This is a genomic window from Bosea sp. PAMC 26642 (assembly GCF_001562255.1).
GTDB lineage: Bacteria > Pseudomonadota > Alphaproteobacteria > Rhizobiales > Beijerinckiaceae > Allobosea.
Genome location: NZ_CP014301.1, coordinates 3,870,451 through 3,926,302, shown reverse-complemented (window position 1 = coordinate 3,926,302; position 55,852 = coordinate 3,870,451). Strand labels below are relative to the sequence as shown.

Here is a 55,852-nt window from a genome sequence, read left to right as displayed (position 1 = left end):
CGGAGGTCACATGGCAAAGCACGATGTCATCGCAATCGGTGGCTCGGCAGGCTCGATCGAGGTCATTCGGAAAATCTGCCGCGCGTTGCCAGCTGATCTGCATGCTTCTGTCCTCGTCGCGGTTCATGTCGGAGCCGGCAATCAAAATCTCCTTGCCGGCATTCTGGACAGCGAGGGAACGCTTCCAGCAAGCACCGCGGTCGATGGCGAACCGCTCCAGGCAGCACGTGTCTATGTGGCACCTGCGGATCATCATCTTGTGATCGATGGACGCTTTATCCGATTGGGCAGCGGACCGCGCGAGAATATGGCGCGGCCGGCGATCGACCCCCTGTTTCGGTCGGCCGGGATCAGCGCTGGCCCCAGGGCGATCGGCGTCCTGCTCTCGGGCATGCTGAATGACGGCGCCTCCGGGTTAGCGGATCTCAAGCGTTGCGGGGGTGTGACGGTCGTTCAGAGTCCCCTCGATGCCGTGGAAGGCGAGATGCCGCGAACTGCGTTACTGGCAAGCGACGTGGATTATCGCGCCTCCGCCGGTGATCTGGCCGCCCTCCTGATCCGCCTCGTCCAAGAGGAGGCCGGACCGGAGCTGGCTCCGCCCGCAAACGTCGCGCTTGAAGTGGCGATCGCGATGGGACGGCCGTCCGATACCCCCATCATCGCCGAAATAGCTGATCCGGTCCCGTTGAATTGTCCCGGATGCGGAGGGACATTGTCGCAGATCAGACGCTCTCCGCTACGCTTCCGCTGCCAAGTGGGGCATGGCTACACCGCCGAGGCCTTGGCTCACGAGCAGGAGGGCTCCGTCGACGAGGCCTTGCGAATTGCCCTGCGGGTCATCGGGGAGCGGGCGGTTCTCATGGAAAAGATGGCGCTTGACGCGCTTCAGGCAGGCAGAACCGCCGCTGCCGCCACGTTTGAGGGACGCGCGCAGGAATACAGAGGTTCCGCGGCAGTATTGGCGGGCGCTGGGCTCAAGGGATAGCGGACGCCCGTCCCAATTTGTCTTGTCACTGCAAACATATCTGTAAGACCGCAGAATAGCGCAATCGGGCTAAGCGAGGCCGTCTATGAAGACGCCTTTGATCGATCCTGCTTTTGGCTAGGTTTGATGTTGTTTGCGCCATGCCGTTCGGCGCGGGAGCGCGACACTGCATCGGGCGCCATCAGGCCGAGTATCTGTTGACCCGCTTCCTGAGCACGGTCATCCGGGAGTTCGAACTTGTGCCCGTGCACGACGTTGCCGTGACTTTCTCGGCTACGGTCTCGGTCACGCCATCTCGATCACTCGGCGACTCTGTCTCGCTATCGTCACGATCGCCGCGACAATCTTGTGGCTTCAGTCAGTTCCACGGCTCCTAGCGCCGCGCGGCCGTCTTGAGCGGCGGGGCGCGGCCGTCGGCATCGAGCCAGGAGGTCTTGCGGCCGGTATTGGAAAGGCGCGGCGGCAGGCAGGCCGACTGGCGGTTGAGTTCGGTGCGGGCGAAGGTCGCGCGCAGCGAGCGGTCGTCGCCCGCGCTCAGCAGGTCGAGACGTTCGACCAGACAGATCAGCTGCTGCCTGTCGGCCGGGCGCTGGACCGTGCCGCACCACCAGCCGCTCAGCCCCAGTTCCGACGCCGCACCGCCATGCCGGAAGCCGATGCAGGCGCGGCTGGTCTCGCCGTCGTTCAGGGTCGCATCCGCCGTCTCGACCGGCCCGAACTTGGTCTCGATCGTCGTCGGCGCGCCGCTGCGCTGGACGGACATGCCGCGCAACGCCGCCTGGCGCACCAGCCCGATGATGAACGGTTGCGAGAGTTCGCTATCACTTCCGCCCGTCAGCAGGCGCATCAGCAGATGAGGCCTGGACTCTGTGAAGCCGCCGAAGGTGAGGGTATCCTCGCGGCTCGCGCCATCGGCGCTGCGTCGGGCCTCATACGTCGGAGGCTGACGGTCGAGTTCGGGCGATTCCAGTCCGAACTGCGCGATCGGCTTGGCGATCCTGACCCACCCTTCGCTGCCGAAGGCGATGGCGCGAGGCTCCTGACGCACATCGCGGACACGGCGCAAATCTTGCGCGCCCTGCGCTCCGGTCTCCGTGGGCAGGCTTGTCCGGCGCGTGTCGTCGCCGTCGGCCGAGAGACCAGTGACCAGTGCTGCTGCCATGCCGATGCCGGCCAGCGCAGCAAGACCGCGCCAGGCCAGTCCGGCCGTCAAGCCCAGACCATGCCGGCCGCAGGTGCGGGCGAGCCAGCGCAGGCCGGCGGAAAGGCCGGTCTCGATATGATCGGCGAGCCGGATGAGCGCGGCGGCTCCGTCGAAGGCGCCGAGGCGCTGCCTAATGCGCCCGCCTGAAAAAGGCTGCCCGCCGCCAGCCAGGCGTGGCAGCGGAACCTGCGGCAACAGCCGTCGCCACAGGCGTTCGACGCGATAAGACGCAAAATGACCCACGGCCGCACCCATCCCCAGCGACCGTGCGCATCCCCGCACGCGGCCGACCTCACCCGGGGACCATTTGAAGAGGGCCGGGTCGCCGCCGGGTTACCGCGGACGGGCAAGCTCGGAACAGCGTGAACGGCCGGTAAGGAAGCAGGGTTAATCGCGGCCGGCCGATCGTCGGAAACGATGCCGGAGATTGACTTTTCGCGACGGCGGGTGTTTTCGAAGGGGGCTGGCCTGACGGATCGACCGTCCGGCGGCGCGCGAATGCTCCAGATCTCCCGGAATTGGCTCTGTGACTCTCCGTTGGACGACGAAACGCACGACCAAAACGGCGACCGGCCTGTCCGGTACGCCGCGCTGACGCGTCGCCTCGTCTCCGGGTTGTCTCCCCCCGGCGGGGGCTAGAGCCGAACCGCTCCCTTCGAAGGGCGGGCCGGCGCCCCCGGGGAGATCATTCGCTACCATCCAAAAGGATCATCACGATGAGCTTCAAGGTCGCAGTTGTCGGCGCCACGGGCAATGTGGGCCACGAAATGCTCGACATCCTGGCCGAGCGGGCCTTTCCGGCCAGCGAGGTGGTGCCGCTCGCCTCCTCCCGCTCGATCGGAACGGAGGTCTCCTTCGGCGACAGGACGCTGAAGGTAAAGGCGCTCGAGCATTACGATTTCTCCGACACCGATATCTGCCTGATGTCGGCGGGCGGGGAGGTCTCGAAGGAATGGTCGCCGAAGATCGGCGCGCAGGGCTGCGTCGTGATAGACAACTCCTCGGCCTGGCGGATGCACCCCGACGTGCCGCTGATCGTGCCCGAGGTGAACGCGGCGGCTGTCGCGGGCTTCACCAAGATGAACATCATCGCCAATCCGAACTGCTCGACCGCCCAGCTCGTCGTTGCGCTGAAGCCGCTGCATGACCGCTATGTCATCAAGCGCGTCGTGGTCTCGACCTACCAGTCGGTTTCCGGCGCCGGCAAGGAGGCGATGGACGAGCTGTTCAACCAGACCCGCTCGATCTTCGCCGCCGGCGAGATGACCACGAAGAAGTTCCCCAAGCGCATCGCCTTCAACCTCATTCCGCAGATCGACGTCTTCATGGAGGACGGTTTCACCAAGGAAGAGTGGAAGATGATGGCGGAGACGAAGAAGATACTCGATCCGAAGATCAAGCTGACCGCGACCTGCGTGCGCGTGCCGGTCTTCATCAGCCATTCCGAGAGCGTCAACATCGAGTGCGAGAAGCCTGTCACCGCCGACGAGGCACGCGAGGTACTGCGCACGGCGCCCGGTATTCTCGTCATCGACAAGCACGAGCCTGGGGGCTACATCACCCCGCATGAGGCGGCCGGCGAGGACGCGACCTATATCTCCCGCATCCGCGAGGATGCGACGGTCGAGAACGGCCTGGCCTTCTGGTGCGTCTCCGACAATCTGCGCAAGGGCGCGGCGCTGAACGCGGTGCAGATCGCTGAAGTGCTGATCAACCGCAAGCTGATCCAGCCCCGGCAGAAGGCGGCCTGAGGCGTTCGACCCGGCCGACGACATCGAGGCGGGCCTTGCGGTCCGCCTTTTTGTTTTCGGCGCACGCCTTTTCCAGGATGCCCCGGCTCCGGCACGCCGTTGCATGAGCGGCGTTCGTTATTTGCGGGGCGAAAGAAGGCGGGTCCGGCTAATGTGACGCTTGAAGTCGACGCGCCCAAGACGTTCGACGCAATCCAAGACGTCCGGAAACGCCGCTTCCTTGCCGAATATTCCGCACCCCGAACCGACTCCCTTGCCGAAAGGGGCCGCGCTGCCGTTGCGGCGCGATGCCCCGCTGCGCGGGATCGGCCTGGTGCTGGTGACCGGAATCTTCTTCAACGCCGCCGACGTCGTCTCCAAACTGCTGACGGCGGAGATGTCGCCCCTGCAGGTGATCTGGCTGCGCTACGGGACCTTCACCGCGATCATGCTCGCGCTGGTCTGGCGTACCGGCGGGCGCAGCCGGCTGCTGACGCAGCGGCCTTGGTTGCAGGTCCTGCGCGGGCTCGGCGTGACCGTCTCATCGATCCTGTTCGTGATGGGCCTGCAGCATCTGCCGATCGCGGATGCGACGGCCTCCAGCTTCGTCGCGCCGCTCTTCGTCACGGCCTTGTCGATCCCGATGCTCGGCGAGACGATCGGCTGGCGGCGCTGGACGGCGACCCTGGTCGGCCTGATCGGCGTGCTGATCGTGGTGCGGCCCGGCGGCAGCGGTTTCCAGACGGCTTCGCTCCTGCCGGTGGCCTCGGCCCTGTCCTGGGCCTTCGCGATGATCATTACCCGGATGATGAGCCGGACGGAAAGCCCGCTGACGACGCTCGCCTATTCGGCGATCATCGGCTTTGCCGTGTCCAGCCTTTGGGTGCCCTTCGTCTGGCAGCCGCTGACATGGACGTTCCTGCTGATGGGGCTCTTTATCGGCGTGTCCTCGACGGTCGGCCACTGGCTGCTGGTGTCGGCCTTCCGCTTTGCCGACGCATCGTTGCTTGCGCCGTTCTCCTATCTGCAACTGCTATGGGCTTCGATCCTGGGCTACTGGATCTTCGCGGCGCTTCCCGATCTCTGGACGCTGGTCGGCGCGGTCGTCATCGCCGCTTCAGGCCTCTATACCGCCCATCGCGAGCGCATCAGGGCGCGGCAGATACTGGGCTGACATAAAATCAGCGGATCGGCCTCGCCGATGCATCCGTTTGGCCGTCGGCGGCGTTGTGGTCGTGATCCCTGCAAGCGAGCCGTCCATGACAGATCATCTCTCCGCCTCCGGTCTCAGCCGGAGAAGCCTTCTCGCCGCTCTGGGCTCCGGCTCGCTCGCGGCCTGCTCGCCACTGACCGCGATCAACACGCTGATGCCGGCCGATGGCGGCTCAAGGCTGGCCGCGCGCGATGTCGCCTATAGCCCGGACCCGCGCCAGCGCCTCGACGTCTATGTTCCCCAGAATGTGCCGGCCGGCGCCCCGGTGATGATGTTCATCTATGGCGGCGGCTGGAATAACGGCTCGAAGAACGATTACGGCTTCGTCGGCCATGCCTTCGCCTCGCGGGGCTTCGTCACGGTCGTGCCCGACTACCGGCTGGTGCCGCAGGCGCGCTTCCCCGATTTCGTGCAGGACTGCGCGGCGGCGCTGCGCTGGGCCCAGGACAATGTCGCCGGCCACGGCGGCGACCCCGCACGGATGCATCTCAGTGGCCATTCCGCCGGCGCCTACAACGCCATGATGATCGCGCTCGACCGGCGCTTCGGCGCCAGGGCCGGTGTCAGGCCGGGACTGATCAACAGCGTCTCGGGACTCGCCGGTCCCTACGACTTCCTGCCGCTGGACGATCCTCGCGCGGTCGAGGCCTTCGGCCGCTATCCCAAGCTCGCCGAGACGCAGCCGGTCAATCTCGTGCGCCCCGGCGCCCCGCGCGTCTTCGTCGCGACGGGCGATGCCGACACCACCGTCCTGCCGCGCAACACCTATGCTCTGGCCAAAAAGGTGAAGGCGGCGGGCATGCGCGTCGAGGTCAAGACCTATCCCGGCATCGGCCATCCCGGCATCCTGCTGGCCCTGGGTAAAAGCTTCCGCGGCAACGCGCCCGCGCTCGACGACATCGTCCGCTTCGCCGGCGGGTGAGGTCCGGGACGGATGCCTATCGCCGCTCCGGCGCGTAACGCGCCAGAAACATTGCGACGGCCGAGGCCACCACGCGGCGGATATCCTGCTGCGTCGGGGGAAAGCGGTCGGCGTTGAACAGGCGCGGCCGCACCAAGGTCGACTGGCAGAGATCGAGGAACTGTGCCGCCGCAAGGTCGGGGTCGTCGATCGACAACAGCCCTTCCTGCCGCTTGCGCCGCAGATAGGCTGACAGCCGCTGGGTGCCCTGCATCGGGCCGCGCTCGTAGAATTCCCGGCCCAGTTCGGGCATGCGCTCGGCGACACCGAGCACGATGCGCTGGGCGCTGACGGCGAAATCGCTGACCAGCAACCGCACCAGCCCCTCGCCGAAGCGGGTCAGCGCATGGGCGAGGTCGGGATCGTCGTTCAGCGCCTCGAAGGCGCCCATGCGCTGGATCTCGCGCTCCCGCTCGATCAGCGCGACAAAGAGATGCTCCTTGTCCTCGAAATAGACATAGAGGGTTCCCTTCGAAACATTCGCCGCGGTGGCGATGTCGCTCATGCTGGCTGCGTCGAAACCGCGTGCCATGAAGACGTCGAGCGCACCGTCGAGGATCTGGCGGCGTTTGTCGGGGTCCCCGCCCGCGATCCTTCGATTGCGCGAGGGCGGCTTAAGAATTGGCTCAGCTATGTCGCTCATGGTCCCTTGCCCGGTTGCCGGCCGGCCGTGTCGAAAAGAATCGAACCAGCTGGTTCGATTGCTCTTGATATGCGATATCTCTCGCGCTAAATCAAATGCAATCGAACCGATCAGTTCGAATTCGCATCGTCAGGACCGATTATGTCTGCCGAGATCATCACCGACAAGCGCCGCGACCGGCTGAGGCTGGTCGATCCCGCCCTCGATGCCGCGCCAGCGGCGCGAGCCCGTCCGGAGCAGGATGCCGGCGCGCGACAGGCTGCGGACGCCGATGCGGCCAGGACGGCAAAACGCAGCCGCATGAAGCGCGGCGGGTTGGTGCTGCTCGCGACCGCCGCTGTCGGTATCGGGCTCTGGTATGGCGTTGGCTGGTGGACGACGGGGCGCTTCATCGTCTCGACCGATGACGCCTATGTCGGCGCCGAAATGGCGACGATCTCGGCAAAACTCGCTGCCAACGTCACGGCTGTGACGGCGTTTCAGAACCAGGAGGTCAGGGTCGGGCAGCCGCTGGTTGCGCTCGATGATGGCGACCAGCGCATCGCGCTGGAAAGCGCCAGGGCCAAGAGCGCGACGTCGACGGCCACGCTCGGGCGCATCGACAGCCAGATCGAGGCGGGCCGCGCCAGCGCGCTTCAGGCGCAGGCTCAGGCGACCTCCGCCCAGGCCGACGTGACCCGCACTCTGGCCGATTTCGACCGCGCCAAGAGCCTCGCCGCCAAATCCTATGGCTCGCAGGCGACGCTCGACGCCGCCACTGCCGCGCGTGACCGCGCCAGTGCCGCCCTGGCCAGCGCCAATGCGGGCGTCGCCGCGGCCCAGTCGAATGTCGAGGTGCTGAAGGCCCAGCGGGTCGAGGCTGCCCGCCAGGGCGACGAGCTCAAGGTCGCCGAGGACAAGGCTCTTCGCGACCTTTCCTTCACCCGCGTCTATGCGCCGATCGACGGGCTTGTCGCCAACACCAACGTCCAGCTGGGCGACCTTGTCAGCGCTGGAAAGCGGCTGATGTCGATCGTCCCGCTCGACAAGGTCTATGTCGACGCCAACTTCAAGGAGACGCAGATCGGGCCGCTGAAGATCGGCGACAAGGCATCGATCACGGTCGACGCCCTTCCGGGCCAGGTCTTCGAGGGTACGGTCAGCGGCATCGCCGGCGGTACCGGTTCGGTCTTCACCTTGCTGCCGCCCGACAATGCGACCGGCAACTTCACCAAGATCGTCCAGCGCGTGCCGGTGCGCATCGCCATCGCGCCGCAGTCGGCCGGCCGGCATGTGCTGCGGCCGGGAATGTCCGTCGTGGTCAAGATCGACCCGCGGCCGGCCGAGCAGCGCTGAAAGGCGGGCCGCCATGGCCACCGCGACCCTGTCCGGCGCCTCGCCGGCCGAAGACGCCATTCCCAGACGCCGGATCTTCGCCTTCATCGCGATGGTCTTCGGCATGTTCATGGCGATCCTCGACATCCAGATCGTCTCGGCTTCGCTCGCCGAAATCCAGGCCGGCCTGTCGGCCTCGTCCGACGAGATCGCCTGGGTGCAGACGGCCTATCTGATCGCGGAAGTGATCATGATCCCGCTGTCGGGCTATCTGAGCCGGGCGCTGTCGACCCGCGTCTTCTTCTCGATCGCGGCTGCGGGCTTCACCGTCGCCAGCGTGCTCTGCGCCATGTCGTCCTCGATCAACGAGATGATCCTGTGGCGCGCCGTGCAGGGCTTCATCGGCGGCGGCATGATTCCAGGCGTGTTCGCGGCCGCCTTCACCATCTTCCCGCCGTCGAAGCGGCCGATCGTCTCGCCGATCATCGGGCTGGTGGCGACGCTGGCGCCGACGATCGGACCCACGGTCGGCGGCTATCTCAGCAGCGCCTTTTCCTGGCACTGGCTCTTCCTGGTCAATGTCGTGCCTGGCATCTGCGTCTCGATCGCGGCCTGGACGCTGATCGATTTCGACAAGCCGCAGCCGGGCCTGCTCAAGCGCTTCGACTGGTGGGGGCTCGCCAGCATGGCCGCCTTCCTCGGCAGCCTCGAATATGTGCTGGAAGAAGGCACCCGGCTCGACTGGTTCGAGAGCCACGAGATCGTGTTCTTCTCCTTCGTCATGATCGCAGGCGCGGCGCTGTTCTTCTGGCGGGCGCTGACGCGCGACGACCCCCTGGTCGATCTCTATGCCTTCACCAACCGCAACTTCGCCTTCGGCTCGCTGTTCTCGTTCTGCATGGGCATCGGGCTCTACGCACTGACCTATCTCTATCCGGTCTATCTCGGACGCATCCGCGGCTATGACGCGCTGCAGATCGGCGAGACCATGTTCATCACCGGCCTGTGCATGTTCCTGACCGCGCCGATCGCGGGCAAACTCTCGCAGAAGCTCGACCCGCGCTTCATGATGATGATCGGCTTCGGCGGCTTCGCGTTGGGCACCTATCTGGCGCATTTCATCACGGCCGACTGGGATTTCCACGAATTGCTAGTCCCGCAGATCCTGCGTGGCGTCTCGCTGATGCTGTGCATGGTGCCGATCAACAACCTCGCGCTCGGCACGCTGCCGCCCAGCCAGCTCAAGAACGCGTCGGGCCTCTACAACCTGACACGCAATCTCGGCGGCGCGGTCGGGCTCGCGCTGATCAACACGATGCTGAACACGCGTACCGACCTTCACATCACAAGGTTGCACGAGATGGTCGCCGCCGGCCGGCAGGTGGCGGAGGAGGCGATTGCCAGCACCGCGCAGCGCTTCCTGGATTATGGCGACGCGGCGCAGGAGATGGCGCTCGCCGTGATCAACCAGCGCGCCCACAAGCAGGCGCTGATCATGGCTTTCGGAGACGTGTTCCTCGGCCTGACCTTTATCTTCGCCAGCCTCGTCCTGCTGGCCCTCTTCATGAGAAAGCCGCCGGCGGCGGCACCCGCCGGTGCGGGACATTGAGACCTGTCGAGATGGTCCAACTGGCCATGACGACCTCTTGCCGCACCCCGCACGATTGACATTCACCGTCCGGTCCGACAAATATAACAACAATATCAGTAGTTTAGATGTTTTCTAAACTACGTGGCCGGACAGCCGGCATGTTGGAAGGCGTTGTTGATGAGCGTTTCGTCCGTCAAGGAATTCGGCCAGGCCCGCATCGCCGCGGATCATATTCCGTGGCCGCAGAAAACTCCGGCCTCCTGCCCGATCAGCGCCGTCAAGGCCCGGCTGCGCACCGCCGGCCTGCGGCCGACCCGCCAGCGCATGGCGCTCGGCTGGCTGCTTTTCGCCAAGGGCGACCGTCACGTCAGCGCCGAGATGCTCTATGAGGAGGCGATCCGCGCCCGCGAACCGCTTTCGCTGGCGACCGTCTACAATACGCTGCGCCAGTTTTCGGAAGCCGGGCTGCTGCGCCAGGTCTCCGTCTCGGGACCGAAGACCTTCTTCGACACCAACGTCTCCGAGCATCATCATTTCTACAATGAGGAAGACGAGACGGTCATCGATATTCCCGGCTCGACGATCCAGGTCGCGGGCCTGCCCGAGGCTCCCGAAGGCATGACGATCTCCTCGGTCGAGGTGATCGTGAGGCTGCGCCGCGCCGATGGCCAGGAAACCGAGATGCGCGTGGCCGGGGGGCATCACGCGTGATCGTCTGCTCCTGCAACGTCATCTCCTGCCGGCAGATCAAGGGCATGATCGCTCCCGATGGCAGCGGCCCGGCGACGGCCGGACAGGCCTATGACTGTCTCGGCTGCAGCCCGAATTGCGGGCGTTGCGCGCGGGTCGTGCGCAGCATCCTTGCCGAAGCCCGGGCCGCCTGCGCCAGCCAGTGCGATCATGCGCCAGCCGTGACATCGAATGTGCCGTACATGTTTCCGTCGGCCAGATGATGGACGGTGTCGCCGCCAACAGCGACCGCGCCGCCGCCTGACGGACGGTTCCTAAAATAATCATGGCTGGGTGCTACTTGCCGCTTCCTTTCCAGGGCGGCCTGCTCTACATTAGGATCATTCTAATGTAGAGCAAGGGCGCCGCCATGAAGGGTGACAAGAAGGTCATCGAATATCTCAACAAGGGGCTTCGCTCGGAGCTCACCGCCATCAGCCAGTACTGGCTGCACTACCGGATCCTCGACAATTGGGGTCTGAAGGAGATGGCGAAGACCTGGCGCAAGGAATCGATCGAGGAGATGGTCCATGCCGACCGCTTCACCGACCGGATCCTGTTCCTCGAAGGTTTCCCGAACATGCAGACGCTCGATGCGCTGCGGATCGGCGAAAACGTCAAGGAGGTCATCGAATGCGACCTCAAGGCCGAGATCGAGGCCCGTTCGCTCTACCAGGAAGCGGCCAGCTATTGCCGCGAGGTCGGCGACTACCCCTCCGAGGACCTGTTCAAAGCGCTGATGAAGGACGAGGAAGGCCATATCGACTTCCTCGAGACCCAGCTGGAACTGATCGGCCGCATCGGCATCGAACTCTACACCCAAAAGCATATCGGCCATCTCGACGAGGGCCACTGAGCCCTTCGTTTCGATAAGGTCCTATCGCGCCGGCCCCGAAGGGCCGGCGTTTTCAGTTGGACGATGGAACCTCGCCCGGCTCCGGTTCGAGCGTCGTTTCCGCTCAGCTCAAGCTAGCGCGCTTCATGAAGGCGCCGCCCTTCATGATCAGCGGCATGTGCCGGCCCTGCCGGGTCAGTAGCGAGAGATCCTTCAGCGGGTCGCCATCGACGACGATCAGGTCGGCATGGGCGCCGGGCGCGATCGTGCCGATCCTGCCTTCGAGCTTCAGCAGCTTGGCGGCGATATGGGTGGCCGAGGCGATGACCTCATGGGCCGGCAAAGCGCGGCCGCGGATGACGAACTCCTCGGACTGGTAGCGGTGCATCTCGCCGAGCAGGTCGCTGCCATAGGCCATGGTCAGCCCGGCCTTCTTCATGATTGCCAGCGACTCCATCCCGGCCGAGCGGACGACGTCGACCTTGGCGACCGAGTCCGGCGGGAAGCCGAGCTTGGGGCCGTCGCTGACGAGCTTGTCGTAGGTAACGAGCGTCGGCACGGCGACCGCGCCCCTGGATGCTGCGAGCTTGGCTGTGTCGGGGCCGATCAGGTTGCAATGCTCCAGCGAATGCACGCCGGCCTCGACGCAGCGGCGGATCGCGTCGTCGGTGTAGACATGGGCGGAGACGTAGGTTCCCGCCATCTTCGCCTCTTCGACGATCGCCTCAAGCTCGCTCACCGAGAAGCCGAGGAAATGGATCGGGTCGGTCGGCGAGGCGCAGCCGCCATTGGCCATGATCTTGATGAAGTCGGCGCCGCCCTTCATCTCCTCCCGGGCGGCGCGGCGAACCTGATCGAGCCCATCGCAGATGCGGCCGAGCGCGCCGAGCCGGTGACGCGTCACCGGGGTCGTCGCATCGTCATAGCGGCCGCGGAAATCGGCGTGGCCGCCGGTCTGGCTCAGTGCCTTGCCGGAGATGACGAGCCGCGGCGTCGGGAAATGGCCTTCCTCGGTCGCCTGCTTCAGGCCGAAATCGGCGCCGCCGACGTCGCGCACGGTGGTGAAGCCGCGCATCAGCATGTCGCGCATGATCACGAAGGAGCGGGCCGTGACGAGCGAATCCGGCAGCACGGCGTTCTTGCCGAGATCGGCGACGCCGGCGACGACATGGACATGGGCGTCGATCAGGCCGGGCATCAGCGTCCGGCCCTTGAGGTCGATCACCTTGGCCTTGGCTGAGGAGATGGTCTTGCCGACCTCCTTGATCGTGCCGCCCTCGACGAGCACGCTGACGGGATCGCTGCGCTCGGCGGCCGTTCCGTCGACGATGCGGGCTTGGGTGAAAAGCGTGCTGGCCATGGTTTGTCTCTCGGTATCCTGTGGTGGGTGACGCGGTGTTCAGCGGGTGAGCAGCGCCGAGCCGTAGAGCCCGATGGCGAAGACGATGTGCCCGATGACGTTCATCAGGCGGATGCGGTTGGCATTGGGTTTCTTCGAAGCGGCGATGCCGGCGCCCATGCCCGGCGCCAGGATGAACCAGCCGCAGCCGACCGTGACCAGGCCGACGATCAGCGCCGGCAGGAAGGTCGGGTTGCGGGCCCAGTCCAGGCCCCAAATCGCCAGCAGCACCGCCGCGAAGAGAATGCCGACCACGTAGTGAAAGACCCAGCCGATCGCGCGTTCGTTGGGCACCGGCTCCGCCTTGCCGATGTCGTCATGGGCGAACTGCCCGCGGAAAAGATGCGCCAGCCAGCGCCCCGGCATCGCCCAGTTCGTCGCGGGCCAGCCGATCGTGGCTTTCAGCACCTGCCCCCAGATATCGAGCAATGCGGTCGCGCCGGCGCCGATGACCACCGCGCGGATCAGAAATTCCAACATGCAGTCCCCCACCGCCCCGGTCCGATTTGTCGGTGCGCCTCAGCGGCGCGCTGGACCGGCTGCTTGCCATGGAGCGGATATCCACCCCACAGGTCAACAGGGCCGTGACGTGGCGTGGTGCGACCAGCGCAGACGGCCCATGCATCAGGCGATGTCGCCCATGCCACGGCGTCGCACAGGGAACCCCGGCGGCGGTCGGCGGGTTGCTCGGACAGGACAGCAGGGAGGATCGCGATGGCGGCCGTTGCGGCAAAGACAACAGGTGCTCATGGGGCTCACGGGGCAGCGGAACTGCCATCGGTCGTCGTCACGAGCTACAATCTCGAAATCCGCGACCAGGATGGTTTCATCGGCGACAAGGCGAGCCGCGGCGCTTTCGTCGATCACCTCGATGCGCTGCGCCAGCACCTTCGCAAGAGCGGCGAAGACCCTCTCGACGGCGACACCGCGGCGATCAGCAAGAAGGCGCTGGATGCACTGCTGGCCGAGGGCGAACCGCATGAGGCTGCGCTCGTGCTGAGCGCGATCGAACGCTTCGCGCAGTCGCTGGCCTTCGTCATCCGGCGATTTTCCAAGCAGAAGGCGTGGTCGAAGATCGAGCGGATCGTCGTCGGCGGCGGCTTCCGGGACAGCCGGATCGGCGAGCTGGCGATCGGCCGGGCCGGCATCATCCTGCACACCGAAGGGCTTGAAATCGACCTGAAGCCCGTACGCCATCACCCGGACGAGGCCGGACTCGTCGGCAGCGCGCATCTGGCACCGAAATGGATCTTCGGTGCCTATGACAGCCTGGTGGCGGTCGATATCGGCGGTTCCAACATCCGTGCCGGCATCGTCGAGCTGCGACAGGACAAGGCGCCCGACCTGGACAAGGCGCGCGTCTGGAAATCCGAACTCTGGCGCCACGCCGAGGAAGAGATCAACCGCGATGCCGCGATAAAGCGGCTTGGCAAGATGCTGAACTCCCAGATCCGGCAGGCGGAAAAGGAAGGGCTGCGCGTTGCGCCGTTCATCGGGGTCGGCTGTCCGGGGTGGATCGAGCCCAACGGCGCTATCGATCGCGGTGCGCAGAACCTGCCGGGCAACTGGGAGAGCAGCCGTTTCAACCTTGTCGACAGCATCCGCGAGATGGTGCCGGAGATCGGCGGGCACGAGACGCAGGTCGTGATGCACAACGATGCCGTGATCCAGGGTCTCAGCGAGATGCCACAGATGCAGGATGTCGAGCGTTGGGCCGTGCTGACGATCGGAACCGGGCTCGGCAATGCGAGCTACCAGAACCGGACCAAGCCGAAAGGGAAGGGCAAGGGCTGATCGGTGCGGACGGCCGGCGCCGTCGCTTCAACGCCTTGATGACGTCCTTTTTGTCAGCGATACGCCTGCCGGTCGGAGCCGGCCTTACCTCTGTCGTATGAGCGGGTTTGCGCCTTCGGCCCATCCCTCCGCGCCAGGTTCCATTTTTGCCCGACATCAGTAATTCCCCGCCGACGCCTTGCCTTGCCGCCGCTCCCGGGGCGAGGGTCGAGCCCGCACCGAATCACGCCGAGCGGGACCGAACCGGAATGTCAGCGAGCGCGGGTAAGGCCCCCCTTTCGATCAGAGGCCTCGGCCTGTCGGTCATGGCCGTGCTTGCGCTTTGGCTCGCGGTGATCCTCGGTTCGACGGCCGTCTTCGCCCAAGCCCCCGACGCAGCCGCCAATCCGGGTCGGGCGCGGCTCGATACGATCCGCACCGAATTGACGCAGGTCGAGACCAGTCTGGCGACCCCGAGTACGACCGATGCGGAGCTGCAGCGGCAGCGTTTGCGCCTGCAACCGTCGCTCGAGCAGCTGCGCCTGCTCGTCGAGGAGCAGGGGCCCCGGGTCGATCAGGCCCGCCTGAGGCTCGACCAGCTCGGTCCCAAGCCCGATGCCGCTGCTCCTGCCGAAAGCGCCGAGGTCGCCCGCGAACGCGAGGCCCGGACCAAGGCCTTCTCCGATGCCGACGAGACGATGAAGATCGCGCGCGCGGCGATGCTGCAGGCCGAGCAGCTGCAAACCGCGATCAGCGACAAGCGCCGCGAGCTGTTCGCCAAGACCCTGTTCGCTCCCGGGCCGTCGCTTCTGAGCCCCGATGCATGGGGGAGCGCGCTCTCGACCCTGCCGGAAGACCTGCGGGCCTCGGGCTATATCTTCGGCGGCTGGCTTTCCGTCGTCGCCGAGGCCTTCTTCGGCGCGCGCGGCTTCCTCGTCGCGCTCGCCCTGATCGGTGCGGGACTGCTTTACATCGCCCGCTTCCGCTATATGCCGCGCTTCAAGGCGCGGGTCGGTACGACACAGGATTCAGGCAGCCTGCACTGCCTCTATATCGCGCTGGCCCATCTCGTCGCGGGAGCGGCACCACCGGCCCTGGCGAGCTGGCTGATCTATTCCGCGCTGAACACGGCCGGTCTGCTGCCGCCGCGCATCCAGCCTGTCGTCGGTGCGGTCGTTGCGGGCCTTGCCATCTTCGCCTTCGTGCAGGCGCTGGCGGATGCGCTGTTTGCGCCCGGCAACGCGCAGCGGCGCCTCGTCAGCGTGATGGATTCGACCGCGCGCATCGTCGTCTGGATCGCAAGTTCGCTCGCACTGGTGATGTCGATCGGCAAGGTGATGGAGGCCTGGCTGCAGGCGATCGCCGCGGGCCTGGCCGTCTCGATCCTCGTGCGCGGCATCCTTGCAATCGTCTTCGCGCTGACCCTGATCGCGGGGCTCTACCAACTGCGCGACGATGACGAAGTCGAAGAGGAGGCTTGTCTTGGCCCCTATGTGCCGGTCGACGGGGCAAGCCTCGGGCCGGTCCGCATCCTCGGCTGGATCGTCGGCATCGTCGTCGTCCTGGCGGCGCTCAGCGGTTATGTCGTCTTCGCCTCCTTCCTGACCGAGCAGGTGCTCTGGATCGGGGTTCTCGTCAGCCTCTTCGTGCTGGTCTACCAGCTTGTCGATCTCGGCCTGATGCAGGCGCTGACCGGAAAGGGCCGCCTCGCCCTGACCCTGAAGGCCGGGATCGGCATTCGCGCCACGACATTGCAGAAGATTGCAGTCGTCGCCACCGGCGCCCTCAAGCTCATCCTGATCGTTGTCATGGGGATGCTCGCGCTGGCGCCGTGGGGGCTCGAATCGGGCGATCTTGCGAGCTCGCTGCGGGCTGCCTTCTTCGGCTTCCAGCTCGGCGGCGTCACCATCTCGCTGTCCTCGATCATCGTCTCCGGACTGCTGTTCGCGCTCGGGTTGACCGCGACGCGCTCGCTCCAGGGCTGGCTCGAAAACAAATTCCTGCCGACGACGGAGCTCGATACGGGGCTGCGCAATTCGATCACGACGGCGGCCGGCTATGTCGGCCATATCGCGGCGGTGGCGCTGGCCGTGTCTTCGCTGGGCCTGAGCCTGGAACGGCTGACGCTGGTCGCCAGCGCGCTCTCCGTCGGCATCGGCTTCGGGCTGCAATCGGTGGTGTCGAATTTCGTCTCGGGGCTGATCCTGCTGTGGGAGCGGCCGATCCGCGTCGGCGACCAGGTCGTGGTCGGCGACGCGGAGGGTATCGTCAAGAAGATCAATGTCCGCTCGACCGAGATCGCGACCTTCGACCGCTCCTCGGTCATCGTGCCCAATTCCAACCTCATCTCCGGCGTCGTCCGCAACCGCGTCCGCAACGATCGGACCGGCCGCGTGCTGATCTCGATTTCGGTGCCGCGCGTCTACGATCCCACCGAGGTCCGCGCCATGCTTTCGGAGACCGCCTCCGCGCATGGCGACGTGCTGCAGAAGCCGCCGCCGACCGTGCTGTTCAAGAAGCTCGGCACGGCGACGATGGATTTCGACCTGATCTGCATCGTGGCAGAAGTCGATGTCGTGGCCCGCGTCACAAGCGACCTGAACTACGTCATCCACAAGCGTCTGGTCGAGATGGAGCCGGCCGCGGTGGGCGCCGAACTGACGGTCAAGGGGCTGGAGGGCATCGAGCAGTCGCTGGGCAGCATTGCCGAGGCGGTTTCGCGCGAGATCAGCCAGCGCAAGACTCCGAAGTCGAAGATCACTGTGCGCGGCCCGGCGGCGTCCATCAATGACGAGGAGCCGGACGCTGCACCGCCGGAAAAGCCGGCCCCGGCTGAGGAGCCCGACAAGATTCCGTTCAAGGACGATAACAAGGAATGATGCGATGCCCGACACCAAGCGCGTCGCGCCGAAAGCCCTCGGCGTGACCTGCCCCGCCTTGCTCGCCGGCGCGCTCGCCGTGCTGAACCTCGCCGGCTGTACCGAGCCCGCCCGCACGGGGCAGCCCGCCTTCTATCGCGATCTCGGCTCGGCCTCCGCGCGCGTCGACGAAGAGGCGGCACGCGCGACCATCTCGGCCTATCGGCTCAATCAGGGGCTGGCGGCTCTCAAGCTCGATCCGGGTCTGAGCCAGGCCGCCGAAAGCGAGGCCGCGGCCATGGCCGCCGCCGACAAGCCCGGCTCGGCCGAGGCGGTCAAAAAACGGCTGGAGCGCGAGGGCCAGCGCGGCGCCGAGGTCAATCTCTCCGCCGGCTATCGCCGCATGGCCGAGGCCTTCTCGGGTTGGCGCGACTCGCCCCAGCACGACCGCGTAATGAAAACGCCGGGTGCGACCCGGATGGGCATCGCCACGGCCTATGCGCCGGGCTCGAAGTATCAGGTGTATTGGGCGCTGATCGTGGCGCCGTGAATTGACATTTGTAGCCTGCAGGTTACGATTTGGGCGTGATCATCGTTCGGCGGACCCAGGATTTCGTGCAGTGGCTCAACGGGCTACGCGATCTGAAAGCCAAGGCTCGGATCCTGACGCGGCTCGATCGTGTCGCGGAGGGCAATGTCGGCGATGTAAAGCCGGTTGGTGAGGGCATCAGCGAGCTGCGGGTCGATACCGGGCCCGGCTATCGCATTTACTTCACCCGTTTCGGTCGAACCGTCGTCATTCTGCTATGTGGTGGCGACAAGAGCAGCCAAGATCGCGACATCGTCAGGGCCAAGACGATCGCGCGGTCGCTAAAGGACGAAGAGCGATGACGATCGACGTCGGGCCTTGGGATACCTCGGAGCATCTCGATACGCCGGAAATGATCTCGGCTTATCTAGATGCCGCCTTGGAGGATGGCGACCCTGCGTTGTTCTCGCGCGCGCTCGGCAATGTCGCGCGTGCGATCGGGATGACCCAGATCGCGCGGGATACCGGTCTCAGTCGGGAGGCGCTCTATCGGGCGTTGAGCGCCGAGGGCAACCCCGAGTTCGGCACGGTTCTCAAGGTCATGCACGCCTTCGGCCTGCGCCTTGCGCCGGTGCCGCTGAGTGCGTGATTGTTACGCTTGCCGTTATGGCGAGCAGAGCCATCGACAGGCCGAGCCGATCACCTCAGGGCTTCGCGCCGAAGGGCAGCGGTGGCGAATCGGCCTTCAGGACGATGCCGACGCGGCGGTTGTAGGGCAGATAGGGATTGTCCTTGATCAGCGGATCGGTGTCGCCCTTGCCGGTCACCGAGGCGAAGCGCTCGTTGGGCACGCCGGTATTGGCCAGAATCTCGCGCACGGCAGCGGCGCGCCCGACGGAGAGGACCCACGGGTCTCCCTCCGGCGTGGCGCCCGGGCGCGGGGTCGAGGTATGGCCGGTCAGCGTGATCCTGTTGGGCATCCGCCGCAGAGTTGGTGCCAGCGCCGCCAGAACCTTGCGCATCCGTTCATTGGGCTGGCTCGAGCCTTCCGCGAACATGGCGCGGCCCTCCTGATCGACGAGCTGGATGTCGATGCCGGTGTCCGAGACCTCGACCAGAACGTTGCGCGAGATCTCGGCGATCTCGGGCATGTCGCGCAGCGCTTGCCGCAGCGAGGCCGCAGCCAAGGCGAAGCCGCGATCCTGCGTCGCCTGTGTCAGGCCGTCGTCATTGGGCGTGGTCTTGTTGGGGCCGGGCGTGTCGGTCGCCTCGCTGAGCGGCTTGATGCGCGCATTCTTGACGGTGGTTCCCGTGGGCACTCCGTCGGTCTCGACGATGCCCGCCAGCCGGATGTCCCTCTGGTTGCCGAAGGCCTCGCGCATCGAGCCGGCGACGATCTGCAATTTGGCCTTGTCCTGGCTCGAATAGGCCGCGAGCATGACGAAGAAGCTCATCAGCAGCGCCATCAGGTCGGCGAAGGTCACGAACCAGCCATGGCCGCCATGGCCGCCGCGCTTCTTCTTCGCCATCGTTCAGAACCCGGCCATCGCGCCGTCTCCCCCCGTCAGGTTGCTTCCGCCATTTCCGCCCGGTGATGTGCGGGCATGTAGGCGAGCAGCATTTCGCGGATCAGGGTGGGTGATTTGGCGTCACGCATCTGCAGCACGCCGTCGATAATCAGCGTGCGGGCGATCTCCTCCTCCTCGAGCTTGACGTGCAGCTTGTCGGCGATCGGCATGGCGATCATGTTGGCGACGACCGCGCCATAAAGCGTCGCCAAGAGGGCCGTCGCCATGGCACCGCCGAGTTTGGAGGGGTCTGACATGTTGGCGAACATCGTCACCATGCCCAGAATGGTACCAATCATGCCCCAGGCCGGGGCGCAGTCGCCGATCGAACGGTAGACCTTCGAGCCTTCGTCGAGCCGCTGCAGGAAGTTGTCGCGGTCGCGCTCCATGGTGTCGCGGATGAATTCCTTGTCGTAGCCGTCGGCGATGTAGCGCAGGCCCTGAGCGAGGAAGATGTCGGAGACCTCGACGCTTTCCAGCGCGACCGGACCACTCTTGCGGGCGACTTCCGCGACGCGGGTGATCTCCTCGATCAGCTCGCGCGGGTGGCTCGCGCTCATCGTGAAGGCGAAGCGCATTCCCATCGGCAGGCCGTGCAGGATGACGGAGAAGGGAAAGCGGATCATGGTCGCAGCCGTCGCACCGCCGAAAATGACGATGACGGCATGAATATCGTAATAGGCTTTGAAATTGCCGCCATCGAGCATGATGAGCCCGACGAGCACGCCGACGCCGGAGAGCAAACCTACGGCAGTTGCAATATCCATCACACTACCCCGATATCGCACTGGCGATCATCCCGCCGCCAGGACCGGAGCGAGACCGCGAGCGACTTTAGCGAGACTGCCTTGAAGGAAGCGTTAAGGTTTGAATGCTTGTGCCCGGGCGCGGGTCAGCTAAAGCTCTGCCGATGTCCCTGTTTGCGATCTATGCCCGCGTCCTCGGAGAGCTCGGCCCGGAACGGCGGCTGGGCCTGTGGCTGGCGCTCGCCAATATCCTTCTGGCAGCGGCATCCTTTGCCGAGCCGATGCTGTTCGGCGCGCTGATCGACAAGCTGTCTGTCGTCCACGGCGCGGGCCAGCGGCTGGGCTGGGGCGATCTCAACATGCTGATCCTGGCCTGGGTCGGCTTCGGCCTGTTTACGATCGCGGCCGGCGTCTTTGTCGCGCTGCATTCCGACGCGCTGGCGCATCGTCGCAGACTCGCGGTGATGGCGAATTATTTCGAGCACGCGCTGACCCTGCCGCTGGCCTATCACACCCAGACCCATTCCGGTCGTGTGCTCAAGGTGATGCTCGACGGCACGAGCGGCATGTGGGCGCTGTGGCTGTCCTTCTTCCGCGAGCACTGCGCCAGCCTCGTCGCGCTGTTCATTCTGCTCCCCTTCACGCTGTGGAAGAACTGGCAACTCGGCCTGCTGCTGATCTCGCTCGTCACCCTGTTCGGGTCCCTGACGGCCTATGTGCTGCGCAAGACCGACAAGCTGCAGAGCCATGTCGAGGCCTATCATTCGAGCCTCGCCGAGCGGGCGTCGGACGCGCTCGGCAACGTGCCGGTAATCCAGAGTTTCACGCGTATCGAGGCGGAGGTGCGCGGGCTGCGCTCGACCATCAGCAGCCTGCTCGAAGCGCAGCTTCCGGTGTTGTCCTGGTGGGCGGTCGCAACGGTCGCGACGCGCGCCTCGGCGACACTGACGGTGCTCGCCATCTTCGTCGTCGGCGCGTGGCTGTTGATGCAGGGACTGACGACGGTCGGCGAGATCGTCACCTTCATGGGCTTCGCCACCATGCTGGTCGGGCGGCTCGAGCAGATCGTCGCCTTCGTAAACTTCATCTTCATGCAGGGGCCGAAGCTGCGCGAGTTCTTCGAGGTTCTCGACACGATGCCGGCGGTGCGCGATCCGCCGAACGCAGCCGATGCCGGGCGGCTGCAGGGGGCCATCGCGTTCGAGAACGTGTCGTTCTCCTATGACGGCAAGCGCGCGGCGGTGGAGGATGTCTCCTTCGCGGTGCAGCCGGGCGAGACGATCGCCATCGTCGGCTCGACCGGCTCGGGCAAATCGACGACGCTCGGCCTATTGCACCGCGCTTTCGATCCGCAATCGGGCCGGATCACGGCCGATGGCATGGATATCCGCGAGATTTCGCTGTTGTCGCTGCGCCGGAATATCGGCGTCGTCTTCCAGGAGCCGATGCTGTTCGCGCGCTCGATCCGGGAGAACCTGACCGTCGGCAAGCCCGATGCGACCGATGCCGAGATGATGGAGGCGCTCGACCGCGCCCAGGCGACGGAGGTCATGGCGCGCCAGAGCGACGGGCTCGACACGCTGGTCGGCGAACGCGGCCGCACGCTCTCGGGCGGCGAGCGCCAGCGCCTCTCGATCGCGCGCGCTCTGCTCAAAAACCCGCCGATCCTGATCCTCGACGAGGCGACCTCGGCGCTCGATGCCGCGACCGAGGTCAAGCTGCAGAAGGCGCTGGACGAGGTGATGAAGGGGCGCACGACCTTCGTCATCGCGCACCGGCTCGCGACGATCCGCAATGCCGACCGCATCCTCGTCTTCGAGCAGGGCCGGGTGATCGAGATGGGCACGTTCGACGAACTCGTCGCCAAGGGCGGCCGATTCGAGGCGCTGGCGCGGGCGCAGTATCTGGTGACTGACAAGCCTGCGGCGATCCTGCCCGACGGGGCAGGAAGCCCACTGGCGGCGAAGATCGCGGTAGACTGAGGCAATACGCGACGTGCTGCGGCGGCCCGAAAACCGCCGCAGAAAGCTATCTCGTCAATAGGATTAGTAGATCTGCTCGACCGGAAGTCCCAGCGCCATCGCGCCCGCATATTGGGCCTGCGGTCCCGGTTGCATCGGATGATAGCGTGCGGCCTGGATATCGCGGAACCGCCGCTCCAGTCTGGTTGCCCGGAAGAAGCCCGCGCCCCCGGCCAGTTCCATCGCCAGCTCGACCGTAGCGATAGCGTGCCGCGCGACGAGCTGCCGCCCCATCATCACGTCGTTGATGGTCGAAGCGGAGGGCGCGTTGAGACGCACCGCGGCGAGCATCCAGTCGCGTGCCAGCCGCGCCGCCGCGAGTTCGGTGTCCATCCGGCCGGCAAGCTGGATTGCGTGCTGGTTGGGCTGGCGGCGCTTGGCTGCCGCGATGGCGATGTCGCGTGCGCTCTCGGCGACGCCGAGATAGACCGAGTAGATCAGCGGGAAGGCGATCGTCGCGATGATGTGGAACAGCGGGTGCCATTCGCCTGCCTTGCGCCTGACCGAGACGGCGGTCTCGGGCACGACATGGCCTTCGATCGAGACGTCGTTCGAGCCGGTGCCGCGCATTCCGAGCACGCGCCAGTTGTCGAGCACCTTCACGTTCGGCGAGCTCATCGGGACGCCGAAATGCAGGACTGTCGGAGGCTGGCCCTCCTCCTCGAGAATCGCGCCGGTCATCAGGAGATCGCCGGCGGGCGAGCCGGACGAGAACACCTTGCGTGCCGTGATGCGATAACCGCCCTCGACCTTCTCGGCCTTGCCCGAGCCGCCGATCCAGTCGGAGCCGCCGCTCGACAGCAGGATGATCCGCTCCTGCGCGATGCGCCTGAGCAGCGGCTCGACCGGCATGGCCTTCTGATGGGTCCAGCGCCAGGCCGGGACCGCGACCTGATGGGTGTGCATCGAGAAGGCGAGTGCGGTCGAGCCGCAATGATAGGCGAGAATCCGAAGCATCTCCGCCAGTTCGTCGACGTCGGCGCCGCCGCCGCCGAGTTCGACCGGCACGCCGGCCTCGACCAGCCCCGAGGTTTTCAACAATGCGAAATTGTCGGCGACGAAGCTGTCCTCGTCGACGGCCTGCTCGGCGCGTCCTGCGAAGATCGCGCCGAGTTCGGTTGCGATCTCGGCGACGCTGCGCCGGTCCTGCGTCTTCATGTTCAATGCCGCGCTCGTGCTCATGGCGTCCTCCCTTATGAAACTTCGATGGCGGGGACGGTATCCAGCCGCTAAGCGGCGTTCCAGTTCACGAACTGTACTAGCGCACCGTAATCGAAACGGGTCGCGGCGGAAGAGATGCTGCAATTGCCTTTGCGACAGGGTAGGATGCCAACTGGTTTTACGTCCGGAGTTCTCACCGGCGCAATCATGATCCGGGGGTTCAATTGCCCGACAAAGCCGATCGTGGAAGCTACGGCCAGTTCTGTCCCGTTTCGATGGCGGCCGAAATCGTCTGCAGTCGCTGGACGGCGCTCGTGCTTCGCGAACTCCTCTGCGGCACGACGCGTTTCAACGATCTGCGGCGGGGCGTGCCGCGCATGTCGCCGTCGCTGCTCTCGAAGCGACTGAAGGAGCTGGAAGAAGCCGGCGTGATCGCGACGACCCCGTCCGGCCAGCCCGGCGTGATGAACTACCGGCTGACGGAGGCCGGGGAGGACCTGCGCGGCGTCGTCATGTCGCTCGGCTTCTGGGGGCAGCGCTGGGTCGAATCGTCGATGTCGCTGAAGAATCTCGATCCCTCGCTGCTGATGTGGGACATGCGGCGCGGCTTGGAGCCGTCGCCGCTGCCGCCCCGACGCTGCACGATCAACTTCATCTACCCGGAGCTGAGCGCCGATCGCAGATTGTGGTGGCTGGTGATCGACGGGGAGACGGTCGATCTGTGCCACACCAATCCGGGCTACGAGATCGACTTGTACGTGCGCAGTTCGCTGCGAACGATGACGGCGGTCTGGATGGGAATTTCGAAGCTCAGCACCGAGGTCGATGCAGGCAATATCCAGCTGACCGGTGACCAGACGATCGCCCGCTCGATCCACCAGTGGCTTGGCCTCAGCCCGTTCGCGAAGGGCGAGCGCAGGATGAACTGAAGCCGTTGACGTCAGTGCCGCTCATGGTACGAGGTCGTCTCCTCAGTTCCGCCCGATGCTCGCCCGCCTGGTCCTGACGAAACGAAGTCGACTACAATGCGTTGGCAGTCGACAGGCGGCGCGCAGCCGGTGTCTGCTCGCGTTTTTCCAAACCATGTCATTTTGCAGGACAGGCCTTTGCCCACCATGATCATCCGCCTCGCCTGCGCATGGGCAAGCGTGGCTTCGTTCCAGATTTTCGGAGCCGGCATTCTCGGACAGTTAGGAGCGCCACTGGTCTCGGTCGCGATCTTCCTGTGGCTGCTGGGTGTCATCATCTGGGCGGCCTTCGGCGTGGTCCATGAAGCCGAGATGCTCGCTGGGCGGCTCGGCGAACCCTACGGCACGCTGATCCTGACCCTGTCGATCGTGATCATCGAGGTCGCGCTGATTTCAGCGGTGATGCTGGGCGCCAAGGGTGCGCCGACCCTGGGGCGCGACACCATGTTCGCAGTGCTGATGATCGTGCTCAACGGCGTCGTCGGGATCGGGCTGCTGCTTGGCGGGCAGCGCCATTTCGCGCAGAGCTACAATATGAAGGGCGCCTCCTCCTATCTGGCGGTGATCATACCTCTGACGATCATCCCGCTGGTGCTCCCGAACTTCACCACCTCGACCAGCAACGGCACGCTGACGACGCTGCAGTCGATCAGCTTCTCGGTCTTCACCCTCGCGCTCTACGGCGCCTTCCTCGCGCTCCAGACCGGGCGGCACCGCTCGTTCTTCCAGGAGCCGACGCGCGAGCAGGCACCGGTCCCACGGACTGCCGGAGAAGACGGTATCTCCGAGGACAGCGATCACGGCTACGACGATCCGGGCGGCGCGACCTGGACGCATGTCGCGCTCCTGCTCGCCAATATCCTGCCGATCGTCGTTCTGGCGAAAAGTCTGGCGGCCGTGCTCGATTTCGGCATCATCAAGCTCGGTGCGCCGGTCGCGCTCGGCGGCATTCTGATCGCAATGGTCGTGTTCACGCCCGAATGCATCGCGGCGCTGCGCGCGATCACGGCGAACCAGCTCCAGCGGGCGATAAACCTGTGCCTTGGTGCGGCCGCATCGACGCTTGGACTGACGGTTCCGGCTGTGCTGGCGATCGGTCTGTTCACGGGCCAGGAGGTGGTGCTCGGCCTGTCCGGCACCAACATGATCATTCTGGCGATGACGCTGCTCTTGAGCACGCTGACCTTCACGGGCACCCGCACGACGATGCTGGAAGGTGCGGTGCATTTATCAGTATTTTTCGTTTTCGTAGTGCTGGTATTCAGCCCGTAGGTTCGATGTCAGTCGCGCGAATGTGTGGTTTATGGTCGGCACCAAAGCGTTAACCACGGCGTAGTATCGTCGCCAGCCGTCGATCATGGGCCGCGTGCCCGCTTCAGGAGACCAGTCGTCATGCGTTCCTTCCAGCGTTTCGCCGCCGGCCTCGGCCTTTCGCTCGTGGCGCTGACCGTCGCGGCCTCGGTCGCCGAGGCGCAGAGCCGTCGTGGCCCACTTCGCGTCATCGTCCAGAAGCGCAGCTATTTCGACGCTGGCAACGTCGTCGCCGTCGGCTCGCTGAACCGCTATGCCAGCCAGCATTTCGCCTCGGCCCCAGTCTATGCGAGCACCGGCGGTCTTTATGGCGAGGACGTGCTGCCGGGCCGGATCGGTGCGGGCCGCAATCCCTTCGCAGACACCTTCGAGACGCCGCGCTTCTGAGGCGCGATCGGCTAAGTAGGATTCTCGACAGTACTGAAATTCACGACCGTCATCCCGGGCTTGACCCGGGATCCATGTCGGAGCGGTTCAGGCATGGATCCCGGATCTCCGCTTCGCTGCGTCCGGGATGACGGTATGGGTCGGCGCGAACCGTCAAACGTTCAAGGCAACGCCTTGAGATAGCGCACCGGCCGCCCCGGCGCCGCAGCCTGCGCCGCGTGGACGATCGCGTTGGCGTCGATGCCGAAATGACGGTAGAGATCGGCGACCGTGCCGGTCTGGCCGAAATGCTCGACGCCGAGCGCCTTCTGCCTGTGGCCATGCACGCTGCCGAGCCAGGCCAGTGTCGCCGGGTGGCCGTCCAGCACCGAGACGATGCCGCAATCGCGTGACAGATCTCCGAGCAGCCGCTCGACATGGCTCGTGGCCTGATGGTTGCCACGCTGGCGTGCCCGTTCGGCCGCCTGCCAGCCGGCATTGAGCCGATCGGCCGAGGTGATCGCGAGCAGCCCGACATCGCGCCGATCCTCGCCCAAAAGGCCGACGGCCTCGATCGCCTCGGCCGCGACTGCTCCAGTATAGGCGATGACGACCGAGGCGTTCGGTCCCGGCTTCCTCAGCCAATAGGCGCCGTCGATGATCTCGCTTTCGAGTTCCGGCGTCATCACGCGCTTGGGCTGTTCGAGTTGCAGCGTCGAGAGGCGCAGATAGACCGAGCCGCCGGTCTCGTCGCGCAACCAGGTGCGCTCGTCGGGGTCACCCTCGCCATCCTTCTGCATGTAATCGAAGGACCAGCGCATCATCACGGCAAGCTCGTCGACGAAGGCCGGTTCGAAGGCGCAGAGCCCGTCCTGGCTCATGCCGATCAGCGGCGTCGCGATCGACTGATGCGCCCCGCCTTCGGGCGCCAGCGTGACGCCGGACGGCGTTGCCACCACCATGAAGCGGGCATCCTGGTAGCAGGCATAGTTTAGCGCATCGAGACCGCGCGAGATGAAGGGGTCGTAAAGCGTGCCGATCGGGATCAGACGCTCGCCGAAGATCGAATGCGACAGGCCCAGCGCCGACAGGTTGATGAACAGGTTCATCTCGGCGATGCCGAGTTCGACATGCTGGCCTTGTGGCGAGAACTCCCATTTCTGCATCGAGGGAATGCGCTCGTCCTTGAAGGTGTCGGCCATCTCCGCCTTGGCGAAGAGCCCGCGCCGGTTCACCCAGGGGCCGAGATTGGTCGAGACCGTGACGTCGGGCGCCGTCGTGACGATGCGGTCGGCCAGCGGCCCGCCGCGCTTGGCGAGGTCGTCCAGCACCTTGCCGAAACCCATCTGCGTGGACATGTGCGGCTGGATGCCGGCTTCGAGCTTTTCCGGGACCGGGAGCTTCGGTGCAGTCTTGCGGCGCCGGCCTTGGGCGAAGAACGGCACTTTGTCGAGGAAACCGCGGATTTCGGCTTCCGGCAGCGACAGGCCCTCGAACAGGTCCCATTCATGGCCGGGCCGGACGGCGTTGGCGCTCTTGAAGCCCTCCATCTGCTCCTTGGTCATCAGGCCGGCATGGTTGTCCTTGTGGCCGGCGAGCGGCAGGCCGAAACCCTTGACGGTGTAGGCGAGGAAGCAGACCGGCCGGTCGTGGTCGATGGCCTCGAAGGCTTCGAGAATCGAGGGCAAATCGTGCCCGCCGAGATTGCACATCAGCTTCGAGAGTTCGGCGTCCGAGCGGGCCTCGATCAGCTTCGTAACCGGCCCTTGATCGCCGAGGTCGTCCATCAGGCGCTTGCGCCAGGCCGCGCCGCCCTGGAAGGTCAGCGCCGAATAGAGCTGGTTCGGGCAGGAATCGATCCAGGCCTTCAGACGCTCACCGCCTGTCTCCTTGAACGCCGCCTGCTGGATAGAGCCGTATTTCAGTGTGACGACGTCCCAGCCGAAATTCCGGAACATCTGCTCGAAACGGTCGTAGAGTCCTTCGCGGATAACGGCGTCGAGCGATTGGCGATTGTAGTCGATCACCCACCACGTATTGCGCAGGCCGTGCTTCCAGCCCTCCATCAGGGCTTCGAAGATATTGCCCTCGTCGAGCTCCGCATCGCCGATCAGCGAGATCATGCGACCTTCCGGCCTGTCGGTCCCCCAGCCATGGGCCCGGACGTAATCCTGCGTCAGCGACGAGAATAGCGTCTGCGCGACACCGAGGCCGACCGAACCGGTCGAGAAATCGACGTCGTCGATGTCCTTGGTACGCGAGGGATAGCTCTGCGCACCCTTGTATCCCCGGAAATTCTCCAGCTTCTCGCGGGTCTGCAGCCCCATCAGATAATTGATCGCGTGGAAGATCGGCGAGGCGTGCGGCTTCACGGCGACACGGTCCTGCGGTTTGAGCGCGGCCATGTAGAGCGCCGTCATGATCGTGCAGAGCGAAGCCGACGAGGCCTGATGCCCGCCGACTTTCATGCCGTCCGTACTCTGGCGCAGATGGTTGGCGTTGTGGATCGTCCAGGAGGCGAGCCAGAGGATCTTCTTGTCGAGCTCGGCCAGGAACGGCAAACGGGGGTCTTGGGGCAGGCGGGGATCGGACATGGCGGGTCTCACGGCGGTCATGGGCGCGACCGTTCGAAGTCGGAACGTCGCACGGCAAATCGTAGCGGCATCATGCATGTTTTGGGCGAGGATGGCAGCCGAAGTCTCGTCGCCGGGCAGGGCCTGACAAATCGCGAGGTCGAACGCTCAGCGCCGAATTGCCACAGGCCGGCCTCTTGCATTGTGCGCTGCAACATACGATCTGGGACGAGAGTTAGGGAAGACACGCCTCCTGGTCGGTTGCGCAGCGATCCACGCTGTTTCAGGAGATGACATTGGCACATTCCAAAAAGGCCGGCGCAACGACCGGCACAGGCGAAATCCGCCGGCTCTGGCCCGCGGAGCGCGCCCTCTTCACGGCACATCTGCTTCGGCTCGACGCGACCACGCGCCGCGAACGCTTCGGCACGGCCGTCAACGACGATTTCCTCGTCAACTACGCCGAGACCACGTTCGGGGTCGGCGGGCTGGTCTATGCCTATGTCGAAGCCGGCGAAGTGCGTGGCGCAGCCGAGCTGCGCGGGCTTGAGGACATCGTCGCCCAGACCGGCGAGGCTGCCTTCAGCGTCGAACGGGACTGGCGGCGCCAGGGCATCGGCGAGCAGCTGTTCAGCCGCCTGATCACGGCCGGGCGCAATCGCGGTATCCGTACGCTCTACATGACCTGCCTGCCCGAGAACGCCGCGATGCGCCGGTTCGCGCACAAGTTCGAGGCCGATCTCGTCGGCGGCTATGCCGATGTCGAGGGATCCGTCTCGACCGGTGGGCCGACGGCCTTCACCATCCTCGACGAGGCGTTCGACAATGCCCGGGGCTTCGCGACGCTGGCCCTTTCGCTGCAACGCAAATTCTGGCGGCCGGCCTTCTTCGGCCGTTCGTCGCGCGCCTGACAAGGTCGCACGCCGCTCCAACCGATGGCAGGTTACCGATTGAGCGAGAGCGCGGCGCCCGACTTCGTCACGGCGCCGTTCATCGCGCCGCCGTCGCTGGCCCGCAGCCGCGCCACGACCGAGCCGCCCTGCTGGTAGAGATAAACCTCGCCGTCGCGGAAATCCCAGGCATTGACCTTCTGAAGATCCCGATTGGCGCAGCCCGAGGCATTGGCGCGATAGAGATCGAGGCTCGGCGCGCTGGAGAGCTGGACGCGGCAGGAGGTTCCTGTCGCCTCCCGTGCAGTCCAGTTGCCGATGACGCCGTCGCGCGACGACACCGCGCCGCGCGCGCTGCCGGTGCCCGCACCCAGCGTCGCGATCTGGCCGCCTCCACCGCGCAAAGTCGGGACGTCGCTTGGGCGATCGACCGGCGGCGGCGTCGAAATCTGCGGCGCGCCCGGAGCCGGCTCGTAGTACGGATCCTGCGGAGGCGGCAGGGATCCGGGCGCCGAAGCCGACGGATAGCCGCCCGGCGGAGGCAAAGGTTGCGTCATCACCGGCGCCGATTCGATCGGCGGCGCCGGCTGCAGCATCGGCTGGCCATAAGTCTGCGGCGCGTAGCCTGCCGAGTCGAAGCGCTGCGAACCGGTACAGGCGGCCAGCACCAGAACAGGCATCAGGCCGGCGGCCCTGAAAGCCGTGCTCCAGGAATTTGTCTTCATCGTCATGCTGCGCCCGTTCCGGTCATCGTCCATCATATCCTGCGCGATCATGCGGTGTGGTGGCTGAACGGCGCATGAGCGCGATCGCTCGCTCCTGATAGCCCAGCCGGGCCGATTTGCGAACCTTGGCGCAGCGATCTGGTTCCCGGCAACGCGCGACGGCATGGTCGAGCGCGTGACGCAGCCCTCAAGCCTCCGCCCGCCAGGGGTAGCTCCAGGTCTCGGTCAGCGTCTTGTCGCCGCTCTTCAGGAAGGCGCGCATCTCCGCGAGCTGGCCGGGCTCGACGACGATGTCGATGAAGGCGCGAAAGCCCATCGTCTTGGGGTTGGGCACGATGAAGGCGCGGTCGATCCGGCCATAGGCGATCGAGGGCACGATCTCGACCTTGTCGGGCTGCCTGAGATGGTATTCGAGGTCGCCGCCTGCGAAGTCGACGATGAAGCGGCGCGCGCCCGCCGTCACGGCCTCGCCCGAGCCGAGCGCCTTGGGCCTGGCCTGATAAGTGTTGATGGCGCGCCCGCCCGGATGCAGGTCGTCGCTGTCGAGCATCGCGGTCAGCTTGTAGCCGAAGGAGAATTCGCGGCCGGGTTCGAGCGGCGCCTTCGGTGCCCAGAGCGCGACGATGTTGTCGTTGGTCTCGTCCGTCGTCGGCATCTCGATCAGTTCGACGACGCCTTCGCCCCAGTCGCCCTGCGGCTCGATCCAGTAGGAAGGCCGCAGTTCGTAGAAGAGGTCGAGATCCTGGTAGTGCTCGAAGGTCCGGTCGCGCTGCATCAGGCCGAAACCGCGCGGATTGCGCTCGACGAAGGATGAGACCGCCTGCTGGCGTGGATTGCGCAGCGGGCGCCAGATCCATTCGCCGGTACCGGAATGAATCATCAGCCCGTCGGAATCATGCAGCTCCGAGCGGAAATCCTCATGAAAGCGTCGGTCGTTCTCACCTGTGAAGAACATCGAGGTCAGCGGCGCCAGCCCCAGCTTCTCGATCGGGCGGCGTGGAAACAGCGTCACGCTGACATCCATGACGCTGTCGACGTCGGGATAGATGTGGAACCGGTACGCGCCGGACACCGAGGCCGAATCGAGCAGCGCATAGACGGTGACGCGCTCGGCATTCGCCGCGGGCGCCTCGATCCAGAACTCCCGGAACATCGGGAACTCCTCGGCGGGCAGGCCGGCGCCGATCGCCAGACCGCGCGCCGAGAGGCCGTAGCGCTGATGGCGCCCGAGCACGCGGAAATAGCTCGCGCCGATGAACGAGATCAACTCGTCGAGCACGCGCGGATCGTTCAGCGGATAGTGCAGCCGGAAACCGGCGAAGCCGAGATTGACCGGCAGGGGCTTCTCGAACTTGACCCGGCCGTAATCGAACAGGCTGGCGGAATAAGGTACCGGCGTCGGCACGCCGTCGCGCACGACATTGACCACGACCGGCCGGGTGAACAGGAAGCCGGGGTGGAACATCTGCATTCTGAAGCCGGACCCGTTCTGGGCCAGCAGCGCGCGATCGGGACGGAAACGGATGTCGCGCCAGGAATCGAAATCCAGCCGCGACAGGGGCTCGGGCAGAGTGGGGCCCTGCTCATATGGCACGGCCGCGATCTCGCGGGCGCGACGCACGACATCCTCGAAGCCGAAGCGCGGCTGCGGCGGCGCAGGCGCGGGCGGCTGCGGGGCAGGCTGCTGCGCCAGCAGGGCCGATGGCGCCACCGAGAGGCTGAGCGCGGCGGCAAGTCCGGCCAGGAGATGGCGGCGGTTGGTGTTTGTCATGGGAGACGGAAATCCAGTGGTAACGGGCCGCGAAGGCTTATTCAGTCCAGGGACTTAGGCGATGAATTGGCGCCGGTCTAGGGCGGGCAGGGAGCTAGGCGATCCTGAGGGCGGTATGGCGCGCGATCATGTCGAAGTCGCGGTCCTGATGGAGGAGTTCGTAATTTCGTTCGATGCAGAAGGTTGCGATCAGAAGGTCGATCGTCTTGCGGATCGTGACGCCCCGGCTGCGCAAGAGCCGCGCATGACGAGCGGCGGATACAGCGATCGTTTCATCAACCATCCGCTGGACCTTGAAGCGCCGCAGCGAGCGCTCGAGTCGATCTGCGTGCCTCTCGTCGCGAGCCCCTCGCAGCACCTCCATTAGAACGAGATCGCCCACCACGATGTAATCAGGCGTGTCCATTTCGGCGAGCTTTGCCGCTGCGCGGGTGTCTTGCGAGCGGAGTTGCGCGATCCAGACCGAGCTGTCGACGACGATCATGGCAGCGGATCGAAAACCCGGCCTTCACGCATTTGGTCGAGGTCGCCCTCCCAGCCGAGGCCATGCATCTCGGCGATCACCTTCTTCAGATCGGCGTTCCTGACGATTCTGCGAAGTGCTTCCTCGACCGTTGCCTTCTTCGTCTGAAGTCCAGTGATCTCCATCGCTTCCTTCAGCAGGGCGTCGTCGATCTCGATGTTGGTCCGCATCTCCGTCTCCGATGTGTAGACAGCGACGATCATATACACATCCGATTCGAGGTTCAATCTCGGCGATGCGGATCGTCACGTCGTTGACAGCCCGCGGGCGGCTTTCCTATCATTTTGCCCATGGCCGGATGCAGCCAGCCGCTCGCGCCCTCAGGGCATGGTGAATGCATCCTCGGCGGCGTCCGTGATCCCGATCGTTCGGCGGACGGCAATCAGCAAGGCGAGCCCTGATCGTTTCGTCCTCCACGAGAAGGATCATGATGATGCGCAGCTTTCGCGATGCGAAACTGATGGCCAAAAGTCTCCGCGAGACTCTTGCCGCCCGGCAGGTCGCGCTGTCCCACTCCGAAACCCTGGAAATCGTTGCCAGGCAGTTTGGCTATGCAGACTGGAACACTGCCTCCGCAAGCTTCGGCGAGTACCGTGACGTGGTGGGGGAGGCGCAGTCAGATTCGTCCGGCATCAGCCTCGAGATGGGCATTCCCATCCTGCGGATCTTCGATGTCGGGAAGGCGCAGGAATTCTATCTCGGCTTCCTCGGCTTCAGCATGGACTGGGACCATCGCTTCGGCCCGAACTTCCCGATCTACATGCAGGTCTCACGCTCCGGGCTGAAGCTGCATCTGTCCGAGCATCACGGCGATGCCAGCCCCGGCTCGAACGTCTTCGTGCGGATGAAGGGCGTCGACGCCTATCGCGCCGAGCTGATCGGCAAGCGCTACTCCTACTCCAAGCCGGGCATCCAGGAGGACGGTCCGGGCGGGCGTATGCTCGAAGTGCCCGATCCGTTCGGAAACCGCATCCGCTTCTGCGGATAGCCGGTTGGTCGGCCGAGCTTTCTCCGGGCCGGCGTTCGCTAAAAAATCCCGGTCCTGCGCTCAGAAAAAACTTGTAGTGCCGGGCCGCAATCCGTATATGCCCTCTACCCAATTCGCACGTGCCTGTGGCCGCGTGTCAGTCGGTGGGCATCCGGACAAGAGGCCGGACAGCCGCCAGGAGTTGGAGGACGGATGGAGGGGGATGGACATCCCCTCGAATCACGCCTCCCGGTTCCTCCCAAGGGAACTGCTCTCCGAACAGCGACTGGCAGCCGGAGGCGAAACCGGCGAACCCCGAATCTCCACGGGGGACGCAGCTTAAAGCAACGACGGAACGGGCTTTTTTTGGTCTCGCTGGTCCTCCAAAGACCAGCACCGAAGAGGCTTGTCCTTCATTGCCGGGCGTGCGGGGTTCATCTCCCAAGCGACGGTTATCAAAGTCCGGACGTTTCGTTCGGCGTATCTCGGCGTTTCCAACGCGCCGTGGTTCGCTCGATCGACTCAAGCCGGCTTCATGTCGCATCGGCGCCGCTTGCGCCGGAGGGAGACGCGTCTCATGACCGAGCGCATCCGTGAGTTTCTTCGCACCCGCCGTGAGGATGGGCCCTGCGTCGTCATCGATCTCGATGTCGTCAGAGAGAACTATCATGCCTTCTCCCGGGCTCTCCCCGACACGCGCGTGTTCTACGCCGTGAAGGCGAACCCGGCCCCGGAAGTGCTCGCTTTGCTGGCTAAGCTCGGCTCCTGCTTCGATTGCGCCTCGGTCGTCGAGATCGAACTCGCGCTGGCCGCCGGTGCGACCGCCGACCGCATCTCCTTCGGCAACACGATCAAGAAGGAGCGCGACGTCGCCCGCGCCATGGAGCTCGGCGTGCGCCTCTTCGCCGTCGATTGCACGGCCGAGGTCGAGAAGGTCGCCCGTTCGGCTGACAAGACCGGCGCGACGGATGTGCGTATCTTCTGCCGCATCCTCTGCGACGGAGCCGGCGCCGACTGGCCGCTTTCGCGCAAGTTCGGCTGTGTGCCCGAAATGGCCGCCGACGTGCTCGAACATGGCCATCGCCTCGGCCTGACCGCGCATGGCATCTCGTTCCATGTCGGCTCGCAGCAGGCCAACATCAACGCCTGGGACTCCGCGCTGGCCTCGGCCTCGTCGGTGTTCAAGGAGTGCGCGGTGCGCGGCATGTCGCTGTCGATGGTCAATCTCGGCGGCGGCTTCCCGGCGCGCTATCTGCGTCCGATCCCGGGCGTCCCGGCCTATGGCGATGCGATCTTCCAGGCGCTGTCGAAGCATTTCGGCAACCGCCTGCCGGAGACCATCATCGAGCCGGGCCGCGGCATGGTCGGCGATGCCGGCCTGATCGAGACCGAGGTCGTCCTGATCTCGAAGAAGGCCAAGGACGATCAGGTCGCCTGGGTCTATCTCGATATCGGAAAGTTCAACGGTCTCGCCGAGACCATGGACGAGGCGATCCGCTATCCGATCCGCAGCGCCCGCGACGGCGATGCGACGGTTCCCTGCGTGCTCGCCGGCCCGACCTGCGATTCGGTCGACGTCATGTACGAGAAGACCCCGTACATGCTGCCGTTCAGCCTGGAGATCGGCGACAAGCTGCTGATCGAAGGCACGGGCGCCTATACGACGACCTACTCGGCCGTCGCCTTCAACGGTTTTCCGCCGTTGAGGCAGTACGTCATCTGACGTGAATTCAAGGGGCCTGCCGTCCCTTGCATCAAATCGGGTCCGGCGAAGCGCCCTGTCATGATCGGCAGGCCGCCCGACGGTTTTCAGGCGGAGCGTCCTAGCCTCCAGAATGGAGTGCTGCGGCCGTGGCTCCCGCCGGACCCTCTTCCACACATCCCTTGAGTCTTGTGGCCGCGCCTGCGCGGCGCCGGGAAGGTCCGCGACAGCGGGCGCTCCGGCCGGAGGTGCGTCATGATCACGATTCGCGACGAGGTCGCTGCCGATATTCCCGCCCGCGAGGCGCTGCTCGACCGTTGCCTGGGCGAGCGCCGCACCGCGAAGTCGAGCGAGCGGCTCCGCGCGGGTCGTTTGCCGGCTGAGGGCCTTGCATTGACGGCCGAGCGCGACGGCGTCGTCGTCGCGACCGTCCGGCTCTGGCATGTCGAGGTCGGCGGCAAGGCCGCGCTCCTGCTCGGTCCGCTCGCCGTTTCGCCGGAGCTTCAGGGCGAGGGCCTCGGCCGCGCCATGATGCGGGAAGCGATCTGGCGCGCGGCCTGCCGCGGTCATGGTGCCGTGCTGCTGGTCGGTGACGCGGCCTATTACGAGCGCTTCGGCTTTTGCGGCGACTTGACCCGAGATCTCGCCATGCCCGGCCCCGTCGAACGCGAACGCTTCCTCGGCCTCGAATTGCGCGATGGCGCGTTGGCCTGTGCCGCCGGGGTTCTCGTCGCGACCAGCCGTCCTGACCAAGCCGCCCCGCTGGCGGAGCCGGCGCGCCGCGCCGCCTAAGGATAACTGCGACAGCCCCGGCGAATCGCCGGAGCCGTCACGCATCCGTCATCGATCCGTAACCGCTTCGTCGTCCTGCCCCGCCATGACCCCCGCCAAAGGTAGGGGTGCATGGCGCAGGCGACGATCACGGCGGGCAGGGCGAGGGAATGGAGCGCGCCGCGCTGGCGGCCGCGCCAGACCACCGTGCTCGCCTTCGCGATGCTGGCGCCGTCGCTGCTCTTTCTGGCGCTGTTCACCTATTGGCCGGTTGTGCAGGTCCTGTGGCAGTCGTTCCACGGACAGATCCGCGTCGGCGGCCCGCAGGCCTATGTCGGGTTCGACAATTTTCTCAAGCTCTTCGCTGACCCCGCCTTCCGGAAGGCGCTGGCTAACAACCTGGTCTATGCGCTTGGCACGGTGATCCCCAGCCTCGTGCTGGCGCTGGGTTTTGCCATGGCGCTGGTGAAATCGAGCCGCGTCAACGCGCTGTTCCGGGCCCTGTTCTTCCTGCCCGTTCTGATCCCGCTGGTCGCCGCCGCCTCGATCTTCCTGTTCCTGTTCCTGCCCAATGTCGGCTTGCTCGATTACCACCTTGCCAAGCTCGCCATCTCCGGCCCGAACTGGCTCGGCGATCCCGACATCGCGCTCTGGTCGATCATGGCGCTGACGATCTGGAAGAACGCCGGCTACTACATGCTGTTCTTCCTCGCCGGCCTCCAGGCCGTCCCGGCGGACGCCTATGAGGCCGCGATCCTCGACGGCGCCGGGCCGTGGCAGCGGCTGCGCTATGTCACCCTGCCCTATCTCAAGCCGACGATCGGCTTCGTCCTGGTCATCGGGCTGCTCAATGTCGTCACCCAGGTCGATCATGTCTTCGTCCTGACCAAAGGCGGCCCGTCCGATTCCACCAACCTGTTGCTGTTCTACGTCTACCAGCAGGCGGTCGAGAACTACGACGCCGGACGCGCTGCGGCCGGCACGCTGGTCATGCTGGCGCTGCTGCTCGCCGTCACCGCCTCCTCGCTGCGGACGCTGGAACGCTCCTTCGGGGAGAAGGAGCCATGAGCGCGGCCAGCATCAGCCAGGCCAGCACCGGCGTCGCCACCGGCGAGATCACGCCGAAGCTCGGCTATGCCGCGACGCTGCTGATCGCGGCACTCTGGATGGTGCCCTTCATCTGGATGCTGATCGCGGCCTTCAATCCCGAAAGCATCGGCGCCGGCATGGCCTCGCTGGTCCCGTCCTATGTCCCGACGCTGGCCAATTTCCGGGAGGCCTGGGCTTCGGCCGACTTCCCGCGCTACGGCCTCAACACGACGATCATCAGCCTCGGCATCCTCGCCGTGCAGATCGTCACGATCACGCTGGCCGGCTACGCCTTCGCCAGGCTTGAGTTTCCGGGCCGGACGCTCTGCTTCTACCTCTTCCTGCTGCAGCTCATGCTGGCGCCCGTCGTGCTGATCGTCCCCAACCTGACGACGATCGCGAAACTCGGCCTCTATGACAGCCTGCTCGGCGTGATGGCGCCCTATTTCGCCTCCGCCTTCGGCACCTTCCTGATGCGCCAGGCCTTCCGCGCGATCCCGCGCGAGCTGGAGGATGCAGCCCTGATCGACGGCGCCAGCGTCTTCCAGCGCATCGGCTTCATCTATCTGCCGTTGGCCAAGCCCTCGCTCGTCGCCTTCTCGATCGTCTCGGTCACCGCCCATTGGAACGAGTTCCTCTGGCCGCTGATGGTGATCAACTCGCCCGATCTGCGCCCGCTCACCGTCGGCCTCGCCTCCTTCACGCGCGGCGCCGAGGGCGCGCAGGCCTGGGGCGTGATCGCTGCCGGCACCCTGATGGTCAGCGCGCCGCTGCTGCTCGCCTTCGCGCTGTTCCAGCGCGCCTTCGTCAACTCCTTCGTCTCCTCCGGTATCAAGTAAGGAAAAACCATCATGACGACCACCCGCCGCAGCCTGCTCGCAGGCGCCGCCTTCGCCGCCAGCTTCGCGCTCTCGCCCGCCTTCGCCCAGGCCCCGACCGAGATCGAGCTGTTCTTCCCGGTCCCGGTCGACGGCCAGCTCGCCCGCGACATGGCGGCCCTGCTCAAGGAGTTCAACGAAAAGAACCCCTCGATCAAGGCGACGCCGGTCTATACCGGCTCCTATGACGAAACGCTGATCAAGACCCGCGCCGCGATGAAGGCCGGCAAGCCGCCGGCCGCCGTGATCATGTCCGCCAACTTCCTGCTCGACCTCAAGATCGAGGGCGAGATCCAGTCGATGGACGCGCTCATCAAGGCCGACGGCAAGAACAACGACCAGTTCATGGGCCAGTTCTTCGATGCGCTGCATGGCAACGCCGTGCTCGACCGGCAGGTCTATGGCGTGCCCTTCCACAACTCGACGCCGCTGCTCTACGTCAATACCGATCACCTCAAGGAAGCCGGCCTCGACCCCGACAAGCTGCCCGCGAATTGGGAAGAGCTGGTCGCCACCGCCAAGAAGCTGACCAAGCGCGACGGCGACCGCGTCACCCGCTGGGGCATGATGATGCCCTCGAACTATGATTACGGCGGCTGGATCCTGCAGGCCCTGACCCATTCCAATGGCGGCCAGTGGTTCAATGCCGAATATGGCGGCGAGGTCTATTACGACACCCCGTCCATGCTCGGCGCGCTGACCTTCTGGTCCGACCTCGTCGCCAAGCACAAGGTTCATCCGGCCGGCGTGCAGGCCGGCGGCGCGGTTTCCGGCGCCTTCCTGTCGGGCCAGGCCTCGATGATGCTGCTCTCGACGGGCTCGCTGACCCATATCCGCAACAATGCGAAATTCCCCTACAAGGTCGCCTTCGTCCCCAAGAACGTCCGCAACGAAGTGCCGATCGGCGGCGCTTCGCTGGTCATCCCGACCGGTGTCGAGGGCGAGCGTCGCAAGGCCGCCTGGACGCTGATCAACTGGATGACCTCGCCTGAGAAGTCCGGCTGGTGGAGCCGCGCCACCGGCTATTTCGCCCCCAACAAGGCCGCCTACGACACGCCCGAGATGAAGGAGTTCATCGCCAAGAACCCCGACGCCGGGATCGCGGTCAGCCAGCTCGCCTTCGCCAAGCCCTGGTTCGCCACCTACAAGACCGTGCCCGTCCGCAAGGCGATCGAGGACGAACTCGCCGCGGTGCTGTCGGCCAAGAAGACGCCGAAGGAGGCGCTGGTCGCTGCCCAGAAGCAGGCCGATGAGATCATGCGGCCTTATGTCGAGCAGACCGCGCTGAAGCTGCCGACGAACTGAAACTCTACTCCGGTGGCCGTCTGACGCGGCTTTCTGCGCTTCCGGTGCTCACGGACAAAAGTCCGCTCCGCTCCGGTTCTCGAAAGCCACGCCAGTCAACTCACCGGAGCGAGTTTCGAGCCGGACCTTGAAGCCGCCTTCATACGCTGGATCGTCATGCTCGGCCCCGGCCATGACGATCGGCTGTCATTTCCGAGACCCATCATGCTCATCGCCCAGATCACCGACCTGCATATCCGCCCGCGCGGCAAACCCGCCTATCGCGTCTCCGAGACCAATGCGCTGAGCGAACGCGCGCTGGATGTCGTCGCCAGGCTTTCGCCCCGCCCCGATCTGCTGGTGATCACCGGTGATCTGACCGATTGCGGCCTGGCCGAGGAGTATGCCGTCCTGCAGGCGATGCTGAGCCGGCTCGACATGCCTGTTTTGGTGGTGCCGGGCAATCATGACCGGCGCGAGACGCTGACCGCAGGCCTTGCCCTGGATCCAAGGCAGGTGCTCGACGGCGGCTTCGTCCAGTTCGTCGCCGATATCGGGCCTATGCGGCTGATCGGGCTCGATACGCTCGTGCCGGGACAGAGCGCCGGTGCGCTGTGCGCGACGCGGCTCGCCTTCCTCGATCAGGCGCTGGCGGGGGCAGGTGACCAGCCTGTTGCGATCTTCATGCATCATCCGCCCTTCGCCTGCGGCATCGCGCATATGGATGCGATCAGGTTGCTCGACGGGGCAGAGGCCTTTGCTGCCATCGTCTCGCGCTATCCCAACATCGAGCGCATCCTGTGCGGCCATCATCATCGGCCGATCGTGACGCGCTTTGCCGGCACCATCGCGCAGATCGCGCCCAGCGTGACGCACCAGGTGACGCTCGACCTCAGCGACGACGGTGCTGCGACGTTCCACATGGAGCCGCCGGCCTATCTGCTGCATTCGTTCCGGCAGACTGCCGGCTTCGTGACCCATACCGCCTATGTCGAGCGTTTCGCTGGCCCCTACCCCTTCGTCCTTGACGCGGACTATCCGGGCAGCCACTGACCCGGAGATACGGCCCTGGTGTGATTGACGCGGCAACGCTTCGCCCATACGAGCCGGAGATGGCTTGCGCAGCCACCGCCCCGGCAAGCGCCCCCAAGAAGGAGACAACCCGAGAATGAGCAACTGGCCCGTATACGGAAAGATCACCGGCCCGATCGTGATGATCGGCTTCGGCTCGATCGGACGCGGGACGCTGCCGCTGATCGAGCGGCATTTCGAATTCGACAAGAGCCGTTTCGTCGTCATTGCGCCTGACGATTTGAACCGCCACCTCCTCGACGAGCGCGGCATCCGGTTCATCCAGGAAGCCGTTACCATCGACAACTACAAGACGATGCTCGAGCCGCTGCTGACGGCAGGCGGCGGGCAGGGCTTCTGCGTGAACCTGTCCTGCGACACCGGCTCGCGCGACCTGATGGAATTCTGCTCCAGTCTTGGAGCCCTCTATATTGATACGGTCAACGAGCCCTGGCTCGGCTTCTATTTCGACGAGAGCAAGGGTCCGGGCGAGCGCTCGAACTATGCGCTGCGCGAGATGACGCTCGCCGCCAAGCGCGCCCGCGCGCCCGGCTCGCCGACCTCGGTCTCCTGCTGCGGCGCCAATCCGGGCATGGCCTCCTGGCTTGCCAAGAAGGCACTGCTCAACCTCGCCGCCGATATGCGCTTGAATGTGCCCCAGCCGACGACCCGCGAGGAATGGGCCGCGCTGATGCAACATGCCGGCGTCAAGGGCATCCATATCGCCGAGCGTGACACGCAGCGGTCGCGCAATCCCAAGCCGCCGGGCGTCTTCGTCAACACCTGGTCGGTCGAGGGCTTCATCGCCGAAGGCGTGCAGCCGGCCGAACTCGGCTGGGGCACGCATGAGACGTGGATGCCCGACAACGCCCGCACCCACGAAACCGGCTCGCAGGCCGCGATCTATCTGATGCAGGCTGGTGCCGAGACCAAGGTCAGGAGCTGGTGCCCGACGCCCGGTCCGCAATACGGCTTCCTCGTCACACACAATGAGTCGATCTCGATCGCCGATTACTTCACCGTCCGCGACGAGAGCGGCAAGGCCGTCTACCGGCCGACCTGCCACTACGCCTACCACCCGCCCAACGACGCGGTTTTGTCGCTGCACGAGATGTTCGGCAATGCCGGCCGCCCGCAGGAAGAGGAGCACATCCTGGAAGAGGACGAGATCGTCGATGGCATCGACGAACTCGGCGTGCTGCTCTACGGTCATGAGAAGGGCGCCTACTGGTTCGGCTCGCAGCTCTCGATCGAGGAGACGCGCACGCTGGCTCCCTATCAGAGCGCGACCGGCCTGCAGGTGACGTCGGCCATCCTCGCCGGCATGGTCTGGGCGCTGGAGAATCCGCGCGCCGGCATCGTCGAAGTCGAGGAGATGGACCTCAACCGCTGCCTCGAGATCCAGATGCCCTATCTCGGTCCGGTGAAGGGCTATTATACGGACTGGACCCCACTCGACGGCCGTCCGGGGCTGTTCCCGGAGGACATCGACGCCAGCGATCCGTGGCAGTTCCGGAATATTCTGGTGCGGTGACGAATGGGTCGCTGCAGCTGGCCGTCAATTGTCTTGGCGCGCCTCTATGCGAGCCCGACCATGACGAGACGGGTGCGCCGACATTGACATGGTGATGCGTCAGACCTGACGCGTCACCATCATCATCTTCACTTCGGCAATCGCCTTGGCGGGGTTCAACCCCTTCGGGCAGGCATTGGCGCAGTTCATGATGGTGTGGCAGCGATACAGCCGGAACGGATCTTCCAGATTGTCGAGCCGCTCGCCGGTCGATTCGTCGCGGCTGTCGATCAGCCAGCGATAGGCCTGCAGCAGGGCAGCAGGGCCGAGATAGCGGTCGCCGTTCCACCAGTAGCTCGGGCAGGAGGTGGTGCAGCAGGCGCACAGGATGCACTCGTAGAGACCGTCGAGCTTCTCGCGATCCTCTTTCCCTTGCGCCCATTCCTTCTCCGGCGACGGCGTCGTGGTCTTGAGCCAGGGCTCGATCGAGGCGTGCTGGGCGTAGAACTGCGTCAGGTCCGGCACCAGATCCTTGATCACCGGCATATGCGGCAGCGGATAGATCGCGACCCGTCCCGCATTCTTGCCCGTCCCGCCGCACTCGTCGATGCCGGTGGTGCAGGCGAGCCCGTTCTTGCCGTCCATGTTCATCGCGCAGGAGCCGCAGATGCCCTCGCGGCAGGAACGGCGGAAGGTCAGCGTCGGGTCGATCTTCGACTTGATCCAGATCAGCGCGTCGAGAACCATCGGTCCGCAATCCTCGCGGTCGACGAAATAGGTGTCGGTGCGCGGGTTCTCGGTATCGTCGGGGCTCCAGCGATAGACCTTGAACTCGGTCAGCTTGCCGGCGCTGGCGGGCTTCGGCCAGGTCTTGCCCGCGACGAGGCGGGAGTTCTGCGGGAGATTGAATTCGGCCATGACTTAGTCGTCGTCCTCGTCGTCGAGCGCACTCATTAGATCGTTGTTTTCTTCGATCCGAAGCATTCTGATGTCCCGGACCGAAGGCGTAAACCAAGAGTACTTCTTTGCCAGTCTTTGGACGACCGTGACGCAGCGCACTGCATCAACCGAGTCATTTCCAAAATAAGTGCTGCCCTGCTTCCATTCGAAACCACGAGCCGTCAAATAGCTTCGTACATCCGTGTAGGCGTTCCGCCAGGATTGATTGGGATAAAGCTGTTCCAGAGTTTGCGTGTCAAAATCGAAGACGATCGCGTACATGCGCCCTCCGCCTCCCCGGTTGTGTCCAATGGTCGCTAAAGGACGCATGAACGCGATCTCTCCCTTAATACACCCTTGCCTTGGGCTTGATGTACTCGATGTCGTTGGAGAGCGTGTAGGTGTGGACCGGGCGATCATCCAGCGACACCGTCCGCTTCTCGTCGTCGACCCAAGCGAGCGTGTGCTTCATCCAGTCCTTGTCGTCGCGGTTGGGATAGTCCTCGCGGGCATGGGCCCCGCGACTTTCCGGGCGGTTCAGCGCCGAATCCATCGTAACCACGGCCTGCGTGATCAAATTGTCGAACTCCATCGTCTCGATCAGGTCGGAGTTCCAGATCAGCGAGCGATCGGTCGTCGCGATGTCCGATGCGCCGGCCCAGACCTCGTGGATCAGCTTGTGGCCCTCTTCCAGAGTCTCACCCGTGCGGTAGACCGCGCAATTGTCCTGCATGGTCTTCTGCATGCGCCCGCGCAGTTCGGCCGTCGTGGTCGAGCCCGAGGCGTTGCGGAACTTGTCGAGGCGCGTCAGGGCCAGATCGGCCGAGGTCGAGGGCAGCTCCGGCTGCTTTTCGCCCGGCGTCACGATCTCGGCGCAGCGCAGGCCCGCCGCACGGCCGAAGACCACGAGGTCGATCAGCGAGTTCGAGCCCAGCCGGTTGGCGCCATGCACCGAGACGCAGGCCGCCTCGCCGATCGCCATCAGGCCCGGCACCACCGTGTCGGCATTGCCGTCGACCTTGGTCAGGACCTCGCCGTGGAAGTTCGTGGGTATGCCGCCCATGTTGTAATGCACCGTCGGCAGCACCGGGATCGGCTCGCGCGTCACGTCGACGCCGGCGAAGATCTTGGCGCTCTCCGAGATGCCGGGCAGGCGCTCGTGCAGGATCGTCGGGTCGAGATGGTCGAGATGCAGGTAGATGTGGTCCTTGTTCTTGCCGACGCCGCGCCCGCCCCGGATTTCCATGGTCATCGAGCGTGAGACGACGTCGCGCGAGGCGAGGTCCTTGGCCGAGGGGGCATAGCGCTCCATGAAGCGCTCGCCCTCGGAATTGGTCAGGTAGCCGCCCTCGCCGCGTGCGCCTTCGGTGATCAGGCAGCCGGCGCCGTAGATGCCGGTCGGGTGGAACTGCACGAACTCCATGTCCTGCAGCGGCAGGCCGGCGCGCAGCACCATGGCGTTGCCGTCGCCTGTACAGGTATGGGCCGAAGTCGCCGAGAAATAGGCGCGGCCGTAACCGCCTGTCGCCATGATCGCCATCTTCGAGCGGAAGCGGTGCAGCGTGCCGTCGTCGAGCTTGAGCGCGATCACGCCGCGGCAGGCGCCGTCCTCGTCCATGATCAGGTCGATGGCGAAGTACTCGATGAAGAACTCGGTATTGTAGCGCAGCGCCTGCCCATAAAGCGTGTGCAGCATGGCGTGGCCGGTGCGGTCGGCCGCCGCGCAGGTGCGCTGGGCCGGCGGGCCCTCGCCGAATTCGGTGGTCATGCCACCGAAGGGACGCTGGTAGATCTTGCCGGCCTCGGTGCGCGAGAACGGCACGCCCCAATGTTCCAACTCATAGACGGCGGCCGGCGCATTGCGGACGAGGTATTCGATCGCGTCCTGGTCGCCGAGCCAGTCCGACCCCTTGACGGTGTCGTACATGTGCCACTGCCAAGTGTCCTTGCCCATATTGCCGAGCGAAGCCGCGACACCGCCCTGAGCCGCGACCGTGTGCGAGCGAGTCGGGAAGACCTTGGTGATGCAGGCGGTCTTCAGGCCGGCCTGCGAGCAGCCGACGGTGGCGCGCAGACCCGCACCGCCGGCGCCGACGACCACGACGTCGAAGGTGTGGTCGGTGATCGGATAGGCCGGGCCGGCATAGGTCGCGGTCGAGCGGGCTCTGGTGATCGCCATCGGATCAGCCTCCAAACGAGAGCTTCAGCACCGCGAAGACGCAGGCTGCGCCGATCGCGATCGCGAAGAAGGTATTGGCCATCACGGCGGCGATCTTGAGGCCCTCGCCATGGACGTAGTCCTCGATGACGACCTGCATCCCGATCCGCATGTGGACCGCACCCGAGATGATGAAGAGCAGCATCAGGATCGCGACAAGGGGGTGCGACAGCGTGGCCATCGCCGCCGGATAGGGCTTGCCGAAGAGCGAGATCACGACGCCGAGGAAGATCACTGTCAGGATGACGTTGGCGACGGCGGTGACGCGCTGCAGCCAGAAATGCCCTGTACCGGATCTGGCGGAGCCGAGACCGCGGACCCGGCCGAGCGGCGTGCGCATGGAGGAGTTGGACGACATCGCTAAAACTCCTCAGCGCACCAGAAAGGCCAGGATCCAGACGAGCAGCGTGAGCCCGCCTGACACCGCGACGCTGTATTTCGCCAGATTCATCCGGGTCTGCGGGTCGTAGCCACGGCCCATGTCCCAGACGAAATGGCGCAGGCCTCCGACCATGTGGTGCAGCAGCGCGAAGGAATAGCCGAACATCACGAGCTTGCCGAGGATCGAGCCCGCTATCCATTGCGCCGTCTCGAAGGCGGCGGGGCCGGACGCGGCGGCGACCAGCCAGGCGGCGATCAGGACCGTACCGGCATAGAGCGCGCATCCCGTGACGCGATGGGCGATCGACATCGCCATCGTCCAGGACCAGCGATAGATCTGCAGATGCGGCGAAAGCGGACGCGCCACCGGCTTGACCTCGGCCAAATCATCTCTCCGACACTGCTGGGCCTGCAAGCAAGCCCGTCTATCCATTTGGGATCGTTCTAGAGTGACTGGTCTGTAGCGAAACCGGCCCCTTGCTGCAATGCGACACGCAGGTGACGAAGTGACAGAGTATCGATTTTGTAACTCAGGCTAGCGCGGCAGCAGCGCCCAATAGTCGAAATCGAGGATAACGCCGTCGTCGTAATGGTCGCCGTCATGCTTCAGCGGGAACTCGCCGCAGGGACGGTTCTTGGTCGCCACCAGCCGCAGCCGCAATGCTCCGACATCGCCGCGTCCCGGCAGTTCGGCGCTCTGCAGCACCTCGCTCCAGGCGAAGACGGTATCGCCGGCGAAGAGCGGCGCGACATGCCGCCCGCCATTGATCGCGGCGATGTGGAAGGCATTGCCCAGCCCGTTGAAGGACAGTGCGCGCGCCAGGCTTATGACATGGCCGCCATAGATCAGGCGCTTGCCGAATCGGGTCTCGCGCGCGCTGTAGGCGTCGAAGTGGACCTTGGCGGTGTTCTGGTAGAGCCGCGTCGCGATCTGGTGCTCCGCCTCCTCGACGGTCATGCCGTCGACATGGTCGATCCGCTCTCCCGCGGCATAGTCGCTCCAGCGGAAGCGCGAGCCCGACAGCGCGTCGTCATGGGCCGAAAGCTCGATCGTCGGGCAGCCCTCGCCGAGTTCCTCCGGCAGCACGGCCTTGGCCAGATCCGGCACCTGCTCGGCATGGGCCGGCGTACCTGGCGCGCGCTTGCGCACCAGAACCCAGCGCACATAGCTCAGTACGATCTCGGCGCGCTGGTTGCGACCGATCGAGCGGACATAGACGATGCCGGCATCGCCCGCCGAGGTCTGTTTCAGCCCGATTACCTCCGACGTCGTCGAGAGCGTGTCGCCCGGAAACACCGGCTTGAGAAAACGGCCATCGGCATAGCCGAGATTGGCGACCGCATTCAGCGAGATATCCGGCACCGTCTTGCCGAAGACGATATGGAAGACCAGCAGGTCGTCGACCGGGGCGGCCGGATAGCCGATCGCTTTTGCGAAGGCGTCCGAGGACTGCACCGCGAAGCGCGGCCCATAGAGCGCCGTGTACAGCGAGACGTCGCCGACGGTGACGGTGCGCGGGGTCGCATGGACGATGGTCTCGCCGAGCCGGAAATCCTCGAAGAAGCGGCCGGGATTGGTCTTGGGGGTAGGCTCGAACATGGAAGGCTCGCGGAGATGGTGTCGGCAAGAGTGTGCGCTGCCGGCAGGGCCTGCGTCCAGTGCTGCGAGTCCCGACTGCAAACCAGCCAGCGCAGGGAACCCTCTCCTGTAAGGAGAGGGCAGGGTGAGGTGTCGGCCGTTTCGCGAGTCCGGCACTGAGGCAGGCGCTCGCCGAGACCATCGTCCTATACGGCCAGTGGCCGACCCCTCACCCTGCCCTCTCCCTCCGGGAGAGGGTTCTTCCAGCGCTATTCTCCCGTTCTGCGAAGCGCCGGAACCGACGCTGCAGCGAAATCCGAATTGGGAAGTCGCCCGCTCAGAACCTCCGCGGCCTCAGCCCGGCGTGGAACCAACTCACCAGCGAATAGATGTCGTAGACTGGCAGCCCCGTCGCCGCCTGCAGCGCGGCGGCATAGGGCGGCATGTTGGTGCATTCGAGAACGATCGCGCCGATGCCGGGATTCTCCGCGACGAGCCGCAGGCCGGCCTCGACCACGTCGCGCTGGGCTAGCGCGATATCCATGTCGTCCTTTTCGGCCTTGATCAGCACGCGGAAGAACTCCTTGCCGCCTTCCGTGCCGGTAACGGGGGTGTCGCGCGGCACGCTGACGGCATCGAGATGCGCCGGCGTCAGGCTCGACGACGAAACCGTGACGATGCCGACGCGCTGCCCCGGCGGCAGCGTCGCCTGCACCCAGGGTACCTGCATCAGGGCGGACGTCGCGACCGGCACGCCGACCGCAGCCGCGAGCTCGGCCTGGAACAGCGAGAGGAAGCCGCAATTGGTGGTGATGGCCTCGGCCCCGAGCCGGACCAGTTCTTGCGCCGCAGCCACGAAATCCGGCAGCAGCCCGGCAGCGCCCTGCAGCACGACCTTTTCCGGGCTTGCCCCTGCAACGACCTTGTAAAGCACCGGGAAAGGCCAGGTCGCGGCATTGCCCATGTCGCCGGGAATGCGCGGAAAGCGCGCCTCCAGCATCAGGATGCCGAGCGGGGCGCCATAGATCGCCTTGCCGCCCTTGGCGATGCCCGGCGCGTTCACGCCACGATCTCCCTGAGAACGCCGAGATCGACATTCGCGCCGCAGACCAGCACGCCGAGCCGCTCGCCGGGCTTGGGCTTGTAGGCGCCGCTCAGCAGCGCGCCCAGCGCCGCAGCCCCGCCGGGCTCGACCGCCAGCCGGAAATCGCGCCACAGCGCCACCTGCGCTTGCGTGATCGCCTCGTCGGGAACGAGCGCGACATGATCGACCGTGTCCTTGCAGACCTCATAGACCAGCGGCCCGACATTGCGCGCGCCAAGCGAATCGGCGGCGACCGAGGCGACCTTGACCTCCACGGGCCCCTTCGCTTCGAGTGCCGCCTGCAAGGCGCGCGAGCCCGCCGGCTCGACGCCCACCACCTTGACGCCGGATCCGGCGAACCAGGCCGCGATCCCGGAGATCAGCCCGCCGCCGCCGACCGCGACCAGCACCGTGTCGAGATCGCGCTCCTGGGCGTGCCATTCGCGCCCGAGCGTGCCCTGTCCCGCAATGGTCTCGGCCGCCGCGAAGGGATGGATCTTCAGCGCTCCGGTCTCCGCGACGAAGGCGTCGCAGGCCGCCTGCGCGTCGTCATATTGCGCCCCGCCGATCCGGACATCGGCGCCGAAGCGACGGATCGCCTCGATCTTTGCGGCGGGCGAGATCTCCGGCACGAAGATCGTCGCCTTGACCCCGCGCTCGCGCGCCGCATACGCCACCGCCGCGCCGTGATTGCCACCCGAGGCTGCGGCGACCCCGGCTGCAGGCACCGGCAGGGAGAGCAGGTTGTTGAAGGCGCCGCGCGTCTTGAACGAACCGGCATGCTGCAGGCATTCGAGCTTCAGCGAGACATCGGCCCGCGAGCCGAAGGCACCGGTGCCCAGCCGCATCACCGGCGTGGTGCGGACATGGCCGGCGACCCGCTCGGCGGCAGCCTCGATCATCGCGCGCGGAACGGGATTCTGGCTCATGGACGGCTCCTGCGTCGGGGGGCGATCGGGCAGGAAGCTCCAGATCGCGATCGGAAGACCGTGGCTATCGCGTCCCGGAGGATCGGGGAAGGGCCGTCCACGCCCGGCGGCGATGTGCCGGGCGACGACCAAGGCGGCGAGGGCATCGAGCACGTCGTCAGCGTATGCACCGCGCGGTGCGGCGGCATTGACGACGACGGCCGGCAGGCCCGTCTCGATCAGCAACGCCCTGCGCTCGGCCATGCCGGCAGGATTGATCGCACCCTTGATCTTCTTGGGATGCGTCAGCGGTGCCCCGTGCATGGTCTGGAACGCCAGCTCCGGATGGACCTCGAAAATGCGAGCGTCGAGTCCGTTTGGTTCCCTCAGAAGGGCATCGATCTCCCGGATTTTCGGAAACAGATGGAAACCTTGTTTGGAGACCTTGCGCGGCGGCTCGGATGTCGCCAGCGCCAGAGCGCAGGCGCTCGCATAGTCCTCGGCATGGACCGACGCGCGCGATGGGATCGAAAACACCGAGGATTGTCGTGCCCCAAGCAGCGGCCGGACCAGCTGTTCCGGGCCGCGCCCGGAGCCCGTCACGCGTTCGGGTAGGCCGATCGGCATGTCGACGGCGACGATATCGGCCGCAGACGGCCCGTCGTACAACTCGGCGAAGCGGCGCACCACACGCAGAACGGGCGGTTCCGTGCCCGATGAAATGGCCGCTACCCAGCCCGCCTTGCAGCCGTCCACGCCAGCGATCCGGATCATCAGTGCGCGCTCCCAATCCACCGTTCGAAGAACTGCCGTTGCATCTGCGTCACGTCTAGTGTGCAGTGCAATGAAGAGCGGCGTCAGTGTCGCCAGGAGTCCGTCATGACCACCATACGCCCCCGCCGCAGCGTCCTCTACATGCCCGGTTCCAATGCGCGCGCGCTCGAAAAGGCCCGCGAGATCCCGGCCGACGTGCTGATCCTCGATCTCGAAGATGCCGTCGCGCCCGATGCCAAGACCATGGCGCGCGATCAGATCGGCGCCGCGGTGAAGGCCGGCGGCTATGGCAAGCGCGAGATCGTCATCCGCGTCAACGGCCTCGACACGCCGTGGTTTGCGGCCGATCTCGCCGCCGCCGCCGATGCGAAACCCGATGCCATTCTGATCCCGAAGGTCTCCAGCCCCGAGACGCTGCTCGAGATCGGCTCGCGCCTGCATGGCCTCTGGGCCGCGCCTGAGATCCGGCTCTGGGCCATGATCGAGACGCCGCTCGCCATCCTCGACGTCGAACGCATCGCGCGGGCCGCGCGCGATCCCGCCTCACGGCTGGCCTGTTTCGTGATGGGGACCAATGACCTCGCCAAGGAGACCCGCGCGCGCTTCGTGCCTGGCCGCGCGCCGATGCTGCCCTGGCTGACGACGGCGCTGCTGGCCGCTCGCGCCCATGGCATCGACATCATCGACGGGGTCTACAACAACCTCAAGGACGAGGCGGGCTTCCTGGCCGAATGCGAGCAGGCCCGCGATCTCGGCTTCGACGGCAAGACGCTGATCCATCCCGGCCAGGTCGCCGCCGCCAACGCCATCTTCGCGCCCGACGAGGCGGCGCTGATGCAGGCAAAGGCGATCATCGCCGCTTTCGAGTTGCCCGAGAACGCCGACAAGGGCGCGCTCCAGCTCGACGGCCGCATGGTCGAGCGCCTGCATGCTCAGATGGCGACACGGGTCGTCGCGCTGGCGGAGGCGATCGGGGGTTAGCCCTTCTCCCCTCGGGGGAGAAGGTGGCACGGCGAAGCCGTGACGGATAAGGGAAGTGCTTCATCCGAAAAAGAAAAGGGCCGCGGATGCGACCCTTCCCGCATCCGTCTCACTGCGTTCGACACCTTCTCCCCCGAGGGGAGAAGGGTTCAGGCCTTCGCCGCCTTGGCCCGGTCCATCGCCTCGACGATCAGTTCCTTGGCCTTCCTGGCGTCGCCCCAGCCGGCCAGCTTGACCCATTTGCCGGGCTCGAGATCCTTGTAGTGCTCGAAGAAGTGCTGGATCTGGTCGAGCGTGATCTGGGGCAGGTCGGTGTAGTTGTGGACATTCTCGTAGCGCTTGGTCAGCTTGGGCACCGGCACGGCGATGATCTTCTCGTCGCCGCCGCCCTCGTCCTCCATCATCATCACGCCGATCGGGCGGACAGCGATATAGGAGCCTGGAATCAGCGGGCGGGTGTTGGCGACGAGCACGTCGCACGGGTCGCCATCCTCCGACAGGGTGTGCGGGATGAAGCCGTAATTTCCAGGATAGCGCATCGGCGTATAGAGGAAGCGGTCGACGAAGAGCGTGCCGGCTTCCTTGTCCATCTCGTATTTGATCGGCTCCCCGCCGATGGCGACTTCGATCACCACATTGACTTCGTCGGGAGGATTCTTGCCGATTGAAATGGCATCAAGGCGCATGGATCGTAACCTGTCGAGATTGTAAGCCGCGACGTCTTATGCGGGCTCGGATACGAAACGCCAAGCCCGACCTTCGCACGAGGGTAAATGCCGGCGATTTGCGCGGCGTCCTAAGCGCTGGTATCGGGCGCTGCATGACAAGCGATCGGACGAGACCGTGCTGAACCGGCTGCGCCCCGACGAGGAGCGCTATGCGAGGCGCATGGCGCGCATCGCGCGCTGGGACCGACCGATCGCCGGGCGGCTCGACCGTGCGCGCGCCTGGGCCAACATGCTGCTGGTCGATCATGGCGTTTTCCGGCTCGCCTATCTCAATGCCCACAAGGTGACGCCGGGCCTCTGGCGCACCGCCCAGCCGACGCCGCGCGATATCGCCCGCTTCGCACGGATGGGGGTGCGGACCATCGTCAACCTGCGTGGCGGGCGCGAGCATGGCGGCTGGCCGCTGGAGCGCGAAGCCTGCGCGAGGCATGGCATCGACCTCGTCGAATTCGTGCTGCGCTCGCGCGGCGCCCCCGATCGGGAGACGATCCTGGGCGCGCAGGCCTTCTTCGCGGGCATCGCGGAGCCGATGCTCGTCCACTGCAAATCGGGCGCCGACCGCGCCGGTTTCTTCGCCGCACTCTATCTGCTGATCCACGAGAAACGCCCGCTCGACGAGGCTACGGCCCAGCTTTCCTTCCGCTACGGCCATTTCCGTTTCGCCAAGACCGGCATCCTCGACGCCTTCTTCGAGGCCTATCGCCACGAGGGGCTGGCCAAGGATATTCCGTTCCTGACCTGGGTCGCCGAGGGCTACGATCCGGAGCGGCTGGAGCGCGAGTTCAAGCCGGGCTTCTTCTCGTCCTTGATCGCGGATCGGCTGATCCGACGCGAATGACGACGGTCTCTCAGCCGACGGTCCGGGGCGCCGCAGCATAGAGTTCCGCACCGAGCCGGGTCCAGGCGAAGCGGAGATGCGCCGCTCCCCGCGCCAGCGAGATCAGCCCGATCGTGCCGAGCAGCGCCGGAGACAGGCTGCCGAACGAGAACACGGCGAGCATGGCGGCCCCCAGCGCCATGGCATTGGCCGCGACCTGTCGGTGGGGCTGCTGCGACAGCGACGCCATCTCGTGCAGCGGCGCCACCAGCGCGATCCCGCCATAGAACACGGCCATGGCGGCGACGACCTGGCCGATCTCCGCCCATTGCGTATCGTCCAGCAAAAAATCGGCACCGAGCGCGAAGAGCGCGATGGCGGTGAACAGCGCGACGGCGGCGATAAACAGGCCCAGGGCGATGTGACGCGCCCAGCGCTGCCGGGCTTCGCCCTCCCTGGCGCGCAGGCTGCTCAAAGCGAGTGGTACCGAGACGGCGGCGAACATCTGCGTCGGCACCTCGAGCAACCGCATCGCCAGTGCGACATGGGCGGCCAGCACGGCGTTGCTGGTCATCGGCAAAGCCAGCAGCGGAATCACCATGAAGCCGAACGACAGGAGCGCGGACGGCAGCAGGATCAGAGGCGCCGTGCGCCAGCGCACGGCGGAATCCCGCAGTTCGGCCCAGGACCATGCCTTTGGCGAGACCAGTCCCCCGACGGCGCGGCGGCGCCGGAGGAAAAGATAGCCGGCCGCGACGAGATGGCCGATGGCATCGGCTGCGAACAAGGCGAGCGAGGTCGCTTCGAACAGCCAGATCAGCGCGACCATCACGGCCGGCTGCACCAGCGCCTGGACGATGTTGCAGTTGCCGATCGTCGCGAAATCACCCTCCGCCGTCGCCTCGGCCGAGACCAGCCGGAGCACGGCACGCCCGGCCAGCGAGACGCAGAACATCGCTCCATAACTTGCGAGGATTCGGCCGGAGGCCACGGCGGCAGCGACGGCAAGCGTCGCCGCGACGAGAAATGCGAGGCCAACAGCCAGCGACAGCCGGAAGGCGCGGCCGAGCCGGAGCTGATCCGAGCTCTGGAAGAAAACCGCCTCGAAGCGCATCAGCGCGGCGATCGAGACGAAATTGGCCAGTGCCGAGTACACGGCGAAATCGGCGAAGACCTGCGGAGGGCACAGAGCCGCGGCTGCGAGCAGGCCCCAAACTGACAGGAAGCGGGCCTGGACGAAACGCAAGGCGAGGAGCAGTCCCGACGACAGGCTGGTCCGCCATGCCGCGGAATTGCCGGCCTCGATCGGCTCGGCCGCCGGCAGGACGGTCTTGCCTGTTGGAAAGACGGCTTCTTCCAGGGTCAGATGCGCAGACAAATCCGTGTCCAGGACCGGGATGTCGGGCAAGGCGTCGTCGCGGGATTCCCGTTGCTCGCGACTGCGGGGCGAAGCCGATAGAGGATCAGGAGGTTCGACGAGGTTGGGCGGATCAGTGAGAGGCAAGGTGCGCCCGCATGGTTAACAAATGGTAACCAGCGACATTCTGATCGATGACGCCCGTCACCGGGTCTCATCTGCACCATTCATGGCGCGATCGTGGCTTGGCCTGCCTTATGATACGGCAGGCCCGCCCGAATGTCTCGTCTTGGATCGCACTACGAAGCGAGATCGCGCTCGCCGCCGCGCACCGCCGCCGGCAGGCGGTTCTCGAATGGCGAAAGCGGGCAGACCCAGGCTTCCGAATAGGCACAGGACGGGTAGTAGGCAAAGTTGAAATCCAGGATCAGCTTCCCCTCGGGCGTCCTGCCGAGATCGGCGCCCTTGATCGTGTCCAGCAGATAGCGTCCGCCGGCGAAGGTCTCGTCGCCATTGGTCGCGTCGCCGAAGGGCAGGAACGTGCCGCCGCCATAGCCCTCGATCCAGTAGAGCGTCAGTTCTCTGCCGAGGGGCGCTGCGAGCCCCTGTGTCAGGGCATAGGGCAGGAGCGTCATCGTACCGTCCTTGCCGGCTTCGATCCTGATGGCCTCGCGGCCCGCCGCGGCTGCCAGCCCGACCTCGAAGCGCAAGGCCGGATCGTGCGGGAAATAGCCGATACCGCCGAACTGTGCGCGTCGCGCCACCGAAAGCGGCGACTGTGAATGCTCGCGGAACAGCCGGTCCCGGATGGTCCGCCACTGCGCCAGGCCCTGGGCGGGCGGCAGCGCCCTTATGGCGGCATAGAGGTCGACGACCTGTCGCCGCCAGTCCTGCAGCGCGGCAAAGTGCGACAATGCTTCCGCGACGACGGCATCGTCCCGGGCGATAAGATCGTCCTGCATGGCGCACCTCGGCTGACGGTCGCGCTCCGGCGCGGCCTGCCGGGGCGAACGCGCCGACGGCCGCCGCGTTCCGTCGCACATCAGCACCAGCCTTCGTCAGCCGACGTCAGGAATGCAAGGCGTGATTCCGCTAGTGCCGTCTGAGGCTGTGGCGACCCGCCGATTCAGGCAGCCCAGGTCTTCAGAGCCTCGAAGCGAGCGAGTTGGTCGGCAAGCAGTTCGCGCGCCTTGTCACGCCGGACGAAGACCTTGAACATGACGTCGCCCGCGCCGTTGTAGAATTGCACCGAGCAGGCACGACGCCCTTGTGCCGTCTTGCGGTCGACGAGATAGATCGCCCGGCAATTTTCAGCCTTGATGTGACCGCCGATCGGGCTGTCGCCGTGGATATTGTAATAGCCGTGGCCGAAGCTGCCGACAGGCAGCGAGCCCTCGCATTCCAGCACGACGTCGGGGGTGTGCATCAGGAACAGCACGGTCCCCCAGGTCGCAAGGTTCTGCCAGAGCTCCTCGAACCGCTCCGGCGCGATCAGCAACCGCTGCTCGGCAGGAAGCTGATCGAGGACCGTGCGCGTCGAAACGCCGGCTTCGCGCGCAATCGCCTCGATCAGGCCGTCGGGCTTGGCGGCCAGAAGCTCGCGCACATGCTCCATCGGATCGCGTGTCGTCGCCTCTGCGGTCGTCATCGCCACGTCCTTATTCCGCCGCCTGGCGCGGCGTATGCGGATTGGCCTCGCTGAGGACGGTCTCGAAGCCCTCGAATTCGGGATGGCCGAGATAGATCGGCGTCGCGCGCGGCTGGCCGGCATTGCGATGCGATTCGCGGAACTGCTCGGATTTGGTCCAGGCCGTGAAGGCATCCTTCGAGGCCCAGGTGGTGTGGGAGGAGTACAGCGTGTGGTCTTCCTTCTCCGGACCCTTCAGCAGATGGAAGGCGATGAAGCCCGCCATCTCGTCGAGACGCGTCTTGCGCGACGACCAGATGGTCTCGAACGCGGCCTCCTCTCCCTTGACGACCTTGAAGCGGTTCATGGCGATGAACATGGGATATCCTTTTGGTTGGCTGGCCGTCAGGCCGGGTCTGCTTGAATCAAATCCCATGTGTCGGGAGCTGCAAGCCCATAATCTGCAAATGCATCGACCCAGCCCCCCGACCGGAATGACGTGACGGCTGGCTGAACGCTGTGCGCGTCGCTGGCTTGCGGAGGGCTATGCCGATGCTGGCCTCGCCCTTGACCCCCTATAGTAAAACTGAATATCTACGTCAATATTACTGACTTAAGTGCTTATTTTGAATAATTAAAAACTAGCCAATACATCACCACCCACAAACTGACCCACCCGTTCGACCGCGGCCGGTGTATGTCGGACGATGAAGGAGATGCGTTCATGCGAGGCCGATTCATCCCCGCGACCGCCCGGCGCTCGCGGCCCGACCGCCGTGAGTTCTCCGCCGCGATCG

The 55,852-nt window shown here is 65.5% G+C and carries 55 protein-coding genes (1 of these 55 cut by a window edge); 30 read left to right on the top strand and 25 right to left on the bottom strand.

What is annotated here, in order from left to right:
• Positions 1-10 precede the first annotated feature (10 nt).
• Positions 11-985 carry a chemotaxis protein CheB gene (locus AXW83_RS18905; RefSeq protein ID WP_066615915.1) on the top strand — a complete coding sequence of 325 codons (975 nt, stop codon included), beginning with the start codon at positions 11-13 and terminating at the stop codon, positions 983-985.
• Positions 986-1,125: 140 nt separating this feature from the next.
• The gene (locus AXW83_RS28275) at positions 1,126-1,362 is read left to right on the top strand and encodes a cytochrome P450 (protein WP_156640183.1); all 237 of its coding nucleotides are present in this window, start codon (positions 1,126-1,128) and stop codon (positions 1,360-1,362) included.
• Here AXW83_RS28275 and AXW83_RS18900 read toward each other — a convergent pair.
• Positions 1,359-2,384: a hypothetical protein gene (locus tag AXW83_RS18900; RefSeq protein WP_156640181.1), complete on the bottom strand. Its 1,026-nt coding sequence runs from the start codon at positions 2,382-2,384 to the stop codon at positions 1,359-1,361. The two genes, AXW83_RS28275 and AXW83_RS18900, sit on opposite strands and share 4 nt — an antisense overlap.
• 521 nt (positions 2,385-2,905) lie before the next feature.
• On the opposite strand from AXW83_RS18900, the gene AXW83_RS18890 reads away from it, so the two are divergent.
• The 3 genes from AXW83_RS18890 (at position 2,906) to AXW83_RS18880 (ending at position 6,054) form a co-directional block, all read left to right on the top strand.
• A complete protein-coding gene (locus tag AXW83_RS18890; protein ID WP_066615910.1) occupies positions 2,906-3,940 on the top strand; it encodes an aspartate-semialdehyde dehydrogenase in 1,035 nt (344 codons plus the stop codon).
• 253 nt (positions 3,941-4,193) lie between these two features.
• The gene (locus AXW83_RS18885) at positions 4,194-5,093 is read left to right on the top strand and encodes a DMT family transporter (protein ID WP_156640179.1); all 900 of its coding nucleotides are present in this window, start codon (positions 4,194-4,196) and stop codon (positions 5,091-5,093) included.
• A gap of 85 nt (positions 5,094-5,178) precedes the next feature.
• Entirely contained in the window at positions 5,179-6,054 is an 876-nt protein-coding gene (locus AXW83_RS18880) for an alpha/beta hydrolase (RefSeq protein WP_066620830.1), read from the top strand.
• A gap of 16 nt (positions 6,055-6,070) precedes the next feature.
• Here the strand turns inward: AXW83_RS18880 and AXW83_RS18875 are convergent, their stop codons facing one another.
• Positions 6,071-6,736, bottom strand: a complete 666-nt coding sequence (locus AXW83_RS18875) for a TetR/AcrR family transcriptional regulator (protein ID WP_066615908.1) — start codon at positions 6,734-6,736, stop codon at positions 6,071-6,073.
• 141 nt (positions 6,737-6,877) lie between these two features.
• Here AXW83_RS18875 and AXW83_RS18870 point away from each other — a divergent pair, with 141 nt between their 5' ends.
• The 4 genes from AXW83_RS18870 to bfr all read left to right on the top strand — a co-directional run bounded on the left by AXW83_RS18870 (position 6,878) and on the right by bfr (position 11,226).
• The gene (locus AXW83_RS18870) at positions 6,878-8,071 is read left to right on the top strand and encodes an HlyD family secretion protein (protein ID WP_066615907.1); all 1,194 of its coding nucleotides are present in this window, start codon (positions 6,878-6,880) and stop codon (positions 8,069-8,071) included.
• A 13-nt stretch (positions 8,072-8,084) separates the two neighbouring features.
• Complete coding sequence (locus AXW83_RS18865; RefSeq protein ID WP_066615906.1) at positions 8,085-9,659, top strand: DHA2 family efflux MFS transporter permease subunit; 1,575 nt, start codon at positions 8,085-8,087, stop codon at positions 9,657-9,659.
• Between the two features lie 159 nt (positions 9,660-9,818).
• On the top strand, positions 9,819-10,352 hold the full coding sequence (gene irrA, locus AXW83_RS18860; RefSeq protein ID WP_066615904.1) for an iron response transcriptional regulator IrrA: 534 nt from the start codon (positions 9,819-9,821) through the stop codon (positions 10,350-10,352).
• A gap of 388 nt (positions 10,353-10,740) precedes the next feature.
• A complete protein-coding gene (bfr, locus tag AXW83_RS18850) occupies positions 10,741-11,226 on the top strand; it encodes a bacterioferritin (RefSeq protein ID WP_066615900.1) in 486 nt (161 codons plus the stop codon).
• 103 nt (positions 11,227-11,329) lie between these two features.
• On the opposite strand, the gene AXW83_RS18845 is transcribed toward bfr, so the two are convergent.
• Entirely contained in the window at positions 11,330-12,565 is a 1,236-nt protein-coding gene (locus AXW83_RS18845; protein WP_066615899.1) for a metal-dependent hydrolase family protein, read from the bottom strand.
• Between the two features lie 39 nt (positions 12,566-12,604).
• The gene (locus tag AXW83_RS18840) at positions 12,605-13,084 is read right to left on the bottom strand and encodes a DUF2938 domain-containing protein (RefSeq protein WP_066615898.1); all 480 of its coding nucleotides are present in this window, start codon (positions 13,082-13,084) and stop codon (positions 12,605-12,607) included.
• Between the two features lie 234 nt (positions 13,085-13,318).
• Between AXW83_RS18840 and AXW83_RS18835 the strand changes: the two genes are divergently transcribed.
• The 5 genes from AXW83_RS18835 (at position 13,319) to AXW83_RS18815 (ending at position 18,413) form a co-directional block, all read left to right on the top strand.
• A complete protein-coding gene (locus AXW83_RS18835; protein ID WP_066615897.1) occupies positions 13,319-14,398 on the top strand; it encodes an ROK family protein in 1,080 nt (359 codons plus the stop codon).
• A gap of 248 nt (positions 14,399-14,646) precedes the next feature.
• On the top strand, positions 14,647-17,256 hold the full coding sequence (locus AXW83_RS18830; protein WP_082767241.1) for a DUF3772 domain-containing protein: 2,610 nt from the start codon (positions 14,647-14,649) through the stop codon (positions 17,254-17,256).
• A 4-nt stretch (positions 17,257-17,260) separates the two neighbouring features.
• Positions 17,261-17,785 (top strand): CAP domain-containing protein, encoded by a 525-nt coding sequence (locus AXW83_RS18825; protein WP_066615891.1) that lies wholly within the window; start codon positions 17,261-17,263, stop codon positions 17,783-17,785.
• Positions 17,786-17,820: 35 nt separating this feature from the next.
• Positions 17,821-18,126, top strand: a complete 306-nt coding sequence (locus AXW83_RS18820; RefSeq protein ID WP_066615890.1) for a type II toxin-antitoxin system RelE/ParE family toxin — start codon at positions 17,821-17,823, stop codon at positions 18,124-18,126.
• Positions 18,123-18,413, top strand: a complete 291-nt coding sequence (locus AXW83_RS18815) for an addiction module antidote protein (protein WP_066615889.1) — start codon at positions 18,123-18,125, stop codon at positions 18,411-18,413. The genes AXW83_RS18820 and AXW83_RS18815 overlap by 4 nt, the downstream gene beginning before the upstream one ends.
• A 55-nt stretch (positions 18,414-18,468) precedes the next feature.
• Here AXW83_RS18815 and AXW83_RS18810 read toward each other — a convergent pair whose 3' ends face one another.
• Positions 18,469-19,293, bottom strand: a complete 825-nt coding sequence (locus tag AXW83_RS18810; protein ID WP_066615888.1) for an OmpA/MotB family protein — start codon at positions 19,291-19,293, stop codon at positions 18,469-18,471.
• A 35-nt stretch (positions 19,294-19,328) separates the two neighbouring features.
• Positions 19,329-20,099: a motility protein A gene (locus AXW83_RS18805; protein ID WP_066615887.1), complete on the bottom strand. Its 771-nt coding sequence runs from the start codon at positions 20,097-20,099 to the stop codon at positions 19,329-19,331.
• A gap of 143 nt (positions 20,100-20,242) precedes the next feature.
• Between AXW83_RS18805 and AXW83_RS18800 the strand changes: the two genes are divergently transcribed.
• On the top strand, positions 20,243-22,060 hold the full coding sequence (locus AXW83_RS18800; protein ID WP_066615886.1) for a glucan ABC transporter ATP-binding protein/ permease: 1,818 nt from the start codon (positions 20,243-20,245) through the stop codon (positions 22,058-22,060).
• 63 nt (positions 22,061-22,123) lie between these two features.
• On the opposite strand, the gene AXW83_RS18795 is transcribed toward AXW83_RS18800, so the two are convergent.
• Positions 22,124-23,281 carry an acyl-CoA dehydrogenase family protein gene (locus AXW83_RS18795; RefSeq protein WP_066615885.1) on the bottom strand — a complete coding sequence of 386 codons (1,158 nt, stop codon included), beginning with the start codon at positions 23,279-23,281 and terminating at the stop codon, positions 22,124-22,126.
• Between the two features lie 254 nt (positions 23,282-23,535).
• Here AXW83_RS18795 and AXW83_RS18790 point away from each other — a divergent pair, with 254 nt between their 5' ends.
• The 3 genes from AXW83_RS18790 to AXW83_RS18780 all read left to right on the top strand — a co-directional run bounded on the left by AXW83_RS18790 (position 23,536) and on the right by AXW83_RS18780 (position 25,926).
• On the top strand, positions 23,536-24,189 hold the full coding sequence (locus AXW83_RS18790) for a winged helix-turn-helix transcriptional regulator (RefSeq protein ID WP_066615881.1): 654 nt from the start codon (positions 23,536-23,538) through the stop codon (positions 24,187-24,189).
• Between the two features lie 186 nt (positions 24,190-24,375).
• On the top strand, positions 24,376-25,500 hold the full coding sequence (locus AXW83_RS18785; protein ID WP_066615879.1) for a calcium:cation antiporter: 1,125 nt from the start codon (positions 24,376-24,378) through the stop codon (positions 25,498-25,500).
• 120 nt (positions 25,501-25,620) lie between these two features.
• On the top strand, positions 25,621-25,926 hold the full coding sequence (locus tag AXW83_RS18780) for a hypothetical protein (RefSeq protein ID WP_066615876.1): 306 nt from the start codon (positions 25,621-25,623) through the stop codon (positions 25,924-25,926).
• A 161-nt stretch (positions 25,927-26,087) separates the two neighbouring features.
• Here AXW83_RS18780 and AXW83_RS18775 read toward each other — a convergent pair whose 3' ends face one another.
• Complete coding sequence (locus AXW83_RS18775) at positions 26,088-28,499, bottom strand: transketolase-like TK C-terminal-containing protein (RefSeq protein WP_066615874.1); 2,412 nt, start codon at positions 28,497-28,499, stop codon at positions 26,088-26,090.
• Between the two features lie 275 nt (positions 28,500-28,774).
• Between AXW83_RS18775 and AXW83_RS18770 the strand changes: the two genes are divergently transcribed.
• Positions 28,775-29,389 (top strand): GNAT family N-acetyltransferase, encoded by a 615-nt coding sequence (locus tag AXW83_RS18770; protein ID WP_066615870.1) that lies wholly within the window; start codon positions 28,775-28,777, stop codon positions 29,387-29,389.
• A gap of 32 nt (positions 29,390-29,421) precedes the next feature.
• On the opposite strand, the gene AXW83_RS18765 is transcribed toward AXW83_RS18770, so the two are convergent.
• The 4 genes from AXW83_RS18765 to AXW83_RS18750 all read right to left on the bottom strand — a co-directional run bounded on the left by AXW83_RS18765 (position 29,422) and on the right by AXW83_RS18750 (position 32,590).
• Complete coding sequence (locus AXW83_RS18765; RefSeq protein WP_236841714.1) at positions 29,422-30,099, bottom strand: AprI/Inh family metalloprotease inhibitor; 678 nt, start codon at positions 30,097-30,099, stop codon at positions 29,422-29,424.
• Between the two features lie 181 nt (positions 30,100-30,280).
• Complete coding sequence (locus AXW83_RS18760; RefSeq protein ID WP_066615868.1) at positions 30,281-31,864, bottom strand: OpgD/OpgG family glucan biosynthesis protein; 1,584 nt, start codon at positions 31,862-31,864, stop codon at positions 30,281-30,283.
• A 94-nt stretch (positions 31,865-31,958) separates the two neighbouring features.
• The gene (gene vapC / locus AXW83_RS18755; RefSeq protein ID WP_066615865.1) at positions 31,959-32,348 is read right to left on the bottom strand and encodes a type II toxin-antitoxin system VapC family toxin; all 390 of its coding nucleotides are present in this window, start codon (positions 32,346-32,348) and stop codon (positions 31,959-31,961) included.
• Positions 32,345-32,590, bottom strand: coding sequence for a type II toxin-antitoxin system VapB family antitoxin (locus tag AXW83_RS18750; protein WP_442855198.1), 246 nt, complete (start codon positions 32,588-32,590; stop codon positions 32,345-32,347). The genes vapC and AXW83_RS18750 overlap by 4 nt, the downstream gene beginning before the upstream one ends.
• A gap of 230 nt (positions 32,591-32,820) precedes the next feature.
• On the opposite strand from AXW83_RS18750, the gene AXW83_RS18745 reads away from it, so the two are divergent.
• From AXW83_RS18745 to AXW83_RS18710, 8 genes are all read left to right on the top strand, one after another.
• Entirely contained in the window at positions 32,821-33,375 is a 555-nt protein-coding gene (locus tag AXW83_RS18745) for a glyoxalase superfamily protein (protein WP_066620824.1), read from the top strand.
• Positions 33,376-33,931: 556 nt separating this feature from the next.
• Positions 33,932-35,077, top strand: coding sequence for a type III PLP-dependent enzyme (locus tag AXW83_RS18740; protein ID WP_066615863.1), 1,146 nt, complete (start codon positions 33,932-33,934; stop codon positions 35,075-35,077).
• 234 nt (positions 35,078-35,311) lie between these two features.
• Positions 35,312-35,848 carry a GNAT family N-acetyltransferase gene (locus AXW83_RS18735; RefSeq protein WP_066615861.1) on the top strand — a complete coding sequence of 179 codons (537 nt, stop codon included), beginning with the start codon at positions 35,312-35,314 and terminating at the stop codon, positions 35,846-35,848.
• A gap of 201 nt (positions 35,849-36,049) precedes the next feature.
• Entirely contained in the window at positions 36,050-36,895 is an 846-nt protein-coding gene (locus AXW83_RS18730; protein ID WP_066620820.1) for a carbohydrate ABC transporter permease, read from the top strand.
• The gene (locus AXW83_RS18725; protein WP_066615859.1) at positions 36,892-37,755 is read left to right on the top strand and encodes a carbohydrate ABC transporter permease; all 864 of its coding nucleotides are present in this window, start codon (positions 36,892-36,894) and stop codon (positions 37,753-37,755) included. The genes AXW83_RS18730 and AXW83_RS18725 overlap by 4 nt, the downstream gene beginning before the upstream one ends.
• Before the next feature lie 12 nt (positions 37,756-37,767).
• A complete protein-coding gene (locus tag AXW83_RS18720) occupies positions 37,768-39,099 on the top strand; it encodes an ABC transporter substrate-binding protein (RefSeq protein WP_066615857.1) in 1,332 nt (443 codons plus the stop codon).
• Positions 39,100-39,303: 204 nt separating this feature from the next.
• The gene (locus tag AXW83_RS18715; protein ID WP_066620813.1) at positions 39,304-40,131 is read left to right on the top strand and encodes a phosphodiesterase; all 828 of its coding nucleotides are present in this window, start codon (positions 39,304-39,306) and stop codon (positions 40,129-40,131) included.
• A gap of 115 nt (positions 40,132-40,246) precedes the next feature.
• Complete coding sequence (locus tag AXW83_RS18710) at positions 40,247-41,683, top strand: homospermidine synthase (RefSeq protein ID WP_066615855.1); 1,437 nt, start codon at positions 40,247-40,249, stop codon at positions 41,681-41,683.
• 99 nt (positions 41,684-41,782) lie between these two features.
• On the opposite strand, the gene AXW83_RS18705 is transcribed toward AXW83_RS18710, so the two are convergent.
• The 8 genes from AXW83_RS18705 to AXW83_RS28160 form a co-directional block, all read right to left on the bottom strand.
• Positions 41,783-42,580 (bottom strand): succinate dehydrogenase iron-sulfur subunit, encoded by a 798-nt coding sequence (locus tag AXW83_RS18705; RefSeq protein ID WP_066615853.1) that lies wholly within the window; start codon positions 42,578-42,580, stop codon positions 41,783-41,785.
• Positions 42,581-42,583: 3 nt separating this feature from the next.
• Positions 42,584-42,883 (bottom strand): virulence factor, encoded by a 300-nt coding sequence (locus tag AXW83_RS18700; protein WP_066615852.1) that lies wholly within the window; start codon positions 42,881-42,883, stop codon positions 42,584-42,586.
• Positions 42,884-42,947: 64 nt separating this feature from the next.
• Positions 42,948-44,780, bottom strand: coding sequence for a succinate dehydrogenase flavoprotein subunit (sdhA, locus tag AXW83_RS18695; protein WP_066615851.1), 1,833 nt, complete (start codon positions 44,778-44,780; stop codon positions 42,948-42,950).
• A gap of 4 nt (positions 44,781-44,784) precedes the next feature.
• Positions 44,785-45,177, bottom strand: coding sequence for a succinate dehydrogenase, hydrophobic membrane anchor protein (gene sdhD, locus AXW83_RS18690; protein WP_066615850.1), 393 nt, complete (start codon positions 45,175-45,177; stop codon positions 44,785-44,787).
• A 12-nt stretch (positions 45,178-45,189) separates the two neighbouring features.
• Positions 45,190-45,585, bottom strand: coding sequence for a succinate dehydrogenase, cytochrome b556 subunit (gene sdhC / locus AXW83_RS18685; protein ID WP_082767237.1), 396 nt, complete (start codon positions 45,583-45,585; stop codon positions 45,190-45,192).
• Positions 45,586-45,735: 150 nt separating this feature from the next.
• Positions 45,736-46,800, bottom strand: coding sequence for a MaoC family dehydratase (locus AXW83_RS18680; protein WP_066615846.1), 1,065 nt, complete (start codon positions 46,798-46,800; stop codon positions 45,736-45,738).
• A gap of 316 nt (positions 46,801-47,116) precedes the next feature.
• Positions 47,117-47,779, bottom strand: a complete 663-nt coding sequence (locus AXW83_RS18675; RefSeq protein ID WP_082767524.1) for an aspartate/glutamate racemase family protein — start codon at positions 47,777-47,779, stop codon at positions 47,117-47,119.
• A gap of 59 nt (positions 47,780-47,838) precedes the next feature.
• Positions 47,839-49,545, bottom strand: coding sequence for a serine/threonine dehydratase (locus tag AXW83_RS28160; protein WP_082767236.1), 1,707 nt, complete (start codon positions 49,543-49,545; stop codon positions 47,839-47,841).
• A 105-nt stretch (positions 49,546-49,650) separates the two neighbouring features.
• Between AXW83_RS28160 and AXW83_RS18665 the strand changes: the two genes are divergently transcribed.
• A complete protein-coding gene (locus AXW83_RS18665) occupies positions 49,651-50,526 on the top strand; it encodes an HpcH/HpaI aldolase/citrate lyase family protein (RefSeq protein WP_066615842.1) in 876 nt (291 codons plus the stop codon).
• Positions 50,527-50,675: 149 nt separating this feature from the next.
• Here AXW83_RS18665 and ppa read toward each other — a convergent pair whose 3' ends face one another.
• Positions 50,676-51,212 carry an inorganic diphosphatase gene (gene ppa / locus AXW83_RS18660; RefSeq protein ID WP_066615840.1) on the bottom strand — a complete coding sequence of 179 codons (537 nt, stop codon included), beginning with the start codon at positions 51,210-51,212 and terminating at the stop codon, positions 50,676-50,678.
• 157 nt (positions 51,213-51,369) lie between these two features.
• On the opposite strand from ppa, the gene AXW83_RS18655 reads away from it, so the two are divergent.
• Positions 51,370-52,092 (top strand): fused DSP-PTPase phosphatase/NAD kinase-like protein, encoded by a 723-nt coding sequence (locus AXW83_RS18655; protein WP_066615838.1) that lies wholly within the window; start codon positions 51,370-51,372, stop codon positions 52,090-52,092.
• A 10-nt stretch (positions 52,093-52,102) separates the two neighbouring features.
• Here AXW83_RS18655 and AXW83_RS18650 read toward each other — a convergent pair whose 3' ends face one another.
• The 4 genes from AXW83_RS18650 to AXW83_RS18635 form a co-directional block, all read right to left on the bottom strand.
• Entirely contained in the window at positions 52,103-53,449 is a 1,347-nt protein-coding gene (locus AXW83_RS18650; protein WP_156640177.1) for a hypothetical protein, read from the bottom strand.
• A 278-nt stretch (positions 53,450-53,727) separates the two neighbouring features.
• Positions 53,728-54,390 (bottom strand): DUF1684 domain-containing protein, encoded by a 663-nt coding sequence (locus AXW83_RS18645; RefSeq protein WP_066615834.1) that lies wholly within the window; start codon positions 54,388-54,390, stop codon positions 53,728-53,730.
• Positions 54,391-54,554: 164 nt separating this feature from the next.
• Positions 54,555-55,076 carry a heme utilization cystosolic carrier protein HutX gene (gene hutX / locus AXW83_RS18640; protein WP_066620807.1) on the bottom strand — a complete coding sequence of 174 codons (522 nt, stop codon included), beginning with the start codon at positions 55,074-55,076 and terminating at the stop codon, positions 54,555-54,557.
• A gap of 10 nt (positions 55,077-55,086) precedes the next feature.
• Complete coding sequence (locus tag AXW83_RS18635) at positions 55,087-55,434, bottom strand: heme-degrading protein HmuQ (RefSeq protein ID WP_066615833.1); 348 nt, start codon at positions 55,432-55,434, stop codon at positions 55,087-55,089.
• A 345-nt stretch (positions 55,435-55,779) separates the two neighbouring features.
• On the opposite strand from AXW83_RS18635, the gene AXW83_RS18630 reads away from it, so the two are divergent.
• Positions 55,780-55,852, top strand: the 5' portion of a protein-coding gene (locus AXW83_RS18630; protein WP_082767235.1) for a heme/hemin ABC transporter substrate-binding protein. The gene runs 884 nt beyond the window's last position; only the first 73 of its 957 coding nucleotides appear in the window; it begins with the start codon at positions 55,780-55,782; the stop codon falls past the right edge of the window.

Coding starts and splice junctions, on each gene's coding strand:
- AXW83_RS18905 (WP_066615915.1), top strand. CDS start 11: ATGGCAAAGCACGATGTCATCGCAATCGGTGGCTCGGCAGGCTCGATC.
- AXW83_RS28275 (WP_156640183.1), top strand. CDS start 1,126: ATGCCGTTCGGCGCGGGAGCGCGACACTGCATCGGGCGCCATCAGGCC.
- AXW83_RS18890 (WP_066615910.1), top strand. CDS start 2,906: ATGAGCTTCAAGGTCGCAGTTGTCGGCGCCACGGGCAATGTGGGCCAC.
- AXW83_RS18880 (WP_066620830.1), top strand. CDS start 5,179: ATGACAGATCATCTCTCCGCCTCCGGTCTCAGCCGGAGAAGCCTTCTC.
- AXW83_RS18875 (WP_066615908.1), bottom strand. CDS start 6,736: ATGAGCGACATAGCTGAGCCAATTCTTAAGCCGCCCTCGCGCAATCGA.
- AXW83_RS18870 (WP_066615907.1), top strand. CDS start 6,878: ATGTCTGCCGAGATCATCACCGACAAGCGCCGCGACCGGCTGAGGCTG.
- AXW83_RS18865 (WP_066615906.1), top strand. CDS start 8,085: ATGGCCACCGCGACCCTGTCCGGCGCCTCGCCGGCCGAAGACGCCATT.
- irrA (WP_066615904.1), top strand. CDS start 9,819: ATGAGCGTTTCGTCCGTCAAGGAATTCGGCCAGGCCCGCATCGCCGCG.
- bfr (WP_066615900.1), top strand. CDS start 10,741: ATGAAGGGTGACAAGAAGGTCATCGAATATCTCAACAAGGGGCTTCGC.
- AXW83_RS18845 (WP_066615899.1), bottom strand. CDS start 12,565: ATGGCCAGCACGCTTTTCACCCAAGCCCGCATCGTCGACGGAACGGCC.
- AXW83_RS18840 (WP_066615898.1), bottom strand. CDS start 13,084: ATGTTGGAATTTCTGATCCGCGCGGTGGTCATCGGCGCCGGCGCGACC.
- AXW83_RS18835 (WP_066615897.1), top strand. CDS start 13,319: ATGGCGGCCGTTGCGGCAAAGACAACAGGTGCTCATGGGGCTCACGGG.
- AXW83_RS18830 (WP_082767241.1), top strand. CDS start 14,647: ATGTCAGCGAGCGCGGGTAAGGCCCCCCTTTCGATCAGAGGCCTCGGC.
- AXW83_RS18825 (WP_066615891.1), top strand. CDS start 17,261: ATGCCCGACACCAAGCGCGTCGCGCCGAAAGCCCTCGGCGTGACCTGC.
- AXW83_RS18815 (WP_066615889.1), top strand. CDS start 18,123: ATGACGATCGACGTCGGGCCTTGGGATACCTCGGAGCATCTCGATACG.
- AXW83_RS18810 (WP_066615888.1), bottom strand. CDS start 19,293: ATGGCGAAGAAGAAGCGCGGCGGCCATGGCGGCCATGGCTGGTTCGTG.
- AXW83_RS18805 (WP_066615887.1), bottom strand. CDS start 20,099: ATGGATATTGCAACTGCCGTAGGTTTGCTCTCCGGCGTCGGCGTGCTC.
- AXW83_RS18800 (WP_066615886.1), top strand. CDS start 20,243: ATGTCCCTGTTTGCGATCTATGCCCGCGTCCTCGGAGAGCTCGGCCCG.
- AXW83_RS18795 (WP_066615885.1), bottom strand. CDS start 23,281: ATGAGCACGAGCGCGGCATTGAACATGAAGACGCAGGACCGGCGCAGC.
- AXW83_RS18790 (WP_066615881.1), top strand. CDS start 23,536: ATGGCGGCCGAAATCGTCTGCAGTCGCTGGACGGCGCTCGTGCTTCGC.
- AXW83_RS18785 (WP_066615879.1), top strand. CDS start 24,376: ATGATCATCCGCCTCGCCTGCGCATGGGCAAGCGTGGCTTCGTTCCAG.
- AXW83_RS18780 (WP_066615876.1), top strand. CDS start 25,621: ATGCGTTCCTTCCAGCGTTTCGCCGCCGGCCTCGGCCTTTCGCTCGTG.
- AXW83_RS18775 (WP_066615874.1), bottom strand. CDS start 28,499: ATGTCCGATCCCCGCCTGCCCCAAGACCCCCGTTTGCCGTTCCTGGCC.
- AXW83_RS18765 (WP_236841714.1), bottom strand. CDS start 30,099: ATGACGATGAAGACAAATTCCTGGAGCACGGCTTTCAGGGCCGCCGGC.
- AXW83_RS18760 (WP_066615868.1), bottom strand. CDS start 31,864: ATGACAAACACCAACCGCCGCCATCTCCTGGCCGGACTTGCCGCCGCG.
- vapC (WP_066615865.1), bottom strand. CDS start 32,348: ATGATCGTCGTCGACAGCTCGGTCTGGATCGCGCAACTCCGCTCGCAA.
- AXW83_RS18750 (WP_442855198.1), bottom strand. CDS start 32,590: ATGATCGTCGCTGTCTACACATCGGAGACGGAGATGCGGACCAACATC.
- AXW83_RS18745 (WP_066620824.1), top strand. CDS start 32,821: ATGCGCAGCTTTCGCGATGCGAAACTGATGGCCAAAAGTCTCCGCGAG.
- AXW83_RS18740 (WP_066615863.1), top strand. CDS start 33,932: ATGACCGAGCGCATCCGTGAGTTTCTTCGCACCCGCCGTGAGGATGGG.
- AXW83_RS18735 (WP_066615861.1), top strand. CDS start 35,312: ATGATCACGATTCGCGACGAGGTCGCTGCCGATATTCCCGCCCGCGAG.
- AXW83_RS18730 (WP_066620820.1), top strand. CDS start 36,050: ATGCTGGCGCCGTCGCTGCTCTTTCTGGCGCTGTTCACCTATTGGCCG.
- AXW83_RS18725 (WP_066615859.1), top strand. CDS start 36,892: ATGAGCGCGGCCAGCATCAGCCAGGCCAGCACCGGCGTCGCCACCGGC.
- AXW83_RS18720 (WP_066615857.1), top strand. CDS start 37,768: ATGACGACCACCCGCCGCAGCCTGCTCGCAGGCGCCGCCTTCGCCGCC.
- AXW83_RS18715 (WP_066620813.1), top strand. CDS start 39,304: ATGCTCATCGCCCAGATCACCGACCTGCATATCCGCCCGCGCGGCAAA.
- AXW83_RS18710 (WP_066615855.1), top strand. CDS start 40,247: ATGAGCAACTGGCCCGTATACGGAAAGATCACCGGCCCGATCGTGATG.
- AXW83_RS18705 (WP_066615853.1), bottom strand. CDS start 42,580: ATGGCCGAATTCAATCTCCCGCAGAACTCCCGCCTCGTCGCGGGCAAG.
- AXW83_RS18700 (WP_066615852.1), bottom strand. CDS start 42,883: ATGTACGCGATCGTCTTCGATTTTGACACGCAAACTCTGGAACAGCTT.
- sdhA (WP_066615851.1), bottom strand. CDS start 44,780: ATGGCGATCACCAGAGCCCGCTCGACCGCGACCTATGCCGGCCCGGCC.
- sdhD (WP_066615850.1), bottom strand. CDS start 45,177: ATGTCGTCCAACTCCTCCATGCGCACGCCGCTCGGCCGGGTCCGCGGT.
- AXW83_RS18680 (WP_066615846.1), bottom strand. CDS start 46,800: ATGTTCGAGCCTACCCCCAAGACCAATCCCGGCCGCTTCTTCGAGGAT.
- AXW83_RS18675 (WP_082767524.1), bottom strand. CDS start 47,779: ATGCTGGAGGCGCGCTTTCCGCGCATTCCCGGCGACATGGGCAATGCC.
- AXW83_RS28160 (WP_082767236.1), bottom strand. CDS start 49,545: ATGATCCGGATCGCTGGCGTGGACGGCTGCAAGGCGGGCTGGGTAGCG.
- AXW83_RS18665 (WP_066615842.1), top strand. CDS start 49,651: ATGACCACCATACGCCCCCGCCGCAGCGTCCTCTACATGCCCGGTTCC.
- ppa (WP_066615840.1), bottom strand. CDS start 51,212: ATGCGCCTTGATGCCATTTCAATCGGCAAGAATCCTCCCGACGAAGTC.
- AXW83_RS18645 (WP_066615834.1), bottom strand. CDS start 54,390: ATGCAGGACGATCTTATCGCCCGGGACGATGCCGTCGTCGCGGAAGCA.
- hutX (WP_066620807.1), bottom strand. CDS start 55,076: ATGACGACCGCAGAGGCGACGACACGCGATCCGATGGAGCATGTGCGC.
- AXW83_RS18635 (WP_066615833.1), bottom strand. CDS start 55,434: ATGTTCATCGCCATGAACCGCTTCAAGGTCGTCAAGGGAGAGGAGGCC.